The sequence below is a fragment of the Leuconostoc carnosum genome (genome assembly GCF_007954525.1).
Classification (GTDB): Bacteria; Bacillota; Bacilli; order Lactobacillales; family Lactobacillaceae; genus Leuconostoc; species Leuconostoc carnosum.
Genome location: NZ_CP042374.1, coordinates 403,700 through 461,370, shown reverse-complemented (window position 1 = coordinate 461,370; position 57,671 = coordinate 403,700). Strand labels below are relative to the sequence as shown.

At 35.2% G+C, this 57,671-nt stretch carries 53 protein-coding genes and 1 riboswitch (1 of these 54 cut by a window edge); of the genes, 45 read left to right on the top strand and 8 right to left on the bottom strand.

What is annotated here, in order from left to right:
• The 34 genes from FGL89_RS02160 to FGL89_RS02000 all read left to right on the top strand — a co-directional run.
• Positions 1–112: the 3' portion of a hypothetical protein gene (locus FGL89_RS02160; RefSeq protein WP_014974042.1), read on the top strand. 77 nt of this gene lie to the left of the window's left edge; 112 of the gene's 189 nt are visible here — the last part of the coding sequence; the start codon falls outside the window, past its left edge; its stop codon occupies positions 110–112.
• Positions 113–134: 22 nt separating this feature from the next.
• Positions 135–626, top strand: a complete 492-nt coding sequence (locus FGL89_RS02155; RefSeq protein WP_014974043.1) for a PH domain-containing protein — start codon at positions 135–137, stop codon at positions 624–626.
• Positions 619–2,097, top strand: coding sequence for a PH domain-containing protein (locus tag FGL89_RS02150; RefSeq protein ID WP_014974044.1), 1,479 nt, complete (start codon positions 619–621; stop codon positions 2,095–2,097). Before FGL89_RS02155 ends, FGL89_RS02150 begins: the two co-directional genes overlap by 8 nt.
• Before the next feature lie 88 nt (positions 2,098–2,185).
• The gene (gene rpsP, locus FGL89_RS02145) at positions 2,186–2,599 is read left to right on the top strand and encodes a 30S ribosomal protein S16 (protein ID WP_014974045.1); all 414 of its coding nucleotides are present in this window, start codon (positions 2,186–2,188) and stop codon (positions 2,597–2,599) included.
• A gap of 237 nt (positions 2,600–2,836) precedes the next feature.
• Positions 2,837–3,016 carry a hypothetical protein gene (locus FGL89_RS02140; RefSeq protein WP_148273015.1) on the top strand — a complete coding sequence of 60 codons (180 nt, stop codon included), beginning with the start codon at positions 2,837–2,839 and terminating at the stop codon, positions 3,014–3,016.
• Positions 3,017–3,285: 269 nt separating this feature from the next.
• The gene (locus FGL89_RS08710) at positions 3,286–3,627 is read left to right on the top strand and encodes an HTH domain-containing protein (protein ID WP_014974047.1); all 342 of its coding nucleotides are present in this window, start codon (positions 3,286–3,288) and stop codon (positions 3,625–3,627) included.
• A 51-nt stretch (positions 3,628–3,678) separates the two neighbouring features.
• Positions 3,679–4,674: a BglG family transcription antiterminator gene (locus tag FGL89_RS02135; protein ID WP_014974048.1), complete on the top strand. Its 996-nt coding sequence runs from the start codon at positions 3,679–3,681 to the stop codon at positions 4,672–4,674.
• Positions 4,667–5,041: a PTS sugar transporter subunit IIA gene (locus FGL89_RS02130; RefSeq protein ID WP_014974049.1), complete on the top strand. Its 375-nt coding sequence runs from the start codon at positions 4,667–4,669 to the stop codon at positions 5,039–5,041. The genes FGL89_RS02135 and FGL89_RS02130 overlap by 8 nt, the downstream gene beginning before the upstream one ends.
• Entirely contained in the window at positions 5,034–5,483 is a 450-nt protein-coding gene (locus FGL89_RS02125) for a PTS sugar transporter subunit IIA (protein WP_014974050.1), read from the top strand. The genes FGL89_RS02130 and FGL89_RS02125 overlap by 8 nt, the downstream gene beginning before the upstream one ends.
• 14 nt (positions 5,484–5,497) lie before the next feature.
• Positions 5,498–6,823, top strand: coding sequence for a PTS galactitol transporter subunit IIC (locus FGL89_RS02120; RefSeq protein ID WP_014974051.1), 1,326 nt, complete (start codon positions 5,498–5,500; stop codon positions 6,821–6,823).
• Positions 6,824–6,840: 17 nt separating this feature from the next.
• Positions 6,841–7,125, top strand: a complete 285-nt coding sequence (locus tag FGL89_RS02115; protein ID WP_041773191.1) for a PTS sugar transporter subunit IIB — start codon at positions 6,841–6,843, stop codon at positions 7,123–7,125.
• Between the two features lie 177 nt (positions 7,126–7,302).
• On the top strand, positions 7,303–9,093 hold the full coding sequence (locus FGL89_RS02110) for a DNA-binding protein (RefSeq protein WP_014974053.1): 1,791 nt from the start codon (positions 7,303–7,305) through the stop codon (positions 9,091–9,093).
• A gap of 70 nt (positions 9,094–9,163) precedes the next feature.
• Complete coding sequence (locus FGL89_RS02105; protein WP_014974054.1) at positions 9,164–9,655, top strand: methylated-DNA--[protein]-cysteine S-methyltransferase; 492 nt, start codon at positions 9,164–9,166, stop codon at positions 9,653–9,655.
• Between the two features lie 12 nt (positions 9,656–9,667).
• Positions 9,668–10,189, top strand: a complete 522-nt coding sequence (gene rimM, locus FGL89_RS02100; protein ID WP_014974055.1) for a ribosome maturation factor RimM — start codon at positions 9,668–9,670, stop codon at positions 10,187–10,189.
• Positions 10,189–10,917 (top strand): tRNA (guanosine(37)-N1)-methyltransferase TrmD, encoded by a 729-nt coding sequence (gene trmD, locus FGL89_RS02095; RefSeq protein ID WP_014974056.1) that lies wholly within the window; start codon positions 10,189–10,191, stop codon positions 10,915–10,917. Before rimM ends, trmD begins: the two co-directional genes overlap by 1 nt.
• A 316-nt stretch (positions 10,918–11,233) precedes the next feature.
• Positions 11,234–11,827, top strand: coding sequence for a sugar transferase (locus FGL89_RS02090; protein ID WP_014974057.1), 594 nt, complete (start codon positions 11,234–11,236; stop codon positions 11,825–11,827).
• 65 nt (positions 11,828–11,892) lie between these two features.
• The gene (locus FGL89_RS02085) at positions 11,893–12,996 is read left to right on the top strand and encodes a glycosyltransferase (RefSeq protein WP_014974058.1); all 1,104 of its coding nucleotides are present in this window, start codon (positions 11,893–11,895) and stop codon (positions 12,994–12,996) included.
• Positions 12,965–13,924 carry a stealth family protein gene (locus tag FGL89_RS02080; protein ID WP_014974059.1) on the top strand — a complete coding sequence of 320 codons (960 nt, stop codon included), beginning with the start codon at positions 12,965–12,967 and terminating at the stop codon, positions 13,922–13,924. The genes FGL89_RS02085 and FGL89_RS02080 overlap by 32 nt, the downstream gene beginning before the upstream one ends.
• 4 nt (positions 13,925–13,928) lie before the next feature.
• On the top strand, positions 13,929–15,425 hold the full coding sequence (locus FGL89_RS02075; protein ID WP_014974060.1) for an ABC transporter ATP-binding protein: 1,497 nt from the start codon (positions 13,929–13,931) through the stop codon (positions 15,423–15,425).
• Positions 15,422–16,234, top strand: coding sequence for an ABC transporter permease (locus FGL89_RS02070; protein WP_014974061.1), 813 nt, complete (start codon positions 15,422–15,424; stop codon positions 16,232–16,234). The genes FGL89_RS02075 and FGL89_RS02070 overlap by 4 nt, the downstream gene beginning before the upstream one ends.
• Positions 16,235–16,252: 18 nt before the next feature.
• The gene (locus FGL89_RS02065) at positions 16,253–18,715 is read left to right on the top strand and encodes a glycosyltransferase (RefSeq protein WP_014974062.1); all 2,463 of its coding nucleotides are present in this window, start codon (positions 16,253–16,255) and stop codon (positions 18,713–18,715) included.
• A gap of 1 nt (position 18,716) precedes the next feature.
• Positions 18,717–20,807, top strand: coding sequence for a CDP-glycerol glycerophosphotransferase family protein (locus FGL89_RS02060; RefSeq protein WP_014974063.1), 2,091 nt, complete (start codon positions 18,717–18,719; stop codon positions 20,805–20,807).
• Positions 20,808–20,820: 13 nt separating this feature from the next.
• Entirely contained in the window at positions 20,821–23,415 is a 2,595-nt protein-coding gene (locus FGL89_RS02055; protein ID WP_147000326.1) for an XcbB/CpsF family capsular polysaccharide biosynthesis protein, read from the top strand.
• Positions 23,416–23,505: 90 nt separating this feature from the next.
• Entirely contained in the window at positions 23,506–23,922 is a 417-nt protein-coding gene (locus FGL89_RS02050; protein WP_014974066.1) for a hypothetical protein, read from the top strand.
• Positions 23,919–24,347 carry a glycerol-3-phosphate cytidylyltransferase gene (tagD, locus tag FGL89_RS02045; protein ID WP_014974067.1) on the top strand — a complete coding sequence of 143 codons (429 nt, stop codon included), beginning with the start codon at positions 23,919–23,921 and terminating at the stop codon, positions 24,345–24,347. The genes FGL89_RS02050 and tagD overlap by 4 nt, the downstream gene beginning before the upstream one ends.
• Positions 24,348–24,504: 157 nt before the next feature.
• Positions 24,505–28,140: a CDP-glycerol glycerophosphotransferase family protein gene (locus FGL89_RS02040; RefSeq protein ID WP_014974068.1), complete on the top strand. Its 3,636-nt coding sequence runs from the start codon at positions 24,505–24,507 to the stop codon at positions 28,138–28,140.
• A 4-nt stretch (positions 28,141–28,144) separates the two neighbouring features.
• On the top strand, positions 28,145–29,902 hold the full coding sequence (locus tag FGL89_RS02035) for a CDP-glycerol glycerophosphotransferase family protein (protein WP_014974069.1): 1,758 nt from the start codon (positions 28,145–28,147) through the stop codon (positions 29,900–29,902).
• A 402-nt stretch (positions 29,903–30,304) separates the two neighbouring features.
• A complete protein-coding gene (locus FGL89_RS02030) occupies positions 30,305–31,090 on the top strand; it encodes a hypothetical protein (RefSeq protein ID WP_014974070.1) in 786 nt (261 codons plus the stop codon).
• A gap of 174 nt (positions 31,091–31,264) precedes the next feature.
• Positions 31,265–32,338 (top strand): AAA family ATPase, encoded by a 1,074-nt coding sequence (locus FGL89_RS02025; protein ID WP_147000324.1) that lies wholly within the window; start codon positions 31,265–31,267, stop codon positions 32,336–32,338.
• 95 nt (positions 32,339–32,433) lie between these two features.
• Positions 32,434–33,387: a 2-dehydropantoate 2-reductase gene (locus tag FGL89_RS02020; RefSeq protein ID WP_041773144.1), complete on the top strand. Its 954-nt coding sequence runs from the start codon at positions 32,434–32,436 to the stop codon at positions 33,385–33,387.
• Between the two features lie 53 nt (positions 33,388–33,440).
• The gene (msrA, locus tag FGL89_RS02015) at positions 33,441–33,968 is read left to right on the top strand and encodes a peptide-methionine (S)-S-oxide reductase MsrA (RefSeq protein WP_014974073.1); all 528 of its coding nucleotides are present in this window, start codon (positions 33,441–33,443) and stop codon (positions 33,966–33,968) included.
• Positions 33,969–34,140: 172 nt separating this feature from the next.
• Positions 34,141–35,106 (top strand): ribonuclease Z, encoded by a 966-nt coding sequence (rnz, locus tag FGL89_RS02010; protein ID WP_014974074.1) that lies wholly within the window; start codon positions 34,141–34,143, stop codon positions 35,104–35,106.
• Positions 35,107–35,117: 11 nt separating this feature from the next.
• Positions 35,118–37,082: a single-stranded-DNA-specific exonuclease RecJ gene (gene recJ / locus FGL89_RS02005; RefSeq protein ID WP_014974075.1), complete on the top strand. Its 1,965-nt coding sequence runs from the start codon at positions 35,118–35,120 to the stop codon at positions 37,080–37,082.
• Positions 37,083–37,199: 117 nt separating this feature from the next.
• A complete protein-coding gene (locus FGL89_RS02000; RefSeq protein WP_014974076.1) occupies positions 37,200–37,730 on the top strand; it encodes an adenine phosphoribosyltransferase in 531 nt (176 codons plus the stop codon).
• 99 nt (positions 37,731–37,829) lie between these two features.
• On the opposite strand, the gene FGL89_RS01995 is transcribed toward FGL89_RS02000, so the two are convergent.
• Together FGL89_RS01995 and FGL89_RS01990 are read right to left on the bottom strand one after the other, a co-directional pair.
• Entirely contained in the window at positions 37,830–38,528 is a 699-nt protein-coding gene (locus tag FGL89_RS01995; protein ID WP_014974077.1) for a class I SAM-dependent methyltransferase, read from the bottom strand.
• A complete protein-coding gene (locus FGL89_RS01990; RefSeq protein WP_147000322.1) occupies positions 38,518–39,090 on the bottom strand; it encodes a DsbA family protein in 573 nt (190 codons plus the stop codon). The genes FGL89_RS01995 and FGL89_RS01990 overlap by 11 nt, the downstream gene beginning before the upstream one ends.
• 277 nt (positions 39,091–39,367) lie before the next feature.
• Here FGL89_RS01990 and FGL89_RS01985 point away from each other — a divergent pair, with 277 nt between their 5' ends.
• The 8 genes from FGL89_RS01985 (at position 39,368) to argF (ending at position 48,031) form a co-directional block, all read left to right on the top strand.
• The gene (locus tag FGL89_RS01985) at positions 39,368–39,946 is read left to right on the top strand and encodes a GTP pyrophosphokinase (RefSeq protein ID WP_014974079.1); all 579 of its coding nucleotides are present in this window, start codon (positions 39,368–39,370) and stop codon (positions 39,944–39,946) included.
• Positions 39,943–40,740, top strand: a complete 798-nt coding sequence (locus tag FGL89_RS01980) for an NAD kinase (RefSeq protein ID WP_014974080.1) — start codon at positions 39,943–39,945, stop codon at positions 40,738–40,740. Before FGL89_RS01985 ends, FGL89_RS01980 begins: the two co-directional genes overlap by 4 nt.
• Before the next feature lie 56 nt (positions 40,741–40,796).
• Positions 40,797–41,699, top strand: coding sequence for an RluA family pseudouridine synthase (locus FGL89_RS01975; protein ID WP_014974081.1), 903 nt, complete (start codon positions 40,797–40,799; stop codon positions 41,697–41,699).
• Positions 41,700–41,793: 94 nt separating this feature from the next.
• Complete coding sequence (gene mgtE, locus FGL89_RS01970) at positions 41,794–43,152, top strand: magnesium transporter (RefSeq protein ID WP_014974082.1); 1,359 nt, start codon at positions 41,794–41,796, stop codon at positions 43,150–43,152.
• Between the two features lie 38 nt (positions 43,153–43,190).
• Positions 43,191–44,168, top strand: a complete 978-nt coding sequence (locus FGL89_RS01965) for an LCP family protein (protein ID WP_014974083.1) — start codon at positions 43,191–43,193, stop codon at positions 44,166–44,168.
• A gap of 150 nt (positions 44,169–44,318) precedes the next feature.
• Positions 44,319–45,545 carry an argininosuccinate synthase gene (locus FGL89_RS01960; RefSeq protein ID WP_014974084.1) on the top strand — a complete coding sequence of 409 codons (1,227 nt, stop codon included), beginning with the start codon at positions 44,319–44,321 and terminating at the stop codon, positions 45,543–45,545.
• An 84-nt stretch (positions 45,546–45,629) separates the two neighbouring features.
• On the top strand, positions 45,630–47,018 hold the full coding sequence (gene argH, locus FGL89_RS01955; protein ID WP_014974085.1) for an argininosuccinate lyase: 1,389 nt from the start codon (positions 45,630–45,632) through the stop codon (positions 47,016–47,018).
• A complete protein-coding gene (argF, locus tag FGL89_RS01950) occupies positions 47,015–48,031 on the top strand; it encodes an ornithine carbamoyltransferase (RefSeq protein ID WP_014974086.1) in 1,017 nt (338 codons plus the stop codon). Before argH ends, argF begins: the two co-directional genes overlap by 4 nt.
• 74 nt (positions 48,032–48,105) lie before the next feature.
• Here the strand turns inward: argF and FGL89_RS01945 are convergent, their stop codons facing one another.
• Positions 48,106–50,472 carry a phosphoketolase family protein gene (locus FGL89_RS01945; RefSeq protein WP_014974087.1) on the bottom strand — a complete coding sequence of 789 codons (2,367 nt, stop codon included), beginning with the start codon at positions 50,470–50,472 and terminating at the stop codon, positions 48,106–48,108.
• Between the two features lie 380 nt (positions 50,473–50,852).
• A riboswitch (TPP riboswitch) is annotated at positions 50,853–50,961 on the top strand.
• A gap of 107 nt (positions 50,962–51,068) precedes the next feature.
• Here FGL89_RS01945 and FGL89_RS01940 point away from each other — a divergent pair.
• The 3 genes from FGL89_RS01940 to FGL89_RS01930 all read left to right on the top strand — a co-directional run bounded on the left by FGL89_RS01940 (position 51,069) and on the right by FGL89_RS01930 (position 53,329).
• A complete protein-coding gene (locus tag FGL89_RS01940; RefSeq protein ID WP_041773196.1) occupies positions 51,069–51,506 on the top strand; it encodes a hypothetical protein in 438 nt (145 codons plus the stop codon).
• 64 nt (positions 51,507–51,570) lie between these two features.
• Positions 51,571–52,551: a thymidylate synthase gene (locus FGL89_RS01935; RefSeq protein WP_014974089.1), complete on the top strand. Its 981-nt coding sequence runs from the start codon at positions 51,571–51,573 to the stop codon at positions 52,549–52,551.
• 10 nt (positions 52,552–52,561) lie between these two features.
• Positions 52,562–53,329, top strand: coding sequence for a class I SAM-dependent methyltransferase (locus FGL89_RS01930; RefSeq protein WP_014974090.1), 768 nt, complete (start codon positions 52,562–52,564; stop codon positions 53,327–53,329).
• A gap of 61 nt (positions 53,330–53,390) precedes the next feature.
• On the opposite strand, the gene FGL89_RS01925 is transcribed toward FGL89_RS01930, so the two are convergent.
• From FGL89_RS01925 to FGL89_RS01905, 5 genes are all read right to left on the bottom strand, one after another.
• Entirely contained in the window at positions 53,391–55,085 is a 1,695-nt protein-coding gene (locus tag FGL89_RS01925) for an NFACT RNA binding domain-containing protein (protein WP_014974091.1), read from the bottom strand.
• A 140-nt stretch (positions 55,086–55,225) separates the two neighbouring features.
• Positions 55,226–55,861 (bottom strand): copper homeostasis protein CutC, encoded by a 636-nt coding sequence (locus FGL89_RS01920; RefSeq protein ID WP_014974092.1) that lies wholly within the window; start codon positions 55,859–55,861, stop codon positions 55,226–55,228.
• Positions 55,862–55,928: 67 nt separating this feature from the next.
• On the bottom strand, positions 55,929–56,102 hold the full coding sequence (gene rpmF / locus FGL89_RS01915) for a 50S ribosomal protein L32 (RefSeq protein WP_014974093.1): 174 nt from the start codon (positions 56,100–56,102) through the stop codon (positions 55,929–55,931).
• 98 nt (positions 56,103–56,200) lie between these two features.
• A complete protein-coding gene (gene pnuC / locus FGL89_RS01910) occupies positions 56,201–57,013 on the bottom strand; it encodes a nicotinamide riboside transporter PnuC (protein ID WP_014974094.1) in 813 nt (270 codons plus the stop codon).
• 114 nt (positions 57,014–57,127) lie between these two features.
• On the bottom strand, positions 57,128–57,664 hold the full coding sequence (locus tag FGL89_RS01905) for a nucleoside 2-deoxyribosyltransferase (protein WP_014974095.1): 537 nt from the start codon (positions 57,662–57,664) through the stop codon (positions 57,128–57,130).
• Positions 57,665–57,671 lie beyond the last annotated feature (7 nt).

Here is a 57,671-nt window from a genome sequence, read left to right as displayed (position 1 = left end):
GGGTGGTATTACTAATGAAGCTAATCGTGCACATGACGCACGATTAGCCCGTCGTGCGCTTGATCAATTAATTATCTTGAGTGAAGAAATTAACGCACAACGTGAAGAATAATGCTTCGGGGGGAGTGAATATTATGTTACCAGATAACGCGCAAAAACTACCAAAATCAGTCAAAATTGTTTGGCTGATTCATACAAGTATCGCTTTTGTTTTGATTTTGGCTGTTGGTTTAGTCATCAATAGTTTTTTCTTAAACCATTGGCAAAATATTTTAGCCACTATTATTCAAGTTATTTTTGTACTAGTACTACTGTGTTTACTTGCTTATGCTTTACTGATTCCTTATTACTATCGTTTTCATCAGTATGTCATTAATCCGCATTCTGTCTCAATTTATAAGGGCTTTTTCTGGCGTCAGTCACAAACAATTCCGTTAAATCGTATTCAAAATGTTGATACTGTGCAAGGCCCAATCTTAAACATTTTCAAGTTGCAAAAATTATCAATTGTCACTGCAGCCAATGCTTTCACTATTAATGCAATTGATGAAAAGACGGCGCTACAGTTACGTGATCAATTAATTCAAGCTGCACGACAAGCACGTGAGGTGGATACCGATGACTAAGGAAATAGGGCATCGCCAGCCAAAGGTTGCCATCATACGTGAGGTGCTCAATGTTTTTGTATCATTGATTTGGCCGGCTTTTTTTGGTATTTTGCGATTTTCTGGTTCAAGGGTATTTCAATTAGGAATTGTAGTTATTCTTTTATTAGTTTCATTAGCATTTGGTTTTCTTAAGTGGTATTTTTTTACTTATATCACGACGGAACACGAAATTTCTTTAAAACGTGGTATTTTTGCTAAAAAACATGTGCATTTACCTTTTGAAAGAATACAAACAATTACCCGTAATCAGCCGATTTATTTTCAACCGTTTGATGTGTTCCATGTCACAATCGAAACATCTGGTAAAAGTCAGGATAAAATAGAATTTAGTGCACTGACGCTGCCTCAAATTGAACATATTGAAAATCTACGTCGACGATCACAAACTAAAAGTGCTGAAGTTATTAAAACTTTATCAGAGCAACCTGCCATTGCGGCAAGTTATCAAATCAATGATCGTGATTTATGTTTATTTGCGTTGACTTCATTAGGTAGTTTAGGAACAGTAGGGGCAATATTCCTTATTTTTTCGCAAGTCCAAGAGTTTCTGCCAGCAACATTGTCAAGACAATTCACTGCTTGGTTAAATCAGCAAAATGTAACAATTTTTATTGGGCTAGTGATGATATTTATTATTTTTGGTTTTCTGCTGTCATTTTTTAAATTATACAGCCAATATTTTCAGTTTAAAATATCACGAATCGGTCAGCATTTAGCAATCACGCGTGGTTTATTCACTAAGCAAAATGTCCAATTACGCGTATCACGTGTGCAAGCAGTGCATTTTCAACAATCATTGTTACGTCGGTTAGTCAAACTCGTCTCAGTCGATGTATTATTGGCTTCATCTGTCAATAATACAAAAGGGGAAGTTAAACAGACTAGTATCATGCCAGTTGTGAGAATGAGCAGTGCAGGTGAAGTGATTCAGCCATTTTTGCCCCAATATCATTTTATAAACCCGACTAATAGTATGAATGCTAACCGTGCCTTGTGGTATCGTCTGAATATGATTTTTTGGTTAGATATCTTCATTGCCAGCTTGATTTGGATCACTTATTATATCACTAAGTGGACAATTCATTTTCATTTGACCTATGATCTACCATTGTTAATTATTTGTACGATTTTATTAATTGGTTACTCACTGTTAGCTAGTTGGTGGCAAATGATGGATCAACGCATACAAGTTGACGGTCAGTACTTGATTGTACAATTATCATCAAATTTCACAAAGCACACTTATTATATGCCACGTGAAAAAATTCAAAGTATTGCAACATCGCGTAGTATGTTGTTAATCAACAAGCACATAACACATTTACATATTACAGTGCGTGATGGTGATAGTGCGCGAAGGTTAACATTGCGCTATTTACAAGAACCTTTAGTTAAAAAAATCAATAGCTGGATTGTCGATGTCAAGTAAAACCCCTTGACATCAAATGCTGTTCGTGGCATAATAAGAGAGTAATATAAGTGTAAAAAGCACATAAGAAATATGGAGGACATATAATATGTCAGTAAAAATTCGTTTGAAGCGTATGGGTGCTAAGAAGCGTCCTTTCTACCGTGTCGTTATCGCTGATTCACGTTCACCACGTGATGGTCGTTTTATTGAAACTGTTGGAACATACAACCCAATTACACAACCTGCTGAAATCAATTTGGATGAAGCAAAGATTTTGTCATGGTTGAGCAATGGTGCACAACCATCAGATACTGTACGTAACTTGTTGACACATACTGGTATTTTAGCAAAGTATGCTGCATCAAAGGCAGGTAAGAAGCCAGCATCAGCAAAGACTGCTACTTCATCTGCAAAGCCAACAGAAAAGAACACAGTTGCCGAAATCAAGGCATACTTGGATGCTAATGGTACAACTTATGCATCATCAGCTAAGAAGGCTGATTTGTTGGCATTGGTATAATTAAGTGAGAAAGTAATTGCCATAATTATTATGGTGGTTACTTTTTTTACTGTTGTTAGAGTAGTTTCATCAATCAATTTTATTTTATCCAGTATTAGATAGGTGACATATTATTAATACTACTGCTTAATATTTTACTGTCGGTAATTAATATCGGTCTGAATAATTTCCTATCTGGTTTAGATGGTGCCATTCAGTATAGTTAGGTGCTATACTTGGCGTATGTTATTCATTGATATGGGTGGTTCAATAACCAAAGAGAGCTATGTATTAGGGACAGGCACTTTGGTTGAAATAGATTCACTTGGTGGAACAGTGATAAAAGGTGCGATTATGTCTGATACAGTATATTTAGCACATGCTCTTCTAAGTTTTATAACTGCACCAGTTCTGTCAGGTGTTGTTAGGTTGGCTTGACATTAAACTGTTAGTATCATATGGAGCTATTTTCATTATTGAAATGACAAATTCGCCATTGTTTTAAATATTCTTTATAATAATTTTAGGGTAATTGTTTTATGGTTTCTTTAAAAAAATCAAAAAACCTAATCAGTCCATGTGCTGATTAGGTTTTTTTGATGTCTTATTTTGCTTTTTTGAATAAATGTCTAAAGCAATGGACATATTAAAGTGTAAGCGGTAACAATAGTGACGTATACTATATTTATAGAGATGGAGGTGAAAAAATGAGCATGTTAGAAAATCGTGTGTTAATGTTTTTGGGAAAACAAGTTGATTTTGTAACTGCACAAGAAATTTCAGAAACATTAGGATCTTCAACAAAAACAGTTTATCGATTGATTAGTAAATTAAATACAACCGAGAAAGTAATTCAATCTCAACGGGGACGAGGCTATCGCTTAGTTAAAAAAGTAGCCCTTCTAACAGAAGAGCAACAAGAGGCACAAAAATCAATAAATCTAGCAATTACAATTTTGACACAATTCCCAAAAGCCGTGAATCGTTGGGAATTAACTGATCAATTTTATGTATCTGATTCTACATTATCACGGTATTTATCATTTTGAAATACTAAATTACTGCAGTTTAGAATACAATTACAGCGATCGGATGGACAGGTGCGAGCTGTTGGTACAGAGGTACAATTACGAAAAGCGCTGAATTATTTTTTATTAGAAGAAACAAGAACAGGAAAAGTTTTAGATAATATTAGTGATATTTTTCCAAATGTATCTGATAATGATCGTCAATTTATAAGCGCGCAAATGGTACTTATTGAAACTGAATTATCTGTTCAAATTTTAGATCCGTACACGATTAATATTTTCTCACATCTGTATATTTTAATTCAGAGTGTACGTCAAAAACGGTATGAGGAACAATTAAATTTAACCAGTTTAACGCAATATGATGAAAAACTAACGGTTGTTGCAAGAAAAATCATTGATAATTTAGGTCACTATCTTAATGATTCCATTCACTCACAAGAAGTTGAAAATTTATTAGTCTACCTTGTAGGATTACGATACAACAAAAATTTAGATGATAGCAAAGATGACGAAGCGCATCGATTAGTGAGTTTCATCATTCAAAATATATCGCTTGGGAAACACGTCAATCGTAACAATTTAATAAAAGGATTATTAGGACACGTGAGACCTATGATTCATCGCATTACGGCGAATATATCAATCATTAATCCTCTGCTAAACGATATTAAATTTAATTATGAAGATGCTTTTAATAATATAAAAGGAATAACACAAAAATCGTCCTATATTATTTCAGATGATGAAGTGGGATTTCTAACACTGTACGTTGTCCGTGCTATAGAAGATGCTACAAACTATAAACGTGTACTAATTATGTGTTCAACAGGAGTTGGAACAGCACAACTATTGCAGACAAAGGTTAGACATTCATTTCCTGATTTTGATATTGTAGATGTTATATCATCGAAAACATACCAAAAGGATTTAAAAAAATATCAAGATATTGATTTAGTGATTTCTACTGTTCAGGTACCTTATCAGACGGTGTCACCAATTATTCAAGTTAGTGCTTTGTTTAATGAAGGTGATAAAAGACGCGTGAAGGATTTAGCTTATGGATAGATATATTTTTGAAACAATGAGTGAGCAAAAATCTATATCACAGTTAGTGGCAAAACATTTTAATTTAGTGCAACATGTGGTTGAACAGGCAATAATTCAACGTAATCAATTAGGGAGTGTGCAAATTGCTCCTGATATTGATTTACCACATGTGGTCTTGCCGAATCTATCTTACCAGGGCATTTTGTTATTACGAAGCTGGGATAAATTACATTTAATAATGATTATCGATAACCAATATCCATCGAAAAATATTATAACTGTACTTAATTTTTTTCTTAGCGATACTGGTTTAAAAAAATTGAGAACAATAATAACCCAACAAGATTTAACTTATATAATAAAAGAGGTATTAAAACATGCTTGATGATAAAGTAATAGTACTAGATTCTGAAGCTCAGAATAGAACAGAAGCACTTAAACTGTTAGCAAAAAAATTTGTTGATCATAAGATTGTCCAGACGTCTTTTATAGAAGCAGTGTTAAAACGAGAAGAAAGTTTTCCAACTGGATTGGCAACTGAAATTATTGGTGTCGCAATACCGCATACTGATGTGCAACATGTTATACGTTCACAAATTGGTGTCATGAGATTAAAGTCACCTGTGAATTTTTTCCAAATGGGTGACGGGAAAGACGTACCAGTTAAGATTATATTTATGCTAGCGTTAACGAAACCACATGAGCAGTTAGAGATGTTACAAAAACTAATTGGCCTTATTCAAAATAAAAAACTTTTAATTAAAATTTTGAATACTAACAGTATTGAGAATGTTATTTCAATTTTGGAAACAGCAGGTATTGAGTAAGAAAGGACATTATAATGGGGATTATTAGATGGTTATTGAACGCAGGTCCAACCGTATTTTTACCAATGTTATTATTCGTATTTGGATTATTTTTACGAATTAAAGTAGGGAAAGCATTTAAAGCAGCTTTAATGGTTGGTATTGGTTTTACGGGTTTAAATCTAGTTATTGAATTATTGACTGATAATTTAGGTCCGGCAGCTCAGTCGATGGTCCGGAATTTTGGGCTAACACTTGGCTCGATTGATGTTGGATGGCCAGCAGCATCGGCGATTTCATACGGCACAACATTAGGAAGTTTGGCCATTCCAATTGGTGTTGCTTTAAATGTTATTTTGTTAGTTATAGGGCTAACTAAAACCTTAAACGTCGATCTATGGAATTACTGGCATATTGCATTTACTGGGTCGTTAGTGTATGCAGCGACAAATAACTTTGCTTTGGGCTTGGCAACAATGATAGTTCATGCGATGTGGATTTATTTCTTAGCTGATTTGGCAGCACCTACGATTCAAAAACACTATGGGTTAGAAGGTATTTCTTTTCCTCAAGGTGCTTCTGCACCTGGATTTGTGATCGCATTACCTATTAATTGGGTTTTGGATCGAATTCCAGGTATTAAAAATATTCATTGGACACCAGAAACCATACAAAAACGATTAGGTGTTTTTGGCGATTCAGCAGTTATGGGCCTTATTATTGGGTTGATTATCGGATCATTAGCACAGTATGATATTACTAAGATTTTGAATTTAGGTATTACCACATCTGCTGTTTTAATTTTAATGCCGCGTATGGTAGCTTTATTGATGGAAGGACTATCACCAATTTCTGAAGCAGCCAATCAGTTAGTACAGAAAAAATTTCCTGGACGTGACTTGTACATCGGTATGGATTCTGCCTTGGCTGTTGGACAGGAAGCAGTGTTATCTGCTTCATTAATTTTAGTACCATTATCGCTATTGATTGCTGTTATTTTGCCAGGGAACACAGTGTTACCCTTTGGAGATTTAGCAACAATACCATTTATGATTGCAGTTATGGCTGCAGTATTCGGTGGAAATGTTTTTAGAATTGTGATTGGTGGCATAATAGATATTGCTATCTCATTATGGATTGCGTCTTGGATTGCACCATTGCTAACAATTGCTGCTAAATCAGCTCATTTCTCAATGAACGGCGCGTCTTCCATCTCAGTGTTGTCAGATGGAGGTGCTTGGACAACACTGCTAATTGTTGGGTTAGGTAAATTATTAAGCTGGGGTGGTATCACGGTTGCTGGCATGATTGTTCTTGCTTTGATGATTTGGTTGAATAAATTTCATACGAAACGTATATAAAAAGGAGTAATAAAATGATAAAGTCACTGATGGTAGTGTGTGGTACAGGAATTGCAACATCAACAATTGCTACAGGGAAAATTAAAGAGTTTCTAACCTCAGAAGGTAAAGTTAACGAAGTTAAATTTTTACAATCAAAAATTTCTGATGAGGTTAGCGCTATTCGAAACGGCGATTATGATATCGTAGTTTCAACGACAATGGTGCCACATGAAATTCAAGATAAGGTTATTAATGGTGTTGCTTTATTAACAGGTGTGGGCACACAGAAAGTTTTTGATCAAATTAAAGCAGCACTTTAATTTTTGGTCTACGCTTTCTTCAAAAAGTATCAGATTATAAAACCTAATTGGGAAACATGCCAATTAGGTTTTTTGATTATCTACATAATGATGACTGTTTACTATCTTTGTTATCATTGTTACTTTATAATTGATAATGATAGATATGCTATTTTACGCACTGTTAAGGAGAATTTTATGTTATTAGATTTTATCAACGTGACATTAGTGTTTAGTATTGGTATGTTACTGGCTAATGTTATCGCTGTTGCATTAAATAGGCGCTGGTTATGGTTTATTACTACGACTATTATTGAGTTCGTTGTTATTTATTTGGCACTTTATATTCAATTACCCCCTAAAAACTTAACGACATTATTAAATGTTAATATTTTCTTGGCAGTTGCTGCGGCAATTGTTAACTTTTTAGGTAATGCTGGGTTGTCAGCGATTGACAAGATACGCGAATTTAGTGGAAATAATAAACATGCTAATACGGTCAATATATCACCGAAACAAACAAGCTTTTTGAAGCGCTATGTATGGGTATTATTAATTCCAATCGTACTTTGGATTATTGTTGGTGGGACGTCGTTCGTCACACGCATTACCAGTATTAATAATGTATACGATTCCATTCCAACACAAAAGAAGCGGTCAGCAGAATTACTGACATCAGCTAAAGAAATGCCGATTGCTTTAGCGCCAGAAACCGCTAAACGTAAGATGCAACAAAAGTTCAGTGTCATTCCTAATTCTAATATGTATGAACTGGATGGTATCACGGCTCAAACAATCAATGGGCAGTACGTTTACGTTGCAACGGTTGAATTTAATGGATTCTTCAAGTGGCTTAAAAATAGATCTGTGCCAGGATATTTCATGATTAGCGCCACAGATGTCAATGCACAACCAAAATTTGTTAAAGAACCTTTGAAATATAGCCCATCGGCTTATCTTAATGATGATGCCGCACGTAAGATATATGCAGCCGCACCTACATATGCTAGTACGGGTCGTATGAATTTAGAAATCGATGATAATGGGACACCATACTATGTTCAAACTTTGTACCGCGAGTACGGTGTTTCTGGTCGCATGAAGTTCAATGAATTTAAAACAGCGGTGCTGAATGCCCAAACGGGTGATGTTAATGTTTATGATGCGCAAAAAGCGCCAAAGTTTATTGATGCACCAATTACAAGTGCTGCTGCTAATCAAATGAATGAGTTCTATGGTCGTTATCAAAAGGGTTGGTGGAACCAGACAGCCTTTGGTGCCAAGCGTGATGTGAAGGTACCAACAGATAATGGTGTCTATGCTGCGGGTCAAATTACGCCTTTGATCGATTCAAAGGGGAATTTAGTCTATTTCACTGATTTTACATCGGGGAATAATGATCAGGACTCTGCTTTAGGTTATTCATTGGTGGATGCTAAAACAGGACAATTGACGTATTATCGGGATACACGCTCAGGCTTAATGGATTCTGATGGTGCAATTAGTATTGCGGACAAAATCTATCCAGAAAAGAAATGGCAAGCAAAAATGCCGATCTTGTATAACATTGATGGCACACCAACTTGGGTCATATCTTTGCTAGATAGTAAAGGTATCTTTAAGAAGTATGTCTATATCAATGCAATTGATAATGATATTGTTATTGATGGTGATAATGCACAGGAAGCACTAGATGATTATCGTAATGATTTGGCTGAATCAAAGTCCAATAATCGATCAACTGATACTAAACTGGCAAAATCAATTTCGGGTAAGGTATCACGTGTAGCTTTGGTCAATGATGGTAAAACAACCATTGTGAACTTCATGTTAGAGAATCAAGCAACGGTATTCCGTATAGACGCTGATAGCGCGCCAACAACTGTCTTTTTGAAGGTAGGCGACAACGTTAGATTTAAAGCTAATATGTTGGATAAAGCTAAAGTAGCAACGATTGAAGATATCGATATTGATAGCTTGAAAAAATAATATTTTAAACGACGACTGATGATGTGGTCGTTTTTTTATTGTTATTAATTACTTATGATAAACTAAAGGTATGATTATTTATGAGACAATAACTTTTTTAGGTGGACAATTGACGTTGTTTAAACAAGATGATGCCTTGGTTTTTGTGAGCTTAGCAGACGATGGTGATGGTGTTGCTGATTTTAAAAGTTTTTATCCAACAGTTGATGTGATAGCAGATAACGTGCCAGAAGTAGCATTGTTTAAGCACTACGCAGCAGGTGAAGCCATCGACTGGCGACAATTAAAAATTAATTATCTCTCAGGCACCAAATTTCAGCGAGAGGTATGGCAAGCAATGCATAATATGATACCTCACGAATATTTGACTTACGCAGAATTAGCGCAACGTGCTAACCATCCAACGGCAATTCGTGCGGTTGCTAGTGCTATTGGGAAGAATCCGCTGACAATTATCAATGCTTGCCATCGTATTTTACCCAAAAGTGGGGGTATTGGCCAATATCGCTATGGTTCGCACATAAAAGCAGAATTATTGGCGTTAGATAGGGTTAAAATCTGATATAATAACACTATGACAAATACAGATAATTTATTTAAAGTTGGCACAATTGTCAACACACACGGTATCCGTGGCGAAGTTAAAATCATGGCAATTACAGATTTTCCGGAAAATCGCTTTAAAAAAGGTGTTGAATTACAAATTGAGACAAAACAAGGCTTAGTTCCCATGACGGTGCAATCTTCAAGATTACATAAGAATATGTGGCTAGTTTTGTTTGAAGGCATCATGAATATCAACGAAATTGAAAAATATAAAACTGATGATATCTATGTTGCTAGTGATGAGCGACAAGAACTTGAAGATGATGAATACTATTATGATGAGATCATTGATAGCCGGGTAGTTAACTTGACTGGTAATGTCATTGGTATTGTCTCTGAAATTATGACCACAGGTGCTAATGATGTTTGGGTTGTGAAGCGTGAGGGACAGCCTGATGCTTTGATTCCAATGATTGATGATGTTGTCAAATCAGTTGATGTCGACAATAAGTTAATCACGATTGACGCACTGGAAGGGCTTTTGGACTAATGCGAATTGATGTTTTAAGTTTATTCCCTGATATGTTTACACCATTAAAACAATCCATTTTGGGTAAAGCTATTGATAAAGGCGCTTTAGATTTTCACGTGACTGATTTTCGTGATTATACTGAAAACAAGCACAATAATGTGGATGATTATCCCTTTGGTGGGGGTGCGGGGATGCTACTCATGGCGCAACCAATTTTCGATGCGATGGCAGCTGTTGAAAAAGAAGCTGGTGATAAGGGACATGTGGTCTTGTTAGATCCTGCAGGTCGTCAGTTTGATCATCATGTTGCAGAAGAGTTAGCGCAAAAAGAACATATTACTTTCATTGCTGGTCATTATGAGGGTTATGATGAGCGGATTCGTGAGTTGGTTGATGATGAAATTTCACTTGGTGATTATGTGCTAACCGGTGGCGAATTGGGAGCAATGGTCATTATTGATGCAACTGCTCGTTTTTTGCCTGATGTATTGGGTAACCAAGCCAGTGCTGCTGAGGACTCATTCCAAGATAATCTCTTGGAATTTCCACAATATACGCGTCCAGCTGATTTTCGAGGCCGTCAAGTGCCTGATGTCTTGATGAGTGGTAACCATGCAAAAATCGCTGAATGGCGTTTGAAAGAATCTCTACGGCGCACATGGTTGCGACGACCTGATCTATTGGAAGCACGCCAACTTACCAATCAAGAACGTGATTTACTAGATGATGTGAAAAACGAAGATTAATAAAGATAACTTGATATGATTTAAAAAATGTCGTAGCCAAATACTAGGGCATTTTTTTGAGATTTAATATGCGATTCAATCATGTTATATTACAAAAAAGTCCTGTAATAAATAACGAAAATATTATTTTTTTATGTCTATATAAAAGAAATATTAATGTAATGGAAAAGGATTGTAATAAATGATAAGATTATAATAACTTTATATAGGAAGTACTTGCTGTTAATGACATAAAACATCTAGGGATAATGCTTGATTGATTTTGAACACATCATGAAGACATTACTTGTTTGGAGAGACAGTAAATGGGAAGAGAATGTATAAAGAACATATAAAAAAGTTGTTTGATTTTATGGGGGCGATAATTGCACTTATTGTGTTATCGCCACTTCTTTTTGTTGTCTATATAACACTGTATATTACAACAAAAGATAGTGTTATTTATCATCAACAGCGTGTGGGCCAGTATGGTGTTATTTTTGAAATTTATAAGTTCAGAACACTACCTACAGATACCCCAATTTTAGTTGGTGAGCAGCGTGTAAAGATTAGAAATCGGGTTTCTCGTTTTGCCCGATTTTTAAGAACAACGTCAATCGATGAATTACCACAGTTGATTAATATCTTGAAGGGTGACATGAGTTTAATTGGTCCGCGACCAGTTGTACCACAAGAAACAGAGTTAGTGCAATTAAGGCAAGCATCTGGAGCACTTAATGTAAAGCCAGGACTCACCGGGCTTGCTCAAGTCAATGGACGTAAACAATTGAAAAATATTCAAAAAGCTGATTTTGATGCAATATATGCTAATCATGTGACACTATTGGGAGATATTATGATTATTTTACGTACACTACCAATTATTATTGAAAGAGATGGTATAAGACGATTTTTCGGAAAAAAGCATTAATAATAACATCGACATCATCGTTTTTAGCGCAATTCAATCATCGTAATATCGAAATTTTGCAAAATATGGGTTATGAAGTTCATGTAGCCGCAAATTTTACACATTATGGGACTCTTTCTGGTAAGAGTAATCAAAAATTTATTGACTGGCTATATAAAAAACAAATAGTAGTACATGATATTAGCTTGAGACGTGGCTTTGGTAACTTATTAGATAATATCAATGCTCTGTGGGATATTAATCAATTAATGAAACAGGAGCATTTTTCCTTTATTCATGTACACACCCCCATCGCCTCAGTGTTAGGTAGAATTCTAGGTTTCAAAAACAAAGTGCCTGTGATATACACCGCGCACGGATTCCATTTCTCAAAAACAAGTGCAAAAATTAATTGGCTTATTTTTCCAATTGAGTGGTGCTTATCTTTTATCACAAAACAATTGATTGTTATTAATAAAGAAGATTATGCCTTAGCTGTACGGCACTTACATACAAAATATATTGATTATCAGGCAGGGGTTGGCATAAATTATAAATTACTACAAGAGTCAACGCTGACTGAACATATTAAAGCTAAAAATGATATTATCAGAAAATTCCACCTACCTGAAAATGTACGTATCATTGTTTCAGTTGGTGAACTGTCTGCACGAAAAAATCACCGTATCGTCTTAGAGGCTTTGCAGAAATTAGGCAGAACCGATGTCCACTATATTATTGCTGGCAAGGGACGTTTGTTAGACTATTTGCAAGAACTGTCGATAGAACTTAATATTTCGGATCAAATTCACTTTTTGAATTATACAACAGCAATTCGAAATATCAATCTGGCTGCTGATGTCGCGGTACTGCCTTCATTGCGCGAAGGCTTGTCACGTGCTGGGTTAGAATCAATCCGCGATGGTGCCTACCTATTAGGTGCTGACATTCGTGGCATTAAAGATTATATTTTAAATGATGAGATTGGACAAACCTTTAATCCGCGTGATAGTGAAGTATTAGCAAGATTACTATCGCAAACGGTTGATAACAAACGTGTGCAGCTCAGTCAACCAAGTATTAATCAACTGATGATTTTTGATCGAAAAAATATTGATCAACAAATGCATGCAGTTTATCAAAAGATAGGGATGGAAAATGCCGATAGATTTCGTGATACTTTGGGTTGATGGTAATGATCCAAAATGGCAAGTAAAAAAGAACCAGTACCGCTCAGACGATAATAACTTGAATAGTGTCGAAAGATACCGTGATTACGGCATGTTGAAATATTGGTTTCGGATGGTTGAGGTAAATGCACCATGGGTTAATAAAATTCATCTCGTCACTGATCATCAAGTACCGACATGGCTTGACACTAATCATCCAAAAATACATATTGTCAATCATGAAGATTTTATGCCTCTTGATACACTGCCCACATTTAACTCAAACGCAATACAGATGTATATTCATAAAATTGAAGGTTTAGCAGAAAACTTTGTACTATTTGATGATGATATGTTCATTGTGAAACCAATAGTTGAAACTGATTTTTTTGATAAAAGTGGTGTGCCAAAAGACATTTTTGGGTTCAATGTTATTAATCCTGTTGATGATTTTGCGCATGTTTTTATCAATAATTTAAGTATTATTAATGCCGAATACAATAAGAAAGATATTATTAAAAAACAATTTTTTAAGGTGTTCAATTGGCGCTATGGTATGATAAATCTAGTTAATTTATATTTGTTACCTTTGCCGACCTTTACACGTTTTTTTGATACCCATATTCCTTATGCTTATCAAAAAGCTCAATATATTCAAGTGATGAGAAAGCATGCTGTTCGTCAGGAGCAAACAGGACATCACAGATTTCGAGAGATAACAGATATTAGTCATTGGTTGGTAAGATATGATAGATTAGTTCGAGGAAACTTTGTGCCAATGCGTAAAAGCGTTGGGCAATTGCAATATTTAGGTGAACAATTGAAGAAGCACGTTAAATTGGTAACGATTTCTGACCGTCAAATGAGCCAAAAACAATTTGATCAAGAGACTCATCAATTACAACAAGCTTTTGAGAAGACATATAAAAAATCAAGTTTTGAGAAATGAAATTATGAGTACAGAAAACATAAAAATTAGTGTCAAAAATATAACTAAACGTTTTGAATTAATGAAAACACGTTCTGAAAAAATATTAAATATTTTAAGCTTCTCTAGTAAAACAGATAGAAATTTTTGGGCCCTAAAAGGCGTTTCTTTTGATGTTTTTGCTGGAGAAGCTATTGGTGTTGTTGGTTTAAATGGTTCTGGAAAATCAACCCTATTAAACATTGTGAGTGAGATTTACCCACCAACTACTGGGGAATTGACTATTAATGGTGATACATCAATTATTAGTATTGGTGCAGGGTTGAAGCCTGCATTAACTGGACGTGACAATATTCAATTGAAGTTGCTTATGTCTGGACTAACAAAAAAAGAAATTAAAACTGTTTCACCAGACATTATTGCCTTTTCTGAATTAGGTGATTTCATTGATCAACCAGTAAAAAATTATTCATCAGGTATGAAAGCCAAGTTAGGGTTTTCAATTATGGCGCACACTAACCCTGATATTATGATTATTGATGAGGCGCTTTCAGTTGGTGATTCTACTTTTGCCAGTAAAAGTTTTGACAAAATTCGTGAGTTTAAAGCACAAGGAAAAACAATTTTCTTTGTGAGTCACTCAGCAGGTCAAGTCAAGCAAATTGCTGATCGTGTCATTTGGATGCATTTTGGTGAAATGCGCGAGATGGGGAAAACCACTGAAGTAATGCCACATTATGAACAGTGGCAAAAAGACTTTAATAAGAAGAGTAAACCAGAGCGTGAGCAATATATCTCTGATATGAAGCATGAGCAACGTACTTTTTCGGCTGTCGATATTGCAGTGCAACAATTGGCGTTAGATATTCCAGAAAGCAGTGCTTCTAGAGTTGATCGAGAGAAGCGTAAAGCATTAGAAACGCAAAAAGACAAATTAGTCAAACAAGCGACAAAGCAAACGCAGAAACAAATTCAAAATACTAAGTTTGGTTTTATTAATTGGCTTGTGGTCATTTTACTTATTAGCTTAATAGCGTTCACTAGTAAGACAGCATTAGCTGACTCACAAACGAAACGCGATGAAACGGCTAAAAAAATAGAGCAAAGTAAGCGTAGTAGTCAAAAGAAACAGCCGCAAAAGAAAGCATCTAAAGCCAAGAAAAGTACTTCAAAAGTGAGTACTTCGGCAACGTCATCTGTTGCTGTAGACAGCACATCTGTTGATGATCCAACTATAGCTGATAGTGATGGTAATGGCATTCCAGATGATCAAGAAACAGATACAACGGTAAATGACGGTGCTGCTGAAAGTGTCGCACCAGATACGACATATTCTGCACCAGCAGATGTGGTACCGAGTCAACCAGCAGTACAGCAACCTATACCACCATCAAGCTCAAGCACCGCTAATACTGGGGAGGCAGCAAATAATGCAAATAGTGCGACGGAGTCCACAACTAGTAGTGAATCATCTGCTGAATCTGGTACTACATCAACTAGTCAAAACGGGGGAACACAATGATTAATGCGTTTAAAATTGTTTGGGAGCAAATCATATATTTTCCATTAATCATCAGAATGGTTAAATACGGTGACCAAAGTACGTATCAAAATTTCTTTTTAGGACAAGCATGGAAAATTTTTAATCCGATATTGCAGGTTAGTGTTTATTTTGTTGTTTTTGGTTTTGGTTTGGGTCAAAGTCAAGCGCACACTAATCCAGCTGAGTATTTGGCATGGATGCTTTTAGGAATGGCCATTTGGCGTTTTATGAATGAAGCAATTATGGGTGGATCGCAATCTATAAAGCGACAAATTGCTTTGGTTTCAAAAATGAAATTTCCATTATCTACATTACCTGCTATATCAATTGCTTCAGCCATTTGGACCTTTCTAGCATTGTTTGGATTAGCAACATTGATCATGCTTTTTGGTGGTACAGGTATTTCTCCTCAGTGGCCCTGGACTATTTACTATCTTGTTGCTACGATATCGTTTAGTTATAGTTTTTCGTTGTTAAATTCCACGATAATTATCTTAATACCTGATTATATAAGTATTTTAAGGTTAATAATGATGATGACAATGTGGATTGGTGGTGTCATATTTAAAATTAGTAGTTTTAATAACATTATTGGAGATATTTTGAGGTTACTACCCTTTAATTATGTCATTGATGGTATTCGTGATTCATGGTATCGGCCAGACTTGCATTTTGAGACAACATTTTACCCAGCTACTATAGTTTTTTGGTCATTAGTTTTATTAATGCTGTTATTAGGTAGCTTTTTGCATAATAAATTTAAAAAGAACTTTATTGAATATCTATAAAAGAGGAATGAATAAATTATGAATCTAAGAAAAAGTTTTAGAAAAGTTGTTCCAGAAAACGTTCGTAAGGCTATGGGTGGCGGGAAAAATAAAAAAAATAACGAAGTGAATGTCCATAAAAAAACTAGCCTTTCTAAGCAAGAAATAATTGAAGGAATACCTCTTGATTTACAAGAAAAATATGGTGAAGCTTTAAGACAATACAAGCAAAGCAAAAATTATAAAGAACGTAGTCTATCAATTCAACTTCTTAAGCAAAAACATTTATTCAATAATGTTACCATCAAATTAAGAAAAAAAGGTCAAATCACAACGGCTATGTTGGTATACATATATAAGGCCTTAGAAAAATCGCGAAATACTTTATATGTAGTTACTGACAGCCCAGAAGATAAGTTACCGATAAATTATAAGAATATAAAGTATGTTAAACCAAATTCATTAGATGAAGTTGAAGTATTAATGACTTCAAAAATAATTATTACTGATGGCGAATTACCAGCATATTTTAATCGCCAAGAGAATCAACAAGTTATTAATCTGGTTAATGATTTTGTGTATGATCTAGATGAAATTGAACGCCCTATACAAAAAGAAAAAGTTAGATTTCAACGTATTTTATTACATTCTTCAAAAATAGTCGTTCCTGTTGGTGTTGATTACAAAAAAATATTTGAAAGATTTTCGATTAAAACATTATATCAAGGAGAAATAGTTACTAATTTTAATGCACTGTCTGAGTTTAACAATATTCAAAATAAAAACTCTAATTTTTTTAATATTCCAACACCTTGGGCAATTAAAAATTATGTCAATCAGGACAAATACAAAAATATTGTATTGGTTGATTTGACATCTGAAAAGACAGCCAAGTTATCTGTTGATGACTTGAAGAAATATATCTATACAATACAAAGTAAATTTCATGAAAGTCTAGTATTGTGTAGGATTAGCGCGCGATACTTTGATTATTTTTATAAAAATAAAGGACTAAGAGATTATATTATAGGTGCTCAGCGAAATATTGAACCCTTTATGGATCAAGTTTCAGTAGTAGTTAGTGACTCTGTAGAACAACTTGCTCAATTTAATAGTTCAGATACATATCAATTGACTGATAATTACTTGATTAATTTTGTTGAAAAAGTTGATTATCCTGAAAAAGTAGATCAAAAGTATTTTGATAATAAAATATCTATCCTGTTATATTCAGGTGGAATGTTTAATAACGGAATAACCTCATCTATTTTGAATTTGTCGAATAAAATTGATTATAGTAAGTACAGTCTTACGATTATTGAGAAGGGTACATTTGATAGCTCTGCTAGCGAAAATGTAAAGAAATTATCTACTAATGTTAATTTAATTCAGCGTTGGGGTATTGGTGCTTTTGATGATTTTGAGCAATTTATACATGATGAAATTAATAAAGGTAGTGGTTTTCAAAGCTGGATGAATGCCGATAAAGTATTCGAAATGTATCAACATGAATTGAAAAGATTCTTAGGAACTGATTCGTTCGATTATTCCATAGATTTTGGCGGCTATACAAGTTATTATGCGTCTATGATATTAGCTGTTAATGCGCAGCAAAAAACCATCTTTTTACATAACGATATGTGGAAAGATTCCCAAAGATTGATAGATGGAAAGTATCCAAATCGTGCAACCTTACTAAGAGTATTTACATTATATAAATTTTTTGATAAGTTGGCTTCGGTTTCTAATGAAGTTATGCATGAAAATATAATTAATTTAGAGCAGTTTGCTTTGGAAAATAAGTTTGTCACAGTAAAAAATCTAATTAATGAAGAAGACATTCATCACAAACTACTTACTCATACAATTTCGGAATTCGAAATGAATAAACAAAAGTATTACCTTGATTTTTCAGACAAATTAATTTCAGCTTCTGGAGTGGTATTGCATGATGAAATAAAAATTGCGCCCGATGATAAAAAATTTACTTTTATTATGGCTGGAAGACTGTCACCTGAAAAAGCTCATAAAAAAATGATGGATGCGTTACGCAGAGTGCTAAATGATGGCTACACTGATGTTGAAGTCTTAATATTGGGTGATGGACCATTGAAAGATAACCTGATTCAATATAGAGATTCATATCAGTTACAACATCATGTTAAATTTGTTGGACAAGTTGGTAATCCGTATTGGTATTTTAAAAACTCAGATAGTTTTTTGATGACATCAGACCATGAAGGACAACCTATGGTATTGTTAGAGGCAAGTGTTGTAGGAATGCCTATTTTGGCTACAGATATTCCTGGGAATCGATCGGTGCTTTCAAAAACCGAAGGTGGTGTGTTAGTTAATAACAACGTAATTTCTTTATACGAAGGAATGAAAAAATTCATTGATAATCGCCATGAACTAGCGATTTCAAGTATTGATGCGGTAAAATACAACAAACAAACGATGGATTTATTTGAACAAACTGTGCTACCTTTGGAGGACAAGTAAGATGGAATCAGTGGATTATGACAAATTAAAGGATAAATTAACGAAAAAGAATCAAATAGAAATTCTTAAAAATAGTTCTGCAAGAAATTTTGAATATTATACGGATCTTTTTTCAAACTCGTCAATTGAATTAGAAAAAAACACAGTTCTTTACGATTCCTTCTTGGGTAAGAGTATGACAGATAATCCATACGCCATGTTTTTGGAGATTATGGACCGTGATATTGATAGTGAAATAAAGCATGTATGGGTTTTGAAACCAGAAATTTCAGAACAAATCAAGCGATTTTGGTCTATGGGAAATGTTTTTTTTGTAACACCATACAGTTTTGAACATATAGAATATCTTGTAAAAGCAAAATATATTGTGACTAATGTTTCTATGCCATACTATTATCAAAAAAGAAGTGGACAAGTGTTAATGAACACATGGCATGGAACTCCTATTAAGGGTATGGGAAAATACATGGGGGGACAGTACGGTCAGTGGGATAATGTTATGCGTAGTTTCCTCATGTCAGACTATATTATTTCGCCTAATAAATACACGACTGATATCATAGCGGATAGTTATGATTTGAATGGTATATATGATGGTAAGATTCTTGAAATTGGATACCCAAGAATTGATTTAATTAAGAGTACTGACAAACAAACAATGATTGATTTTTTGAGTCAAAATAATATCAAGATAAATCCAGATAAGAAAACTTTGTTGTATGCACCAACTTGGCGAGGCCAAGACGCTAATAGAAAAGACATGACTGAGGAATTCAAGCAGAATGTTAATCTTATTAAAGAAAGCTTACCCGATGGTTGGCAATTATTGGCAAAAGCTCATCAATTGGTTTATGATAAAATTAGTAAAGAAAAAGAATTAGCAGATATTCTTATAGCTAATTCAGTTGATACAAGTGAATTATTGTCGGTAGTAGATGGACTAGTGACAGATTATTCTAGCATATTGTTTGATTACTATATTACTGGAAAACCTGTTATTTTGTGGGCTTATGATTTAGATGAATATAAAGCAGATAGGGGATTGCTTCTCGATCTCGATAAGTTGCCAGGAATATTGGCCACGACAGAGACAGTATTAATTAACTCTCTAAATCAATTAGATAATATTGCGATTGAGCGCCAATTGACGAACAAGTTTGTTGAGTATCAAAATAATGATTCTTCTAAAATAGCGGTAGATATTTTATTTGGTAATACCAAAAACTATCAAGACAGAATAACTAATATCAAATCAACAAAAATTAATAAACTTATTTATGTTGATGGATTAGATCAAATTGATGCTCAAGAAAAAATAAATTATATTAATTCTCAAGATTTTAATAAATATAATGTTATTATATTGTCGCGAACAAAACCGACACAAATTACTGCAAATGCTTTAAAGTCAATATCATCACATGCAAAACAGATATTCAGAGTAGGACGTACAGCGGTAACTCAAAATGAGTTTGCAGATTTTGTTATTGCAAATCAATATGAATTAACTCCGGAAATAATTGATGGTGTTCGTCAAGTATTTGAGCGAGAGTTTAAACGGATTGTTCCAGTTGAAAAAATTGATATAATTGAATACTTAGGAAATCAGGATGGCTTTTTCCTCAATTTAATTGGACTTTCAAATTCAGTTAAAAAATTTGTATTCAAATCAACCGATTTTCTTAGAACTCGGGAAAATGCAGCGAAAACTGATTATAATATTTTTCTTGAAACAGTTTTAAAACAGTATCAAGAAATTAAGATTGATGCCTCACCTATTGGAGAAATAGTGAGAAATGAGCAAGTATATAAATTGGTTCCGATTGGGAAGGGAGATTACCTTTTAATCAATCAAGCAGAGGAAAACGTGTTTCTAACGATAGACACTAGTTCTTCAATTAATATTTTGAATTTTGGTAAAATTAATCAATCAAATAATAAAAAGACAAATTTATTCTTGTCTACAAAAGATAAAATTTTAATTTCGAAATTGCATTCAGTTATGCCGGAATTGAGTATTACCAATTTAATTGACTATCCCGTCTTTCAAAAATATTTACTTCAAACAGTTGATCGAGTTGTAGTTATATAGTGGGAGAATACTAATGACAGTTTTTGGAGTTATAGGTAGTTTTAAAGAAAATTCTGAACAAATTATAAGCACCTTACAACGACATGATATATTTCAAAACAAAGGCATTATAAACAAAGTATTAATTTTAGATTACATGCAAAATATGTATCAAGTAGAAGAATTAGTCAACAAATATAGAAGTACTCATGATCAAGATTTTGAAATAATTCATATTACAAAGTGGCTAAGTCAGCGCGGTGAATTTTTTGAAACTCTATCTGGTTTAGATGGTGAGACAAATATTATAGATGAAACTCACACAAAAAACTATGTTGACAAAGGAGTTGAGCGTTGGTTTGTTGATGAATTTAAAAATGTTTTCTTAAAGACAAAAATCCATTTATCTGGTAGTGATTATGTGACCGATCAGTGGTCAATTATTGTAGATGGTGTCGAGACAATATTTAATTCAGAGAAAGCACTTATTCATTTTTTTATGGATAGTATAATTGAAGAAAAAGATAGTCTTATTTTTAATATTTCAAAAATTGCTCCAATTGTAAACAATTTTGTAAAGAAAAGTATAACTAAAATATTTTTTATTGATCATATAAGATCTGAAAAGCTGGGTGATGCGGCTCTGATCAAGAGCATTTATGAATCTTTGATAAATAATCAATTTTTAATTAATAAAGTTGTTACTATAAATGAGGGAGATTATAAAAATACTTTAGAAAGAGGCTTCTCCCAAAAATTGGTGTCGCTTATTCCTGATCATCTCGTAACTAATGAAACAGGTATGATAAATGACTTGATAATATTACTTAACGAGTCCAAAAGTAATGTTCTAACCACAATTAAACTGGATATTTCGAATTTTGAGTTCAAGAAATACAAAAACGATATTATCGAATTACATCATAGTTTGAATAGAGAGTTCATACTTAAAGGAGCAGGACAGAATAAAAAAATTGTTGACATATTGAATTTTCTCGCAGGACTAGATTATATTTTGTATGGGGGAGATACCGACTATTCTGTATTTGTTCAAAGAAAAAAATATACAACTACAAAATTATCTGAATTTAATGAAATATATTATCATTTAGATAGTCCGGATATTCAAAAGAAGCAAACCAATAATGCTAATAAATTAGTCGTATTTTTTTTAAGTTTACCACCATATGACGGTTTGATAAGTAATAACCCTATAGATAGATCATATACTAACATGTTTACTGATATTCAGCGTAGTTTGGTTAAAGATACATTTGTTTTGAGAATTGCGGATTTGAATTTGGTGAGAGGATCCTTTTATGTTAATTCTGTGAATTTCCCCGACTATGAAGATAAGATTCAATCTTTAATTCAAAAAATCAAGATAGAAAATACTATTCCTGATGAGAATGTTGTTATGTTTGGAGCTTCTAGAGGAGCAGTAGGGGCTTTATTGCATGGAGCAAAAATGAATACTAAGGTTGTAGCAGTTGATCCCATCATTAATGATCAAGAATATGTTCAACATCGTGATGATGTTCATTATGTAGGACACAATAGACCAGTAGATTTGACAGATAAATTTGTGAATTATATGGCTAATAGTAAGGCAAATGGTGTAATAATCTCCAATAAATTTATTTCTAAAAATTTTTTGTATTTAAAACGTATCCCATTGCCCATGAGTTTCAAGTTAATTTCTTTGAACGATAACACAGTTAAAGAACATGCAGAGTTTTCAAGAAATTCTGTACCAGAACAGTTAATGTGGCTGAATGCAATGCTGTCTGATGTGCAACTACTTGATAAAAGGGGAGAAAATAAAATGTCAGCTGAAATAGACGAGACCTTTAGTAAAATTTTGTACTATAATAAAGAATCATATAGATTAGAAGCTTTAAAAATGTATGATGATTTACAGCATTTGATTTGGAATAAAATGTTGGACATGGAAGTTACCATGAAACGTATTCAAACTGAAAAACTTAGTATTGCAAGATACGGTGATGGAGAAAATAAACTAATTGCAAATCCTTATTTCAATATTGGATTTCAAAAAAATAATGTACGATTGTCAGATCAATTAAAAGATGTTCTGTTACATCCCGCTAAAAACTTAATGATTGGGCAACCAAGTAAGTTATTTAATGATTCTCATATAAGATTATGGAATGATTCATTTTATGAATTAAAGTATATTCTTGCAAAAACCGAAGCAACTGAATATATTAGTACTCATATTACAAGACCAATGTTTTTTCATTTGTATGGAGAGCATGGAGTCCAGATGTGGCGAAATATTTGGCAAGATCAAAATATTACAATTGTTACTGGTGAAGGGTCAAGATTTGACCTAATCCCAGAACTTTTTGATAATATTAAGTCATCGAAAGTTATTTATACAAAAGCTAAAAATGCATTTTCGGATATAGATAATTTAATTAATAAATTAGAAGTAGATGATGGTGATTTAATACTGGTATCTCTTGGACCAACCGCCTCTATTTTAGCTAATGAAATGGCAAAAAGAGGTAAATGGATTTTAGATGTGGGGCATTTAGCGGCTTCATATAAAAATGTTTTTGATGGTGGAAAGATGCCAGAGGCTCTAGATATTCGTAAGAAATAAAACTATTAATTGTATTCAAATTTCAAGTATTTAGTATACAGCTATAATTTTATATTTAATGATTTATAGTAATCATGAAATGAGGAAAAAATGAAAAAAACAATTTTACTGTCGATATTTTATATTTTGGTTGGTTTAGTTTTTGGTATATTCACTGAAAAATATATACTAAATACTTATATCAACTCAAAAAGCAGTACAAATTTTGCAATTCCTATTGCCAAGTATAAAGTTGTGGATGAAGGGTCTCGAAAGTATTTCGGGGACACTTTAGAAATTGGTAAAGATAAGATGACTAGTGAAAAAAAGCAAAAATGGAATGTAATATCTTCACATCAAGATAACAATAAAGGTATTATTGTATTTCAAAAAAGTAACCAAAATACTGGTAATATTTACAATATATATCACAATAAGAAGAAGAAGGAATTTAAGTTAGTTCATGTGATTGGTGGTCAAGAATCTAAGTCTTCAATTGTTCTTCAAAATAAGGACGTTGCAAAATGAAAAGAATAATAACATACGGTACATTTGATATGCTTCATTATGGGCACATTAATTTATTAAAACGAGCTAAAGAAATGGGTGATTATTTGATTGTTGCCTTATCAACAGATGAATTCAACTGGGACTCTAAACAAAAGAAAACTTATTTTTCGTATGAAAAACGTAAACAATTACTTGAAGCAATTCGTTTTGTTGACTTGGTCATTCCCGAAGAATCTTGGGATCAAAAAACAAAAGATGTGAAATTATATCAAGCGGATAAATTCGTAATGGGTGATGATTGGCGTGGACAATTTGATTTTATTCAAGAAGAAACAGATACAGAAGTTGTATATTTAGAACGAACACCCGAAATTTCGACGACACAAATTAAAAAAGATTTAAATGCTAAAAACTTGGCGACCAAGCACGAATCCAAAATTTGACAACATAATAATGACTGCATGGTTGTGAGGACAAGATGGTATCGTTTGTTACAGCTGTGGTCATTTTTTTGTATGTTAATTATTTTTATCTTTTTTGGCTACTAGGAACGTGTTGTAAAATTATTATTGTAATTCTCAAATATTAAGGTGAATTTATATGAATAAACAAAGCTTAAAAAAAGTAGCGAAAATTGCAAGAAGGTCGTTACCACGCTATTATAGTGAAAATAAAAAAGCTAGGTTATATTATGTTAAACATTGGCAATCTGCAAAAATAAAAGAAAAGACTATTTTATATGAAGTTCGAGATGGTCAATCTATGACAGACTCGCCGTTAGCGCTATTTCTTTACATAGTAGGACAACCAGAATTTAAATATTGGCAGCACGTGTGGGTTGTCAGATCAGAATCTGTTAAAAATGAGTTACTAGTGAACATACCAGAAAAATTTCATGATCTAATAACGTACGTTGTTCGTGATAGTGTGGATTATTCAAAATGGTTATTGGCGGCAAAATATCTGATAACCAACTCAACTTTCAATTTTTTTTGGCATAAGCGAGCAGGACAAATATATGTTAATACGTGGCATGGGACACCATTGAAGTATATGGGATATGATATTCCTGGCAATAAAACATCTTTAAAAAACGTACAACGTAATTTGTTGATGACGGATTTTTTGATTTCACCCAACAAACACACAACACATATATTTTTTGATAGATATAAATTAAATGGGCTATATCAAGGCCAAATTCTTGAATCTGGTTATCCTCGTAATGATGTATTACAAAAAAGAGATGCAACTATTAAAGACCAGCTAATTGAGGCAGGATTGGTGTTGTTAAATAAACCGATTGTTTTATATACCCCAACTTGGAAGGGAACATCAATTAATAACCCGGCTGGTAGTTTAGAGCAAATTTATTCGGAAGTGATGTATTTACAAAGTAAGCATCCAGATTTACAGATATTATTGAAAGTTCACCCATACGCCTATCAACAAGCAAAATCATATGAAAAACTACGTAAGTTGCTAATTCCAGACCAATTTGATCCAGGGCGTGTATTATCCATTACAGACATACTTATTACTGATTATTCTAGTATTTTTTTCGATTTTGAGATTACTGAACGACCAATCATTTTTTATACATGGGATAAAGAACAATATCAAAATTATCGTGGTATGTATTTTGAAGATGACGAATTACCAGGTCCAGTTCTAGATTCAATTAAAGATGTCAGTGACTATTTATCGCGTGTTAAAAATATAAAACAAACAAGTCAATATAGTGGCAGGAAACTGATGACTAGTCACGATGATGGACAAGTGACAAAACGAATTGTTAATCGTATTTTTAAAAAAATCAATGATGATAAAATTAGTGATATTACCACAGTAGAAAAGAAGAAAAAAATACTGATCTTTTCAGGTGGCATGGTAAATAATGGCATTTCGTCAAGTTTAATTAATTTGACGAAAAATATTGATTATGGAAAATGCGATGTGTCCATATTGGCCTATGATAGTAATCAAACTGAAAAGGTTAACAATATTAATCGCCTTGATAACCATGTAAGATTGATTTATCGAATGGGTACACCAGCATTTACATTATTTGAGCAAGTATGTGATTTGATTATCACAAAATTTGGTATTAATTTTTGGACCAGCATATTTTATCCAAAGCGAGCCTACCAAAGAGAAGCACATCGTTTATTATCAGGATATCAATTTGATACAGCCATTGATTTTTCAGGTTATTCGTTCAATGGGGCCAAAATAATTGCAGAAGCGAACGCTAAAAATAAAATCATTTTCCAACATAATGATTTATGGTCAGATGCTCATAAAGTTGTTAATGGTATCAAACCAAACTTTGATTCACTTATGGCACTGTTTTCGCTTTACTTTAAATTTAATAAAATCATCAGTGTGTCAGAGTCTTTATCAGAAATAAACGCAAAAAAACTGAATAAATATATCAAAGATGAGCAAGTGAATTACCTAGAAAACACTTTAAACTTGGAGTGCAAGAGTGACATTAAGCGGGCTGATGATCAGAATATTATTATTACTGATATTGATCGCATAGCTCGTGTGAACAATAAAGCATTGGAAGCATATCAATCAATCAAAGATATAACAAATAATCATAGCGTAGTTTATCAAACGCATGGAACAGAATTCCGAGCTGTATCAAGAGTACAATATCTTAATTCCACATTTTTTAGAATCACAGAGGATGGATTGCCTAGTATGTGGTTAAATGCTGATAATGTTGAGATAGATACACAAGAATATATTTTATCTGAGGAAGATCGGGAGCAAGTTGGTTGGTTGAAAAAAAATAATCAATATATTTGGACAGCACCATTTGGTGTCAATGAAGATGTTCAAATTATCGGTCGAGGTTGGTTAATGGAATATACCTTTGTTAATGTTACAAAGAAGGTGAATACTACTGATGGACTATATTTAAGAATCAAATTACCCAAAATGAAGCAGCAAGGTTATATTAAAGCAAGTAGTTTACAATTACTAGCCCAATCGAATATGACAGTTATTCAGAAAATTTGGAATAGATTATTTAATAAGCAAATTGAATTCTCATTTGTCCCAATTAATCAGGCAATTATTGTAACAGAAAATGCTACAACTTATGTTCAACCACAAGGACTAATGAAACGCTTTGATAAAATTAATAAAAAAGTCCGCATGTTACCAATGCAAATGGCTAATGCTAAAGCAACAACAAAATTAGGCGATTTTTATCGTATTGGTGAAATTGATAATATGGTTTGGGTTGCTGATAAAGATGTGAAATTGTTCAATGCAAAAATTTCTTTTTCTGGCTATAATACTACCATTAGTGAAATAAGTAATTCTGAAAATGGTAAGTTGGATATGTCGGAGACCAGTTACTTTACAACGGAGAATTTTGGAGAAGAAATAGAAAAAAGACAACTTATTGCACGATTTAAAAATTCAAGTGGTACATGGCAATTTTTGTGTAATCAGGATCATACACTTCGAATTGTTCCTCAAGAACAAGAAAATCAAGTGACAAGAAAGGCTATGAATATGCTAGAAGACAGTAGCCTTACTGAGAAACAAATTCTAAAAAAACATTCAATTGCATATTCAAATATTGATCTTGTAGAGGTTAGCAAACCAAAAAAATATGGTTCGTTTATATCTCATCGGCAGCACAATGTACTCGAAACTATTGATGAAATAGAAGACTGGGTTAAGTTTAATAATATTGTTCAATCTCAGGCGTTTATATTTTCAACAATGGGTCGGTTTTCTCCTGAAAAAAACCAAATCATGTTGATTAAAGCTTTTTTGAAAATCATGACTGAAGTCAGCACAAGTTCGTATCTTGTCTTTCTGGGTGAAGGCAAGATGAAAAAAGATGTTGAACAATTAGTTGAAATTTATGGTATCCGAGATCATGTTTTGTTTTTAGGTCAGGTAGAAAACCCTCAAAATATTATAAAACGTACAGATGCTTTTGTTTTACCGTCAGCGTTTGAAGGGCAGCCAATGGTATTACTTGAGGTAATGTCGATGAAAGTACCAATTATTGCATCAAATATTAAAGCAAATTTTGGCGTACTAGGTGATCAAAAATATGGTATGTTAATAAATGATTTCTCAGTAGATGGCCTAGCAGAATCTATGATGAATAGCATGCTATATCAATATATATTTGATGAGTTTGATCCAGAGTCGTATAATGAACAAGTTATGAAGCGATTCGATTCACTAATTGGAGAGTAATATTATGGTAGTTGAACAGCTTGATAAGAAACATCAGAAGGTGAAAGCTGTGTATTTTCAATCTAAATGCATACAAATCATAAATGTTTTTAAAAGCATCGATACTCGAGAAAATATCTCAGCGTTATCGACAGGAATATTAGATGACCATACACATGTATTGAGCATGTCAGAAAATGCTAGAATTATTAATTTTTGGAATGAACGCAATACCTCTGAATTTTTTATAAAGGTACAAATTGATACTAATATCACGCCATATATTGTAGGGTGGCAATTAAAGCCTAATAACGATAACTTGATGGGGACAGTAGTTACCACAAAAAATATGACAAAAAAGGGAAAGAAGACCGAGGTTTTAATTTCTTTTTCACTAGATCAAATAAAAAGTGTTGCACAGTATTGGCACTTAATGCTAACAGTACGTGATCATCAAGGTCAAAAACATATTACTACTATTACTAAAAGTAACTGGAAAACTAAAATCAAATTATTACCAGACGGTTATAGGCATTCTAAAAAATATAAAGATGAAGTCATTTATCCCACGATTCAATCAAATATGCATTTTGTCATCGAGGCACGGCAAATAACAAAGTATGAACAGTTTAAGTATATTAGAAGGTCTTGGCTAGCCTATTCTCTTGTTTTAATATTTTTACCATTAATTAGATATTTAAATATTTGGGTTTTTTTTGAAAAGAATGCGACATCGGCTCATGAAAATGCGTGGTTAACATTTAAAAGAATGCGGGAAATGTACCCGCAGCGATTGATATATTATGCAATAACTCGTGATACAAAAAGTAAATTAAATATAACAGACAAGAATATTATTATATTAGGTACGTGGAAATATTATTTTATTATTTATCTAACAAAGTTATTGCTTTCTTCAGAGACGAGATACCATGTTTTAGGGGATTCGCAATTTCATCGATCGATGCTTGTGAATAAGATGTCAAAAAAAGTTCATATTTTTTTACAACATGGTATGAATGGTATTAAAGATGTCCCAATGTTTCATTATGGACACGGACAAATTGACTTTTTGATTGCAGCTAGTAATTGGGAAAAAGAATTGATTATAAAAGAGTGGCATTACCCTGATAATCGTGTATTTGTTACAGGTCTTCCTAGATGGGATGAACTAGTACCTGAAATGTTGTCACACAACGTTATTACATTTATGCCAACATGGCAGCCAGATATTGCAAATTTAACACAAAATATGTTTGAGAATACTGCCTTTTATAAGACATATAAGACTTTATTCGAAAGCAGTCAGTTTGTTAATTATATGAGTCAAAATAATATTGATGTTCATCTGATATTGCATCCTAAATTTTTACGCTATTCTCAATCATTTAAAAAACTAAAACATGTAACAATTAATGTGAGTAGTGATATCACGACCTTAATTTCAAAATCACAAATATTAGTAACTGATTATTCCAGTACAGCTTGGGATTCATTGTATCTGGGCCGTAAAGTGATATTTTTTCGCTATGCTGACCTACATAATAATAATGGATTAAATGTTAACACGATTGGAACTGTAGTGAATGATTCAGCTAGCCTTATTGCGGCTCTGATAGAAAGTAATGATCATACTCATAACCAATTAGAATCATATTTTGAACCAAAGAGTCCAAATAATACACAACGAGTAATTGAAAAATTGATGATAAATCAAAAGAAATTTAAAATACATACTTTCACTTATCTTAATCGAAAGTTGATTAAGATAATCAAAAGATGACATAGTATCTTGATTTTTTAGATAATATGCGTTTTGAACAAGGAATAATCAAATTCTTCATATAGATAAACGGATTCTGATTTTTGTGTTTAGTTAAGCGAAGAATTTTGAAAAATTACTGATAACATGTAAGTATTGATTGATATAAAATAATGTATGCAATTTATAGTACAAGTACGGGATAAATTTGCGTCACATAGTTCAATAAAATAATAAAAGAGACGTTAATTATACGTCTCTTTTATTATTTTATTGAATATAGTAGAGTATCAGATTAGTCCATTTTTAAAAATAATAAAAAACTGATAACTAAAATGAAAAAAATGAAAGCGTTTTCAATTATATTGTGATATAATTATAGATGTAATGAAAGCCAAAACAGTAAGAACAATGGAGGAACTTATGAAAAGTGTCTATTTAGAAGAATTCATGAAGAACGTTACTCAAAAGAGTAAGCACATTGAACGGACTGTCAGTATCTATTTCAGATCTAGTGACAATTTTGCTGAAAACAAGTCACGTTGGAATCAAATTCAGAAAAAAATTAGTTCTGACGTCAATGAGCAATCATTTGAAGATGCCATGGCAAAGTACCGATTGACTGAATTGAGACAAGTGACTTCAGCTATTTTCGTTATAGGTGAGGATGTACTTGTTTATACTAGTCCACATCTTGAAATTGATAATGATGAAGTTACTGTGGGTAGCACGCCACAACTGGAACGGTTAGAAGCTTTAAGTGTTAAGTTCCCAACTAGTTTAGTTTTGGATGTTGATTATGAATCTATTACTGTCTTTTTCGTCGATGATCGTGGTATCGAAGACATCACCGAAGAATTTGGCGACTTGACATTACAGAGTTATCTTGGCAGTGAATTCCGTATTGGTAAAAGTAATCATGTATCTGTCGGTAATAAAGCTGTTGCCGTTCATGGACATAATCCAGCAAAAGAAATTAAAAAGAACGATCAAATCAGGTTTTATCAAGGCGCTTCACCAGATATTGTACGATTTATCGATGATAACTATAAAGGAATACCGGTTATTTTAGGTGGCGCTTCTCAGAATATTAGTACATTTTCCGATGCAGTGGGAAAAAACTTACTACAGAAGTTAAACGATAAAAAAATTGATGGTCATTTTAATGCCAAAAATGAAATTTATGAAGCTTATCAAAATCTTTTTTGAAATGAAAAAATATGATGAATAAATAGAAGATAGCGACTATATTGGTCGTTATCTTTTTTACGCCATGAGTGCTTACAGAGAAAATAATAACTCAAATATAGTATCGGGCGTATAATAGTCAGTAGAATATTGAAAATAAGAAGTTGAGCTACAGTCACGGAAATGAAAGGTGCGATGTTAAAGACAGCCAATTTACGTACAATTGCCGATAATGTCGATCAAGTGGCAATTAGACAATATCTGATTAATCGTGGTATTTTATCTCTCCGTGAGCAAGAATTGCAGGGTATTGTCAGATTAGTTAGTTATTTTGCAGGTGAGCAAGTTGATTTAAATCACGTTTATATCGGTTATAGTATGCCGGAAATTAGTAAGGAATTTGACTTACTACTCTTTGATAAATCACATCATATTATCAATATTGAATTAAAAAGTGATGTCAACTATGCAGAAGAAAAAGTGGAAAAGCAACTGATTAACAATAAATATTACTTAGCTGCTGTTGCAACATCGGTTAAATTATTTACTTATAATTCTGATTCAGATAGATTGTATACATTGAATCATCAAAATAAATTAACATCTTTTAGCATGTTGTCGATGGCTAGTTTTTTGAATTCGGAGTTTTACAAGCGTATGATAGCTTTTAAAAGTGTTGATTTAGGAGATTTAGATCAGATTTTTAATGCCAAATCGTATCTTGTGTCACCATTTCAGCAAACATTTGAATTTCTAAAAGGAAACTACACGCTGACACATCATCAAAGATTACTGCAAGATGAGATGCTAGCCACGCAAAACAGCGGTATTTATGCGGTGAGGACACCAGCGGGTATTGGGAAACCATTAATGCTGTATGACACTTTTAAGCAAGTTAGAAAGGTTAATGCTGCGTTACTTGTACACGTTGGCAAGCTGAATGCGACTCAGGAAGGTTTAAGACGTCACCAAGGTTGGCAAATTTTACCAATCCGACAGTTCATTAAAAAATTGAAAGCAGCAAAACTACAAGCATTCGACTATATTTTTGTTGATGAAGCACAGAAATTATCTGTCAAAAATGTCAACACAATGTGTCGGTATTTTGCAAAAAATACCGCAATCGTTTTCTTAATTGGTGACCCAAATCAAAAGTCCAAAACGTCAGATAATAACAACTATTATTTTTCAACTATTATGCCAGCCTTTGGCAATGAAAATGTTAAAGCATTAAAGCTGACTCATTCTGCTTTTGACACTAAAAAATAATAATGGTCAGTGCTTAAACACCTTTATAAAAATATGATAAGCTAGAAAAAAGGACTATGGAGGAGACGTACCTTACGGTACGTAACGTATTAACTATGAAAATAGCAATTGCAGGTTTCGGGGCACTAGGTGCACGTTTGGGTGTCAAGTTACAAAGTGCAGGACATGAGGTGATCGGTATTGATGGTTGGGCAGCACACATTGCAGCTATTAATACAGATGGTTTGACAGTTGTTCATGAGGACAATGCACCCAAAAAATATTATCTGCCTGTTATGACACCAAAAGAGGTTGACGGTGAATTTGATTTAATTATTTTACTCACTAAAACGCCACAGTTAAATCGTATGTTAACTGACATTCAACCAATCATCACACCAAAAACAAAACTACTTGTACTTTCAAATGGATTAGGTAATATTGAAATCATGGCACAGCATGTGGCACGTGACCAAATTTTGGCCGGTGTGACGTTGTGGACATCTACATTAGTCAAGCCCGGTGAAATTCACACAACAGGTAGTGGTTCGATTAAACTACAAGCGATTGGTGAATCTGATATCACGCCTATTGTAGATGCGATGAACGAAGCTCACTTAAATGTGGCAACAACAAATGACGTGTTAACTGCTATTTGGCATAAAGCAGGCATTAATTCAGTGCTCAACCCATTGTCGGTGTTACTAAATGCAAGTCTTGCTGAGTTTGGTACTGCTAGTAATGCCATGGACATGGCTTTAAACATTCTCGAAGAGATTCGAGAGGTAGGTGCGACACGTGGTATTAAAGTTGATATTAACGCCATTATTGCCGACCTAATCAAACTCATACGTCCTGAAAATGCCGGTAACCATTATCCATCAATGTATCAAGATATTAAAAACGGTAAATATACGGAGATTGATTTCTTGAACGGTTATTTTGCTAAAGTAGGACGTCAAGAGAATGTACCAACACCGTTCAATACTTTGGTCACACGCATGATACATGCCAAAGAGGATATTGAACGCGTGAAGCTGGCTAAACAACAAGAGACTTTTGAAATTTAATATTCACTATAGTAAAATAAGTGAAATAAGGTGTTTTTCCTTGGAGGAAAATAATGACAAAAAGAATTGAAACTGCGGTGTTTGCTGGTGGCTGTTTCTGGTGCATGGTGGCACCATTTGATAGCTTGCCAGGCATTGTGAAAGTGCGTTCTGGCTACACTGGTGGGCATACAGAGAACCCAACATATGAAACAGTCAGTTCACATACTACTGGACATACCGAAGCAGTTAAGATTTGGTTTGATCCTGAGGTGCTTAGTTATGCAGATCTTGTCGAGATTTATTGGGAACAGACTGATCCCACTGATGCCATGGGTCAATTCCAAGATCGTGGTGATAACTATCGGCCTGTTATTTTTGTAGCTGATGAGGAACAACGTCAGATTGCGAAAAAATCAAAGACTAATCTGGTGGCTTCAGGTCGGTTTAATCAACCAATCGTGACCACAATTGAAGCAGTTAAGCCGTTTTATGAGGCGGAAGAATACCATCAAGATTTTTACAAGAAAGAACCTACGCGTGAAGCCTTAGAGATGGAACAACGCTTAGCGTTTAAGCAAGCAAATTGGACAAAAAAATAAGCAGCGTGAGCTGTTTTTTTAATTTGTATTGGGATTGTGACTATATCATGTGTTGTAATATGGTAAAATAGTTAAGTTATGGGCAACAAATTGTTGTCGAATTCATGAGGAGAAATGTATTTACTATCCTGGCTATTAACAAGCCGGATTTTAGCTAAATGCTTTAAATAACATGCAACTTGAATTCTTAGGTACTGGTTCTGGTCAACCATCAAAATTTAGAAATGTTACCAGTATCGCTCTACGCTTACTAGATGAGCGTAATGCGGTATGGTTATTTGATGTCGGTGAAGCAACACAACATCAAATTTTAAAAACAACTTTGCGACCCCGTAAGGTTGAAAAAATTTTTATATCACACTTACATGGTGATCACATTTTTGGCTTACCAGGTTTTTTGAGCTCACGATCATTTCAAGGTGCTAATAAAAATGAACCACTAACTATATATGGACCAAAAGGTGTTGAAGAGTTTGTTGAAACATCATTACGTGTATCTGAGACAAGACTGTCTTATCCGGTCGTCTATGTTGAAATACAAGAAGGTGTCATTTTTGAAGATAGTACCTTTAAAGTTATTGCTGCAAAAATGCGACATCGTATTACTTCTTGGGGATTTCGCGTTGAAGAAAAAGATCATCCAGGAGAGTTGTTAGTTGAGAAACTACGTGACTTGAATGTCCCATCTGGACCTGTTTTTGGGCAACTAAAGGCAGGAAAGCGCGTGACATTGTCAGATGGACGGACGTTGGATGGCGCTGACTTCATTGGTGAGGCGCAAAAAGGTCGAGTAGTTACATTCATTCTTGACACGCGACCTAACGATAACATTGCCACATTAGCTTATCAGGCAGATGTTTTAGTACACGAAAGTACTTATGGTGCGAGTGAAGAAGAAGCGAAAATGGCTAAGGCGCATGCGCATTCGACCAGTGTCAATGCTGCAAATGTTGCACGACGCGCACATGTGGATAAATTAATTTTAACTCATTTATCTGCACGTTACATTGGGCCTATGGTCAAGTCACTGATTTCCGATGTCCGCCGTATTTTCCCAAATACCATGGTAGCTAGAGATCTTGATATTGTGGATATTCCACTCAGAAAAGTATCAGAAAAGGGCACAAAAAAGAAATAAAGAAGGTTCCAATGAGTCAAAAAAATTGGCATATACTACCACAACCATCTGAAAAATCCGTTAAGCAACTGACAACACAATTAAATATTGATCATTTAACTGCGACGATTGTCGCACAAAAAGGTTACACAACACCAGAGACGGCGTTTCAGTATTTACAACCAAGTATTGAACAGCTTCATGATCCTATGGCACTACATGACATGGATAAAGCTTTTGAACGCTTAACTGAGGCAGCATTTGGTGGTGAAAAGATTGTTGTTTATGGTGATTATGATTTAGATGGGGTCACAAGCACAGCAGTTATGGTGGAAGCGCTTGAAGTATTAGGCGCCGATGTCACAGCTTATATTCCCAATCGCTTCACTGACGGTTATGGCCCCAACATTGATGTTTATAAGCGGTTGATTGCTGACGGTGCGCAAGTGATTGTGACAGTCGACAATGGTATGAGCGGGCATGAAGCCGTTGCTTATGCCATGAGTCAGGGTGTTGATGTGATTATTACTGATCATCATGAAATGGCACCTACATTACCTGAAGCTTACGCAGTAATACATCCAAGGCACCCCGAAGGTCACTATCCATTTCATGATTTATCAGGTGTAGGCATGGCCTTCAAGGTCGCACAAGCTTTACTGACGGATGGGCAGGCGATTAGTGATCGTTCCGATCTACCAACGGAAATGCTTGATTTAGTAGCTTTAGGTGAAATTGCCGATATGGTTTCATTAACTGATGAAAATCGGACACTTGTTTCCTGGGGATTAAAGCAACTAAGTACCAGTCCACGACCAGGATTATCTGCATTGCTCAAAAATGCTGGTCAAGCAGCCAATGAACCTATTATTTCAGAAACTGTTTCCTTTAAAATCGCGCCACGCTTAAATGCTGTGGGACGTTTAGGGGATGCTAAATTAGCCCTTGATTTACTTTTGAGTCAAGATCCTGATGAAGCAGCGGAATTGGCATCACAAATTGAAGCTATTAATGCGCAACGTCAAGAAATTGTGGAAGAAGTATTTGGTGCGGCTAAACAAATGGCTTTATCTGAAGCACACCAAAACGACGAGGTTTTGATTATATCAGGGATTGATTGGCATCAAGGTGTTTTAGGTATTGTTGCCAGTCGGTTAGTTGAATTATTACACAAGCCAGCCATTGTTTTAAGTTTGGTTGTTGGTAATTATAAAGGGTCTGGTCGTAGTTATGGTGATTTTGATCTTTATGCATTGATGAGTCAGTATCGTGACTTATATGATACCTTTGGTGGGCATGCGAATGCTTTGGGATTATCGATTTCAGAAGATAATTTAGTGATATTGCGTCTGCGAATCGCTACATTATCAGCACTTAACATTCGAGAAAAGCCTGTGACAATTAATTTGACACTACCCGCAAGTGATATGACAACATCGCTTTATGATGGTTTAACACTCTTGGAGCCATTTGGAACCGATAACCCACAGCCGGTTTTTGAGGTTAAGCAAGCACCAATTACCAAGGTGATCACAATGGGGAAATCTAAACAGCATATTAAGCTGACGTTGAACAACCAAGTGGACGCTGTAGGCTTTAACCATCCTGACTGGGCTGCGAGCATGCTGAATCAAAAAAGCATGTCCTTTGTTGCGACGATGGGGTTGAACTATTTTCGTGGCAAGAAACAGCTACAATTACTATTAACGGATGTTGATTTGCCAGTAATTGTTGAAAATGATGCACATAAACAATTTTTTTCGCAAGTATACAAGTTTATTTACACACACCAAGACTTGAATTTTGCGCAAAACTTGGATAAAATAGCAAAGCAACTATATATCAACAAAACTGACCTCAATATTATGGTGCAAGTCTTTATCGAACTTGGTTTTGTGCAAGTGATTAATAGTGGGTTTGTCAAAATTATTCCTAACGCACCACAAAGAGACTTAACAGAGTCAACGACTTATCAAAAGTTTTTGGCGAAACGTTAATGATTAAATAGAAAGCATGAGTGACGTTAGCAGTTTTTGGTCTTGATAATCTTTAATATCAATTATTTGTTTGGTGACCAATAATCTAGCAACAAGACGTACACTTTGAGAAAGAAAATGACAGTAGATTTACACAATTATGTAGCAACGGTAGAAAATTTTCCGGAAATCGGTGTAGATTTTCGTGACATATCACCCTTAATGGGTGACGGTTTGGCATATAAGCAAGCTATTGATTCAATTGCTGACTTTGCTAAGAATTTAGACGTTGATTTAGTTGCTGGTCCAGAATCACGTGGCTTTATCGTGGGCTCACCTTTAGCTTATGCCTTGAATATTGGTTTTATTCCAGCTAGAAAAGGTGGTAAATTGCCTCGTGAAGCTGAACGTGCTTCTTATACATTGGAGTACGGTGGTGAAAATATTCTCGAAATTCATAAGGATGCAATCAAGCCAGGACAGCGTGTATTAATTGTTGATGATTTGCTAGCCACAGGTGGAACTATCAATGCCACACGTGAAATTATTGAAAAACTCGGTGGTGTCGTAGCTGGTGTCGCATTTATTATTGAATTAGAAGCTTTGCATGGTCGTGACAAGATTATGCAGGCGGGGGATGTACCTTTCCTTACTTTGATGACATATTGATAGTTAAAAAATGCAGACCGATTCTGATATTCTCATGAGCTTTAATCATCATGAGAGTATCAGAATCGGTCTGCATTTTTAATTTGATTGACTGAAATATTATTTCACCAGAAATACATGGTCTTTTATAACATCAAAGCTTGTATGATGTTGATTAAGTTCAGGCTTAAGTGTTAGGTCAGCCATTTGCCAAAATTTTTGTGAATTAGTAGCTAAATAAGGTTCCCCAATAACGATAAAATCACCTTGGAAGTTTTGTTGTCGGAGTCCAGACAAGACGCTCACATCACTTTCATCAGTGTCTGGTGCCCAACTCATAATGAGAACTTCAAATGGTAGGGTTTGTATCGCCATTGTAGCTGACATTGATTTCACGTCTGTCCAGGGTTGTGGTATTTGAATATCCTGGCCTTGCCAATCAAAGTTATCTGTTACCACGACTTGATCACCGAGTTTTCGCAGTTGGCTTGTAATCACACCATTCCCAGCCATGATTTCTAGCACTCGGCGGCCAGCAATGAAAGTATGCAAATCTTGTAGCCATTGTTGATTAGGCACGTGCCATATACCAAATGTTGTGATGATTTCTTGGCGCAAATTCGCTAATAGATCATCTAACGGCATAAGACTAGGGTAATTCAAAATCTGTTTTTGCGTAAACGATAAATTTGGTAAAGGTTTATCAGGTAGGGCGTGATTTTCCAATTGTTTAATGGTATTAACGGCCGCCATGATTTTTGTCATTACCCAGGGTTGGTCATTAAATTGTTGGGCGTACTGTTGTAGTTCAACCAACATCACTGGTTACAACGTATGTATTCAAGGCGGCATTTAAGTTATCAATAGACATATTTGTCAATAATTGTGTCTCATTCTGTGATGAGTCATCGATTGCAACTGCTGTTGTACAGTTTGGTAACAAGCGTTCTGCTAATTTTTGATCTTGATTAACGGCTTGGGCAATTTCTGTTGACAGACGATTATGTAAGAAATCATTAATATCTAAATCGACTTTTTTGGCGATAAGGGTAACTAATTCATTGGAATATGTTTTATGCTCTACGGTAAGTGAGCGTTGCAAGTCAATCAAAAAATGACGTGCTTTTTTGTTACCTTCAACTTGTGCTGCTTTAAAATCTAATACCACTTGGTAGATGACTTGCGACAAATCCACAGGGGTTGTTTGTGAATCTAAATCATTATCGTCTGCCGTCACACTGTCAGCAATTTGTTTGCTCAAAACAGGTATAAAGCGCAAGTGAGCCGGTGAATTCAACCGACAGCTTAGTTCTTGTAGATGTTCTTCGGTACTTAAGCACTCTGCTGACAATGGGTTAGCAAAGTGATATATATTAATCATAATCCTATTTTCCTCCGTGGTATACCTATGTTTATTTTTCTTATTTGATATCCGAAAATTATTCTACCTGCAATAGACTGGCTTGTCGACTGATATGCTCAAAAGAAAACAAAATCTGTGTTAAAATAATAGGGTAAGTGCAATTATTAGCGTGTTGTCAAGTTTGATTATTAGAATAATGAATGACGACATATTATATGCACGAGTATTAATGAGATTATTGTATTTTAAAGTAATATTTATTAAGTTATGATGATATTAAGAAAGAGGTGTCGGCATGGATTGGGATCAATTCTATGTTCCGTACCAGCAAACGGTAACAGAATTAAAAGTTAAATTGCGTGGTTTACGCAATCAATATGAAAAAGATGGCAAAAATTCACCAATTGAATTTGTAACAGGACGTGTGAAATCTCAAGCCTCAATTGAAGAAAAAATTGTTCGTCGTCATTTGGATGAAGCACGACTATCACTAGATTTACAGGACATAGCTGGCGTACGCATTATGACTAAATATGTTGAAGAAATCTATACGGTGGTTGAATTACTGCGTGGCCGAACAGATTTTCAGATTTTAGAAGAACGTGATTACGTGATGAATGCTAAACCTTCTGGTTATCGTTCTTACCATATGGTTATCGAATATCCTGTACAAATGTATAGTGGTGAAAAGAAAGTGCTTGCAGAAATTCAAGTGCGCACTGTTGCAATGAACGTATGGGCAACAATTGAACATGATTTGCGTTACAAGCATGGTGATGAATTACCAAAACAGATAGCAGAACAATTGACTGTGCTAGCAGACAGAAACTTTGAATGGGATCAAAGAGTGAGTGAGATTCGGGCAGCAGAATGAAAGTAGCAATATTTAACAATGACGTTGAAAATTCACAAGCCACAACAAAGCAACTAACGTCAGCCTTGAAAAAGCATGATATTGAAATTAACAATGATACGCCGGATGTTGTCGTCACTGTCGGTGGCGACGGCACGCTTTTGGGCGCTTTTCAAGCTTATGTGGATCAAATTGATCATGTACGTTTTGTTGGTCTTCATACTGGGCATTTGGGTTTTTATACAGATTGGCTAAGCGCTGAGCTGGATCAACTAGTAGAGAGTTTAATTCATGATAACGGTCAAAAAGTGACCTACCCCTTATTAGATATGACGGTGCTTTATGATAGTGGCGAGCAGTACCATTTTTTGGCGCTTAATGAAGCCGCTATTAAGCAACCTATGGGGACATTGGTTGCTGATATTTATCTTGGTGGTAAATTGTTTGAACGTTTTCGTGGTGATGGGATTGCTGTTGCGACGCCAACAGGGTCCACTGCTTATAGTAAGTCAAATGGTGGTGCGGTTTTACATCCACAATTACCAGCAATTCAAATGTCAGAAATTGCTTCAATCAATAATCGTGTTTTCCGAACTTTGGGTTCACCGTTAATTGTACCGGCCGGACAAGAAATTATTATGAAACCAAAAAGTAATCGCTTTTTGGTGATGTATGATCAATCAGATATTAAAGGACATGAAATTACAGAATTGCGTTTTAAAGTAGCGGCGCAACAAGTCCATTTTGCAGCTTATCGACACGTTGATTTTTGGCAACGTGTTCATAATGCTTTTATTAGTGACATTGAATCTTAGATTTAAATTAATGAGAGGAAATGTATAGACAAGTATTGTTTATACATGACAGACACATGGAATTTACATGGACATATACTGGTAGTCAACAACGCAAAGTGCGTACATTTTTACAGGCACATGGGGTTTCACACCGCATGTTTAGTCAAATGAAACATAACGGTGGTGCTATTTTAAAAAATGGTAAGCCCGTTTATACATCAGATTACCTAGATGATGGGGACAATGTGACGATTGTCATGCCAACCGAAGAAAGTAACGATCTCGTGGTGCCGGATTATAAGCCATTAGATATTATTTTTGAAAATGAGCATTGGTTGGTTGTTGATAAACCTTATGGGATTACTACCGTTCCAGGTCATGCTGACCGTTTACATACGCTTGTGAATCAAGTGAAGGGGCACCTAGAACAAAATAATGCATCGGATTTGGTACCGCATGTTGTCACGCGCTTAGATCGTGATACATCTGGTATTGTTTTGTTAGCTAAGCATCGTTTTGCTCATGCAGTTATGGATCAACAACTGCAAGAACATACAGTTGAAAAATTTTATCTTGCTTATCCTAGTGGCATTTTATCTGAAGATCATGGTGATATTAATGCGCCAATTGGTCGTGTTGATGGCGATTTTATCAAGCGTGAAGTGCGTGAAGATGGCAAACCTTCACGGACAGAATATTGGGTCGAGCGTCGCTATGATGAAAATGGTGAGCAACCAATGACACGTGTTAAAGTGCAACTGCACACAGGTCGAACGCACCAAATTCGCGTGCATTTTAAAAATATTGGGCATCCGCTAGTAGGGGATGACTTATATGGTGGACCATTGTGGTATGGGTTACGTAGACAGGCATTACATGCTTATCATATGAAATTTTATGACCCATTTATTGAAGCGTATCGAGAATTTAATACAAAGTTGCCAGAGGATTTGAAGGGCTTACGTGATTTAGAATAATATTGCAGCGTGAGATAAATCCGGTTGATTTTGATGGCAACGCTCTAGGAAACGTATTTTTAGTCATACTAAAAAACGAAACAGAGGAGAAATAATGGCAGAAAAAGTCGATCAATTAACGGAAACGGTACAACTTTTATCTGACTTACTGCAGTCCGGGCAAGACAGTGAATTTATTGAAAGCTTTGAATCTTTACATGATTTTGAAATGGCGCAAGTGTATGCAGAATTGCCTCAACAATTTCGTGATGTCGCATGGCGTCTGCTATCTGACGATATATTAGCCACTGTCTTTGATAATATTGATGTTGATGATGTGGATATTGTACCACTCTTACAAGAAATGCCACCCCAACGTGGTGCACGTGTTTTAGATGCGATGTACACCGATAACGAAGCTGATTTATTGCAAAAAATGCCAGCAAGATTAGTGGCAACTTACTTGAGCTTAATGTCCAAAGTCAGTGCAGAAGAAGTGCGCCAGTTAATTAACTATGATCATCAAACGGCTGGTTCCTTGATGTCAACTGAGTACATTGCCGTAGAGGGTGATTTGCGAGTTGATGAGGCCATGCATTTGGTCAAAAAGCAGGCTCTAGAAGCCGAATTAATCAGCTATGTTTATGTATTGGATCATCAAAAATTGATTGGTGTGATTTCATTACGTGATTTATTGACTAATCCAGATGATTTATCTGTAGCAGATATCACAAATGAGCGTATCATTAGTGTAAAAGCTGGTGATGATCAAGAAGATGTTGCACAAATTGTTGCTGACTATAATTTCCTCTCTATTCCAGTTACTGATGACAATGATCGATTACTTGGTGTCATTACAGTCGATGATATTGTTGATGTTATTGGTGAAGAGGCGATTGAAGATTATTCTGGTTTAGCTGCTGTTAACGTTAGTCAGATTAACGATTCACCTTGGCATTCAGCTGTTAAACGAATTCCGTGGCTGATTGCTTTGTTGGTTTTGGGGATGGCTACGGCAACGCTAATCAGTTCTTATGATGATCTCGTTCGCCGCGCAGCTATTTTAGCAGCCTTTATCTCATTAATTACCGGAACTGCTGGAAATGCCGGGACACAGGCTCTGGCCTTGGCAGTACGACGTATTGCTGTTGGAAACGATGATTCTGGTTGGAAAAACTTTCTTAGTGAGTTTATCGCTGGATTAATTGTTGGTATTGCAACGGGTGTTTCAGTATTTAGTATTGTGGCTATCTGGAAACAAAATGTTGTGCTAGGTCTAGCCGTAGGCATTGCCATGACAATTGCTATTATTGTGGCGAACTTAGCTGGGTATCTCATTCCAGTATTGATTGATAAATTAGGTTTTGATCCGGCTGTGGCCAGTGGCCCATTTATCACTACTTTATCAGATTTAACGTCGGTATTGATTTATTTTAATGTTGCACAATTATTTATTTCACACTTCATTAGTTGATGAGTGTTGGCATATTGCAGACTAGGAGAGTAAAGATTATGGTAACAAGAAAAGAAACGCGTCAAGCTAGAAATAAACCTAAAAAGTCACACAAAGTTAGAACAACAATTTTGGTGATTATTGGATTACTGATATTAGCAGGTGTTGGAACAGGCGCATTTGCTTATTATAAAATGAATCGTACAATTACAAAGATACAAAATCCTTCTAAATTAACCAAAAAAGCTGATGAAATTACAGCGGCCAAAAAACCCGTTTCTTACTTATTGTTAGGAACAGATACTGGGGAATTAGGTCGAGATTACAAAGGTAGAACAGATAGCTTAATTGTCATGACGGTAAATCCCAAGAATAAAACTACAACAATGACTTCTATTGCTAGAGATACATTGGTCACTGTGGGTGGACAACAAATGAAGATCAACGCAGCATATGCTTATGGGAATGCTGATTCAGCTCAAGAAGCTGTTGAAAATCTACTTAATATTAAAATTAACGGTGGCTATGTTCTAATTAATATGGGTGGTCTAGTGAAGATGGTAGATGCAGTTGGCGGTGTTGATGTGAAATCACCATTGACATTTACAACTGAAGGTGACGATACGCAGGCCGATTCTAAAAGCCAATATTCATTCAATGAAGGACAAACTTACCATATGGATGGGAATGAAGCATTAGCCTTTTCACGTATGCGTCATAGTGATCCAAATGGCGATTACGGTCGTCAAATGCGTCAACAATTAATTATTCAAGCTGTTTTGAAAAACTCAGCCAATATCGGTACCGTGTTTAATGATTCATTATTGAATACTTTGTCAAATAATGTACAAACTGATATATCAACCGCTTCAATGAGAAATTTGGCATTGAGTTATCGTTCAGCGTTTGGTAATATTCAACAAGACCAAATGCGTGGGACAACACAAAGTATGGGAAACTTAGGTTCGGTTGAAGTTATGAGTCCATCAGAAATCGCACGTGTGCACAACATCATTTCAAAACAAATGTCGGAATAAATATTTCAAGTTAATTAAGTACTTTTTGCAAAAATATACAAAAAAATAAGTGATATACAGTTATAAACTGTATATAGTCATAAAAAAGTTGAATAAATAACCATTAGGGGGTAATATAAATACATCGAATGAATACAGAGGACAAAAACTATGGCAGAAAAATTAGTATTAGCATATTCAGGTGGTTTAGACACATCAGTAGCAATTCCTTGGTTGAAAGAAAAGGGGTATGATGTTATTGCTGTTGTCTTAGATGTTGGACAACATGGTAAGGACTTGAATGCCATTCAAGCAAAGGCTCTCACTGTGGGTGCGGTCGAATCTATTGTGATTGATGCAAAATCAGAGTTTGCCGAACAGTATGTGGCACCAGTGATTAAAGCAAATATGCTTTATGAAGGTGAATACCCAATGGTGTCCGCATTATCCCGGCCATTGATTATTAAAAAATTAGTTGATATTGCTCATGAAAATGAAGCTGGTGCTATTGCTCATGGTTCAACTGGTCATGGTAATGATCAAGTCCGCTTTGAAGCAGCAATTCACGCACTTGATCCAGAAATGAAGATTGAAGCACCAATTCGTGATTTCCAGTGGTCACGTGAAGAGGAAATTGAATATGCACACGCACATGATGTGCCAGTGCCAATCGGATTGGAATCACCTTATTCAATCGATGAAAATCTATGGGGCCGTGCTAATGAAGCTGGAATTTTGGAAAATCCTTGGAACCAAGCACCCGAAGATGCGTATGCATTAACAGCAGCCATCGAAGATGCACCAAATACACCAGAGTTTATTGATATTACTTTTGAAGCTGGCGTACCTGTAGCATTAAATGGTGAAACTTTAAATCTTGCTGATTTGATTATTCAATTGAATGAACTAGCTGGTGCCCATGGTATTGGTCGAATTGACCATATCGAAAATCGTTTGGTTGGTATTAAGTCACGTGAAATTTATGAGGCACCAGCTGCTGCTGTCTTGATGACGGCGCACAAGGATTTGGAAGATTTGACACTTGAACGTGATGTTGCTCATTTCAAGCCTATTGTTGAACAACAGTTAGCTAACCTTGTTTATGAGGCAAAATGGGTATCACCATTGTTTGACAGCTTAATGGCGTTTATTGACGATACACAGAAAAATGTGAATGGCGTTGTAAAGATGAAGATGTTGAAGGGAAACGCAATTGCTGTTGCTCGTCAATCAGAGAACAACTCATTGTATGATGAAGATCTAGCAACATATACTAGCTCATCATCATTTGATCAAGAATCAGCCGTTGGATTTATTAAATTGTGGACTTTGAGTAACACAGTCTATGAACAAGTAAACCACGTACATTCAACAGCTAAAAAAGATACAATCAAGTAGTTAATGGCGCTGTGGCGCCGTACATATTTGCAAGAAAGGAAATGCATTTGTGCTAATGACGTTAGTACAAATGTGATGATAATTATGGCAACAGCTAAACTATGGGGTGGCCGCTTTACGGCTAAGGCAGCTGAATGGGTCGACGAATTCGGTGCTTCAATTCATTTTGACCAAAAAATGGCATCAGAAGATTTAGAAGGTTCTATTGCTCATGCCAAAATGCTTGGTAAACAAGCTATTATCTCAGAAAAAGAGTCTGCGGAAATTGTAGCTGGGTTGCAGGCATTACAGAAAGAGCTGGAGAACGGACAATTAGTTTTTGATGTTAAAAATGAAGATATCCATATGAATATGGAAGCTTTGTTAACTGAGAAAATTGGTGCCGTAGCAGGAAAATTGCACACTGCTCGGTCACGTAATGACCAAGTCGCAACAGATTTTCATTTGTGGGTAAAGCATCGTTTACCAGATGTATTGACTGTATTAACCGAACTCCAAGAAGAGTTATTAATATTGGCTTCAAAACACTCAGGTACAATTATGTCTGGTTATACACACTTACAACATGCACAGCCAATTACGTACGGTCATTATCTATTAGCATATTTTGAAATGTTTCAGCGTGACTATGAACGTTTTGAATTCAATCAGAAACACACAGACATTTTACCCTTAGGGGCAGCAGCTTTAGCGGGTACAACTTTCCCAATTGATCGTGAATTTGTTGCTGAACAATTAGACTTTGGTAGCATTTACCATAACTCACTTGATGCTGTATCTGATCGTGATTTTGCGCTTGAATTTTTATCAAATGCATCTATTTTAATGATGCATTTGTCACGAATGGCAGAAGAATTGATTTTGTGGTCAACATATGAGTTTAATTATGTTGAGTTATCAGATGATTTTTCTACTGGATCATCAATTATGCCACAAAAAAAGAATGCTGATTTTGCTGAATTAGTACGTGGTAAAACAGGACGTACCTATGGATCACTCATGGCGCTATTGACAACGATGAAATCATTGCCTTTGGCTTACAATAAAGATATGCAAGAAGACAAGGAACAGGTTTTCGATGTAACTGACACAGTGATCGCGTCAGTTAAAATTTTTACGGGTATTTTGAATGGATTGAAAGTGCACGAAAAACGGATGCTAGCCAGCACACAAGATGATTTCTCGAATGCTACTGAACTGGCTGATTACTTGGCTACAAAGGGCGTACCTTTCAGGCAAGCCCATGCAATTGTTGGTCAATTAGTCTTGGCGGGTATTACCACACACACGCCACTGCAAGAAATGGCATTGGCAGACTTGAAATCAGCAGCACCACAGATTGAAGACGATATTTATAATGTATTGAAGTCGGAAACGGCTGTTAATCGACGAACGTCAATTGGTGGTACAGCAGTTGAAAACGTTAAAAAAGAGATTGTCCGTAATCAAGCAATACTGGAGGCACGTGCATGAACTCACATTTTCAAGGTAAATCATTTTTAAAAGAAATTGATTTTACAAAAAATGAATTAATGACACTCATCGATTTAGCAGCGCATTTAAAGTCTTTAAAAAAGCAAAACATTCCCCATCACTATTTAGCTGGGAAAAATATTGCCTTATTATTTGAAAAAACCTCAACTCGTACACGCTCTAGCTTTACAATTGCAGCTAATGATCTTGGTGCTCATGCCGAATTTTTAGGTAAAAATGATATTCAATTTGGCAAGAAGGAATCACTCGAAGACACGGCTAAAGTTTTTGGACGATTATATGATGCAATTGAATACCGTGGCTTTGCTCAAGAAACAGTAGAAGGGTTAGCAACTTATTCTGGTGTGCCAGTGTGGAATGGCTTAACTGATGATTGGCATCCAACACAAATGCTAGCAGATTTTCTCACGATCAAAGAGCAGTTTGGTCATTTAGAAGGGATCACATTAGCCTATCTTGGTGATGGACGTAATAATGTTGCGAATTCATTACTTGTAACTGGGGCAATTTTGGGTGTTAACATTCATATTGTAGCACCTGACAGTTTGCAACCAACGGCAGAAATTCAAACCATAGCTAATGAAAAAGCAAAAGTATCTGGTGCAAAGTTAGTGATTACGGACGATATAGCGGCAGGTGTGGTTGGCGCTGACGTATTATATACGGACGTTTGGGCATCAATGGGAGAAGAAGAAACCTTTGAAGCGAGAATCAAACTATTAACACCTTATCAAATTAATCAACAGTTAGTCGACCAAACGCAAAATGATCAAGTGATTGTTTTGCATGATTTACCAGCTTTTCATGATTTGAATACAGTCATGTCACAAGATATTTATGATCAATTCGGTATTCAAGAAATGGAAATTACCGATGAAGTGTTCCACGCACCATATGCACATCAATTTGAGCAAGCTGAAAATCGTTTGCATACAATTAAAGCTATTATGGCAGCATCTCTCGGAAACTTATTTATACCAGAAATTAAATAAAACCAAATAAAAAATACGTCAAGCAATCATATTGCTTGGCGTATTTTTTATTTGGTAGTTAGAAGATCAAATAATTATTTTAGTGCTTTCCAGCGCCAATCTTCTACTTCAGGTAAATCAGTACCCATAGATCTTGTATATGCTACGTGTTCATCTAATTTATCAGTCATTTCTTGTACGAGAGATGCATACTTGACACGTGTTTCTTGAGGCAACATTGAGATAGCTGCTTTAACCAAATTAAAGCGATCAATTTGGTTAAGTACACGCATATCAAATGGTGTGGTGATATCGCCAACTTCTCGGTAACCATGAACTTTTAGATTATGGTTGTGGCGCTTGAAGAAAATAGATTCAATCATAGGTTCATAACCGTGAAATGCGAACAGAACAGGTTTATCAGTTGTGAAGTAACCATCGAATTCATCATCACTTAAGCCATAACTTGCATCACTGCGTAATTTGAATAGATCTAATACGTTGATGTAACGTATTTTCAATGATGGCATGTAGTCGTGCAAAATTTGGATTGCCGCTAAGCTTTCAGTGGTTGGTTCAGAACCAGCAGAAGCAATAACAATATCTGGTTCTGCATCTTTATCGGTACTTGCCCAATCAATAATGCGCAAACCTTGTTTAACAAGTTGCTTAGCTTCTTCAGCTGAGAACCATTGTAGACGAGGGTGCTTACTTGCGACAATGTAGTTAATTTGTTGTGTTGTTTGAACTGCGTGTTCAAATGTTGCAACTAAACTATTAGCATCAGCTGGGAAGAATTCACGGATGAAATTGGGCTGCTTTTCATACAGCATAGTTGTCACACCTGGATCTTGGTGTGAATACCCGTTATGATCTTGTTGGAACACAGTTGAATCGGCGATGATATTCAAAGCAGGGACATCTTTACGCCATGAAACTTCACTAGAGTGGTTTAACCACTTGAAGTGTTGCACAATCATGTCATCAACTTCACGAATAAAGACTTCATAACTGGCAAAGAAACCGTGGCGACCAGTTAGCGTATAAGTTTCAAGCATACCTTCATCATAGTGCTCTGATAGCATAGAATCAATAATACGACCTTCAGTTGCCATAAATTGGTCATTTGGTTCTTTAATTGGAAGCAACCACTGGCGATTAGTAGTTTCAAAAACATCTTGGAATCGGTTAGATGCTGTTTCATCAGGTCCGAATCCTCTGAAATTAGTTGGATTATATTTAATGATATCCCTGATATAACCACCTAACAAAATAGCATCTTGAGCCAAATTGCTACCTGGTGCATCATTTTGTGTCAAATAATTATCGATATCTGGCAATGACAATGGCTTGATAATACCAGCATTTGTTACTGAATTATGTGCCATACGTAGGGATTTCTTTGGTAATACTTCTTGAATTGATTCAGCTAAGCGACCATTTTCATCAAATAATTCATTTGGTTTGTATGATTGTAACCATGACACAAGTTGTGGAATATATTCTGGATGATTTTGGTCAGCAGGAATTGGAATCTGGTGCGCACGGAATGAGTTTTCGATTGGCTTACCATCCCATGTTTTTGGACCAGTCCAGCCTTTTGGTGAACGTAATACGATCATTGGCCAAAGTGGGCGTGTGACTTCATCGCTGTTTTGTTTTGCAGCGTTGTCTCGAATGTCTTTGATTTCTTCAAAGACTGTGTCCATTGTTTTTGCCATTTCTTCATGAACTTGCATAATTGGCTTGTCAAAAGAGCTGACAAAATAAGGATGCCACCCCAAACTATGGAAATACTCGGTCAAGGTCTCATCAGATTCACGCGATAATACGGTAGGGTTGGCAATTTTGAATCCGTTCAAATTCAAAATTGGTAATACTGTACCATCATTCTTTGGATTCAAAAATTTATTAACATGCCATGAGGTAGCCAATGGCGCAGTTTCTGCTTCACCATCACCGACAACAACAGCAGCGATGAGATCTGGATTGTCTAATACAGCACCGGCACCGTGTAAAATAGAATAACCTAAAGCGCCACCTTCATGGATTGATCCAGGTACTTTAGGATCAGCATGAGATGCCACGCCGCCTGGAAACGAAAAACGTTTAAACATTTTTTGCATGCCAGTTTCATCTTGTGTTATTTCTGGAAAGACATCAGTGTAACTACCATCCAGATAAGCATTTGAAATCATGACTTGGCCACCGTGACCAGGGCCTTCGATGTAAAACATGTTTAAATCATACTTATTAATCGCACGATTTAAATGTGCATAGATAAAGTTTTGGCTAGGTATTGTTCCCCAATGGCCAATAGGATGAATTTTAATTTGATCTGCGGTGAGCTTTTCTTTAAGTAAGGGATTATCTAACAAATAAAGTTGTCCGACTGACAAATAATTTGTTGCTCGCCAGTAGGCATCTAATTTGTTAAGGTACTCTTTTGAATCAATGTTCATGTTGTAGTTCCTCCAATTTGTGACGATGTGCGTATCATGGTAAAGACTATGACAATGTAAAAAATAGTTCGAGATACAAAATACACTTTGCAAAGTATGTTGTAGAAATTTCAAGATTAATCGAGATCATGTGTCAAACACATAAGACATTGTTTTATTACCCAACTATTTTTACATAATCATCGTAATTGTTATTTTATAAAAAGTCAATACCAATAAAGTAATTGGTTCGTACCAATTACTTTATTGGTATTGACTTTTTTGGTGAAAAACAGCACAACAGTAGGACTTGAGAGAGAAAAACTGTTTTATTATAAATAATTTGACTTGCATAATTTTGAGCATGTATGATAAGATCAATATTGTTATTAATCGATTAATTAACATACTAGGGGTGCTTTTATAAAAAGCTGAGAGAGAAGTGATAGTCTTCGAACCCTTTGAACCTGATCTGTTGCAAACAGCGTAGGAAAGTATGAATTATATGAAGGTCATTTGGAAATCATATAGCTAGCCATACTATATCTAAGAGCGTTTGCAGAACAACAATGTTATTGCAGATGCTCTTTTTTATTTGGAAATTAGGAGGTATATTTTTGAATGAACGTGTATTTCTAGCTGCACCTTTTAAGCAACTTCTGAATCAAAAAAATGTTGTTGATTCAGAGAACACTCAAGTGCTTCAAACAATCATACAATTATTAGAAAATAAGCATTTTATAGTTGACAATGCGCATAAGAGAGAAAACTGGGGTGCTGAAATGATGGCGCCTAGTCAGTGCACAACAGCAGATTATTTTGCTATTAAACACTGTCAATACTTTATAGCATTTCCGGGAAATCCTGCATCACCAGGGACTCATATTGAACTTGGATGGGCGTCAGCTTTTAATAAAAAAATGATACTACTTCTTAAAGTGGGCGTTGATTATGCGTATTTAGTGCAAGGACTTGGTGCAATTGCTGATGTTGAATATTTGTATTACAAGGACTTAGCAGATTGCGTCCAAAAAATAAATCATTTTTTCAAATAATAATTATGAACATCCTGACCGTAAGGAATCATCAAAGTAGTAGTTAACTGAGGAGTTTAATTTTATGACAACATATGAAACTTTTGATGATGCCTATGTATCAGTATTAGCAGACATATATCATCATCCAGAATATTTTAATGAACCAAGAGGATTTAGTAGTCGTGAAAAACTGGCTGTTAATTTTAAAATTAATCAGCCAACACAAAGAGTTGTTTATAGTCGAAAAAGAAAAACAAATATTATATTTAATTTTGCTGAGGCTTTGTGGTATATCACCGGAAATAATAGTCTTGACTACATCAGTTATTATAATCAGCGAATGCCTGATTACTCAATGGACGGTCAAACCTTGACGGGGACTGCTTATGGTACCAAACTTTTTCATTTTGGAGAGGGAAATTTAAATCAATGGCAAAATGTTAAAAAAATATTGCTACAGGATCCAGATTCTAAGCGCGCAGTTATGCAAATATTTGATGCCACTGAATTGACAATTGAACGTAATTTAGACGTTTCGTGTACTTTAGGATTACAATTTTTTGTTCGCAACGGTCGATTAGATATGGTGTCTTACATGCGAGCAAATGATGCTTTTCGTGGTATTGTCAGTGATGTCTTTTCGTTTACATTGATACAAGAGCTGATGGCACGAGATCTTCATTTAGAAGTGGGTCATTATTATCATAATGTAGGCACGATGCATATTTATGAGCCGGACAATCAGTGGGTTAAACATGTGCTGGCAGAAGAAAGATACGACACGTTCGAATTACCAAAAATGCCAAATGAAGAGAATTGGCAAATGATTAATACATTGATGTATTATGAAGAAAAATTGAGAAATAATAAGTTATTAATGGATTGGCAAGCTATTCAACAAACAGGGTTGTCACCATACTGGCAACAAATTTTGGCATTATTTAGTATTTATCAGATGATTCATTATCATCAAAAAATAGATCGTATATTATTTCAGAAGCTACTGCCAGTGTATCAATATTTAATGATTAACAAATGGCCAACAGTATTGGCAGGAATATAAAGGGGGTATTATGGCAAAAAATCTTTTTAGTGATGCCTCAGTGGCTAATCAATTTAATCAATATAATGATGTACTAGAACAAGTACTAGGTTATCATTACGTGATATCTGCTTTTGAATCAGATCAAGCGAATAAAATATTAGACTATGGTTGTGGACCTGGCAAAGTATCATTTCGATTGGCCAATCAATGGTCATCAGATATCATCGCCGTGGATGAATCTGCCAAAATGATTGAGATTGCTAACGATCAACGTGCACATGAGCATATTGAATATAGAATTGTTGAAAATGATAATTTGAATTTTATTGCAGATAATTCAATTGATGGTGCCATGGCTTGCTATGTGTTTATTAATAACGAATCTGAGCAGCGTATATTACAAATTATGTCAGAGATACATCGCGTTTTGCGCCCCAAAAGTCGATTTCTTATTTTGGATACGAATCCCAATACAACGGGTGTCCCTTTTTCAACTTTTCAAAATGGTGAGAAAGGTAAAAAATATGGTTATGGTGAACCGCGTATTGAAAAGTTACATGTTGACCAGAATAATGATCTCATTTTACATGATTTTAATTGGCCAAATAGTATGTACGAAAATAATTTAAGAAAAGCTGGATTCAGAAATATTAATGTCAGATATCCAAAATTAAATGATTTGACGGCAGAAGAACGGATTAAATTAGAAAAAACATATCAATATAATAATTGGTCCAACGAACAAGCACAGTCACCATTTATTTTATACCAAGCAATTAAAGATGGTAGTATATGAGCAGGATAAAGTAAAACAGACGATACCAACTATTGAGTTGGTATCGTCTGTTTTATGTGTGTTATTTTGTTTTTAATTTAGAAATTAAACTAGCGTCAGGTGTGACATAGAGTGTTTGTTGTCCTTCAAAAATAACAAATCCAGGCTTGGAACCATTTGGTTTACGCAACTTACCTGCAGGCAAGTAATCAACAGGTACATTAGCTGATTCTCGTGCCTTGCTGTAATAAGCCGCTAATTTGGCAGCTTCAATAAGTGTTTCATCTGATGGTTTTGCATCATGAATAATAACGTGTGAACCAGGTATTTTTTGGACGTGTAACCAAATATCACGTCGATCAGCTTGTTTTAAGGATAAACGTTCATTTTGTAAGTTGTTTTTACCAACTTCAATTAACGTGCCATCCGAACTAAGAAACTTATCTGGCTTGGACACCTTTGGTTTTTGTTTATTCTTCTTATTTGCACGGATATAGCCACCCGTTGTTAATTCAAGACGAATATCTTCGACATCTTTCGGTGAAGCTACTTCAAGTTGAGCGATAATATTGTCAAAATAATTAATTTCAGCATCTGTGATAGTCAGCTGTTCATTCACAAAATCAACAGCAGTACGTAGTTTGCGATATTTTGTAAAGTATCTTTCTGCATTTTTTAACCCGTTTAATTTTGGATCTAACGGAATAGTCAGTAAATTATTATTGTCATAATAATTTTCGATAGCCACATTTGTCATGCCTTTTTGTGCTAAGTGTGGGTAAGTAATAAGTAAATCACCCATGACCTTCAAGTCATCAGCATTCTCTGCATCATTTAATGTAGCTAATAATTTTTTACGTTTAGTTTTATTTTTTTTGAGTTCATTTTTGACAACACGTACCAATGAACCAGCCTGTTGATTAACACGCTCACGTTCTGCTTTACCAATGTAGTAGGCATCGAGCAAGTCACCTAATGTGTCAAAATGCTGTGCACTACTATGTGCTTGAATCCAATTAAAAGCAGAGAAACTGAGTGCACCTTTATCAGATATAAATAGTGTTGGCTGTGTTGATTCAAAATGTGATAACCATTCTTGAGCATGATTGAGCGGGTCACCAGCTTGTTTGATTGCTTCAGCCAGAGATATTGCTGAATCGCGACTAAAACCTTGATAAGTTGATTGAATCATTTTAGGCCAATCTTCAGAAGGTGTGTCTAGAATCATTGGCGCTAATGCCGATAAATCACTGATAAAAGGGTTGAGTAGGTTTTGTGCGGGTGGTAACACATAAGTTGCGCCGGGAATTAATGAGCGTACACGATTTTGATCAGCAGGGACGTGCTTAATTAGTTCTAAGATGCGTGAATCATTTTCGCGTACGAGAAAGAGATTGGAGTGGCGACCCATCATTTCAAGTGTCAATCGAATTTCTTGGATATCACCTAGTTCATCACGTGCATTAACATAGAAATTGATAATACGATCGTTATCAATTTGTTCAACTTTTTGTAGCTTAGAACCTTCTAAGTAGCGGCGTAAGAACATCACAAAATTAGGTGCAGTTTGTGGATTTTCATAGGGAATATGGGTAATCTGTGCGCGAGCATAAGTTGGATGAGCACTCAATAAAACTGGATAGTTCGTGCCGTTATTACGCACGACTAAAACAATTTCATTGGGGTAAGGTTGATGGACTTTAGTAATACGTCCACCAACAATTAATCGATTGAATTCATGCACAATTGCATGTGTAAATAATCCATCTAATGGCATTTTTGTCCCTCGTTTGTTAGTTAGTACAATTATATAATAGGGTATCAATGGTATAAAAATAGTCACTTGACAACTGTAGTTGAAGTGACCATTAAGTAAATTCCATGTTTTCAGATAATGAGTTTGCTTAACGTAATAAATTAAACAATTTGTGAACCATGAACTTCATGAACACCTAAAGCACTAGCGATACGTTGCGCATTTTCTGCGGTTAGTCCACCACCAGGTAAAATAGTGATATGATTTGGTGCCATATTAACCAACATTTGTATACGCGATAAAGTATGCGAAATGCTCTCAGATAAAGGACCACCGTGCATTAAAATACGTTTAACACCATGTTCTGCTAACCAATACATTGCTTGGGGTTGGTGTTCTTGTTCGATATCATCAAAAGCCATATGCATGACAACTTGTAAGTCGAGTGCATGTGCGTGACGAATCAATAGCGACATGGCTTCGTAGTCTAATTGATGATTACGGACAACACCAAAAGTGACAAATTGTCCACCTAAGTCAGCGATTTGTTGTAATGTTTCTTGCATTTGTTGTAGCTCATTTTCATTATATGCAAAGTTACCGGCACGGGGTCTAACCATAATGACCACTGGCACATCAGTAATAGCTATGAGCGTATCAATAATTGTGCGTGTGTCTGGTGTTAGGCCACCAAGATGTAAGTGGCTATTTAATTCAATTCGGTTAGCACCTTGTAGGCGCATCTGTTTGGCTGCTTCAGCAGAATCCACAGCTGCTTCTCTAATTGTAATAGTCATGTTATTATTTTACCATAAAATTGCAAACAAAAAACCTGTGCCAAAGGGTACAGGTTATAATGCGAAATTACTTCTTATCAGTAACTTGCTTGCCGTTATAAACACCAGAAGGTGATACACGGTGAGCTACGCGGTATTCACCAGTTGTTTGGTCCAATACAATGTTAGGAACATTCAAACCGATGTGTCCGCGACGGTTACGCTTATGAGACTTTGAGTTCTTGTTTGATGGGGTAGCCATAATGGCACCTCCTTTCGGTTTCAATTTATCAACTAGTCAAGTTTACCGAAAATTAAGACTTTTGTCAATAGTGTTTTCAAAATTCATGTCAAGGTGTTCTACTTGACATGGCTCTGAGCTAATTGGGCTGTAATGGCTTTGTGATGAAACCATGATGATTGTGCCAACGCCAAGATATCATTAGCAAAGTACATGAGGTAAGTTACTAAAATGACAAGTGCTGAAGCACCTAAGGCACCACCAGCAGCTACAGTAAGTCCCCACAGCGTGATTTGCATAATGCCTTGTAGCAACCAAGCAAACCAACTTTCAGAGAAACGAAATGTGGTTAAGACCGCACCAACCAAACCAGTTCCTAAAACTAACGAGTCAGAAATTGGACGTGGCGTGTGTAATACTTGTGTTTCAAACCAATATGCAGCAGCAAAGGCTATAATAGCAACTAATGCCACGACACTGTACCAAAATACTTTACCGTGTTTTTCACCACGAATGTCTGTTTCATGAATAAAACGAACATGCTGATCCGTATTTTTAACCCAAGATGGCATGACTAAGACGGGGATGTCTAACAAAACAACATATGTCAGTTGTAAAACAGCATCGGCTGGGTTTTTGTGCAGCCAAGCCACATAAATATAAATAGCGGCTGATAATAGCCCGAACAGACCATTCATGGGTTTTGCTTCTTTCAAACCCAAAACAGTTGTCCAGCCAAAGATTGCTGCGAAAAATGTTGCAAATGTCATACTATTAATTGGATTACCCATACCAAAACTAGTATAAGTAATAATAATTAAACCAATAGTTAGCAGAGCATATGACAATCTAGTCCAGCCTTTAAATTGTTCTGCATACCAAAATGGATTAAGAACTTGCCAGTGAGAAATTGTTTCGTTTGATGTTTGCATGAAAATATTTTTACCGAGATTAAGGCACTCTGATTGGTTGCTGGCATTTTGTCAGTGCTTTGAGAGAGCGGCTCGGCACCTTTCTTCTAGTTTTTAACCACTAATGGGTTAATATTAAATTAATTTACCGGTATACTTATTTGGCGTAATATCAAAAAAGTCATATTCAGCTAATGCTTTGGTGGAAGTTACATGCGCATCAGTACCAAATGAGAGCATGAGATTAATTGGATGTTGATCAATATTGCCAGCAAAGACTGATACTACAGGGGTATTTGAAGCAACTGAGTAACCTAATTCCATGGCTGTCCCAGTGTCAGGATCTTCAGCTTCAAAAATTGCCACTGTTAAATCCGAATTATCAATTGCTTTAATATCTGCTTTATAAGTCATAGCCCCCCATTCAAAATCAGGTTCACCATTCTCAGAACCTAACGCCACACCACCATATTGGTGTAATAGTGGTACATGGATATGGGCAATCGTTGGATTAGTACTTAATTGGATGAATGCATCTTTCAATAAAGATTCTTGTTCGTCTGAAAACCAACCAGCAGCCAAATAGATATTTTTGGCACCAGGTAATTTCTGGCTATTATCCACGTTGCGATTAATTTCTTCTAGTTCTTGAATGAGTTTTACTTCGTTCATAATTTTG

What these genes read in the sequence shown, in the direction of transcription:
- FGL89_RS02155 (WP_014974043.1), top strand. Translation starts at nt 135, where the DNA reads ATGTTACCAGATAACGCGCAAAAACTACCAAAATCAGTCAAAATTGTT.
- FGL89_RS02150 (WP_014974044.1), top strand. Translation starts at nt 619, where the DNA reads ATGACTAAGGAAATAGGGCATCGCCAGCCAAAGGTTGCCATCATACGT.
- rpsP (WP_014974045.1), top strand. Translation starts at nt 2,186, where the DNA reads ATGTCAGTAAAAATTCGTTTGAAGCGTATGGGTGCTAAGAAGCGTCCT.
- FGL89_RS02140 (WP_148273015.1), top strand. Translation starts at nt 2,837, where the DNA reads ATGGGTGGTTCAATAACCAAAGAGAGCTATGTATTAGGGACAGGCACT.
- FGL89_RS08710 (WP_014974047.1), top strand. Translation starts at nt 3,286, where the DNA reads ATGAGCATGTTAGAAAATCGTGTGTTAATGTTTTTGGGAAAACAAGTT.
- FGL89_RS02130 (WP_014974049.1), top strand. Translation starts at nt 4,667, where the DNA reads ATGGATAGATATATTTTTGAAACAATGAGTGAGCAAAAATCTATATCA.
- FGL89_RS02125 (WP_014974050.1), top strand. Translation starts at nt 5,034, where the DNA reads ATGCTTGATGATAAAGTAATAGTACTAGATTCTGAAGCTCAGAATAGA.
- FGL89_RS02120 (WP_014974051.1), top strand. Translation starts at nt 5,498, where the DNA reads ATGGGGATTATTAGATGGTTATTGAACGCAGGTCCAACCGTATTTTTA.
- FGL89_RS02110 (WP_014974053.1), top strand. Translation starts at nt 7,303, where the DNA reads ATGTTATTAGATTTTATCAACGTGACATTAGTGTTTAGTATTGGTATG.
- FGL89_RS02105 (WP_014974054.1), top strand. Translation starts at nt 9,164, where the DNA reads ATGATTATTTATGAGACAATAACTTTTTTAGGTGGACAATTGACGTTG.
- rimM (WP_014974055.1), top strand. Translation starts at nt 9,668, where the DNA reads ATGACAAATACAGATAATTTATTTAAAGTTGGCACAATTGTCAACACA.
- trmD (WP_014974056.1), top strand. Translation starts at nt 10,189, where the DNA reads ATGCGAATTGATGTTTTAAGTTTATTCCCTGATATGTTTACACCATTA.
- FGL89_RS02090 (WP_014974057.1), top strand. Translation starts at nt 11,234, where the DNA reads ATGTATAAAGAACATATAAAAAAGTTGTTTGATTTTATGGGGGCGATA.
- FGL89_RS02085 (WP_014974058.1), top strand. Translation starts at nt 11,893, where the DNA reads ATGGGTTATGAAGTTCATGTAGCCGCAAATTTTACACATTATGGGACT.
- FGL89_RS02080 (WP_014974059.1), top strand. Translation starts at nt 12,965, where the DNA reads ATGCCGATAGATTTCGTGATACTTTGGGTTGATGGTAATGATCCAAAA.
- FGL89_RS02075 (WP_014974060.1), top strand. Translation starts at nt 13,929, where the DNA reads ATGAGTACAGAAAACATAAAAATTAGTGTCAAAAATATAACTAAACGT.
- FGL89_RS02070 (WP_014974061.1), top strand. Translation starts at nt 15,422, where the DNA reads ATGATTAATGCGTTTAAAATTGTTTGGGAGCAAATCATATATTTTCCA.
- FGL89_RS02065 (WP_014974062.1), top strand. Translation starts at nt 16,253, where the DNA reads ATGAATCTAAGAAAAAGTTTTAGAAAAGTTGTTCCAGAAAACGTTCGT.
- FGL89_RS02060 (WP_014974063.1), top strand. Translation starts at nt 18,717, where the DNA reads ATGGAATCAGTGGATTATGACAAATTAAAGGATAAATTAACGAAAAAG.
- FGL89_RS02055 (WP_147000326.1), top strand. Translation starts at nt 20,821, where the DNA reads ATGACAGTTTTTGGAGTTATAGGTAGTTTTAAAGAAAATTCTGAACAA.
- FGL89_RS02050 (WP_014974066.1), top strand. Translation starts at nt 23,506, where the DNA reads ATGAAAAAAACAATTTTACTGTCGATATTTTATATTTTGGTTGGTTTA.
- tagD (WP_014974067.1), top strand. Translation starts at nt 23,919, where the DNA reads ATGAAAAGAATAATAACATACGGTACATTTGATATGCTTCATTATGGG.
- FGL89_RS02040 (WP_014974068.1), top strand. Translation starts at nt 24,505, where the DNA reads ATGAATAAACAAAGCTTAAAAAAAGTAGCGAAAATTGCAAGAAGGTCG.
- FGL89_RS02035 (WP_014974069.1), top strand. Translation starts at nt 28,145, where the DNA reads ATGGTAGTTGAACAGCTTGATAAGAAACATCAGAAGGTGAAAGCTGTG.
- FGL89_RS02030 (WP_014974070.1), top strand. Translation starts at nt 30,305, where the DNA reads ATGAAAAGTGTCTATTTAGAAGAATTCATGAAGAACGTTACTCAAAAG.
- FGL89_RS02025 (WP_147000324.1), top strand. Translation starts at nt 31,265, where the DNA reads ATGTTAAAGACAGCCAATTTACGTACAATTGCCGATAATGTCGATCAA.
- FGL89_RS02020 (WP_041773144.1), top strand. Translation starts at nt 32,434, where the DNA reads ATGAAAATAGCAATTGCAGGTTTCGGGGCACTAGGTGCACGTTTGGGT.
- msrA (WP_014974073.1), top strand. Translation starts at nt 33,441, where the DNA reads ATGACAAAAAGAATTGAAACTGCGGTGTTTGCTGGTGGCTGTTTCTGG.
- rnz (WP_014974074.1), top strand. Translation starts at nt 34,141, where the DNA reads ATGCAACTTGAATTCTTAGGTACTGGTTCTGGTCAACCATCAAAATTT.
- recJ (WP_014974075.1), top strand. Translation starts at nt 35,118, where the DNA reads ATGAGTCAAAAAAATTGGCATATACTACCACAACCATCTGAAAAATCC.
- FGL89_RS02000 (WP_014974076.1), top strand. Translation starts at nt 37,200, where the DNA reads ATGACAGTAGATTTACACAATTATGTAGCAACGGTAGAAAATTTTCCG.
- FGL89_RS01995 (WP_014974077.1), bottom strand. Translation starts at nt 38,528, where the DNA reads ATGTTGGTTGAACTACAACAGTACGCCCAACAATTTAATGACCAACCC.
- FGL89_RS01990 (WP_147000322.1), bottom strand. Translation starts at nt 39,090, where the DNA reads ATGATTAATATATATCACTTTGCTAACCCATTGTCAGCAGAGTGCTTA.
- FGL89_RS01985 (WP_014974079.1), top strand. Translation starts at nt 39,368, where the DNA reads ATGGATTGGGATCAATTCTATGTTCCGTACCAGCAAACGGTAACAGAA.
- FGL89_RS01980 (WP_014974080.1), top strand. Translation starts at nt 39,943, where the DNA reads ATGAAAGTAGCAATATTTAACAATGACGTTGAAAATTCACAAGCCACA.
- FGL89_RS01975 (WP_014974081.1), top strand. Translation starts at nt 40,797, where the DNA reads ATGGAATTTACATGGACATATACTGGTAGTCAACAACGCAAAGTGCGT.
- mgtE (WP_014974082.1), top strand. Translation starts at nt 41,794, where the DNA reads ATGGCAGAAAAAGTCGATCAATTAACGGAAACGGTACAACTTTTATCT.
- FGL89_RS01965 (WP_014974083.1), top strand. Translation starts at nt 43,191, where the DNA reads ATGGTAACAAGAAAAGAAACGCGTCAAGCTAGAAATAAACCTAAAAAG.
- FGL89_RS01960 (WP_014974084.1), top strand. Translation starts at nt 44,319, where the DNA reads ATGGCAGAAAAATTAGTATTAGCATATTCAGGTGGTTTAGACACATCA.
- argH (WP_014974085.1), top strand. Translation starts at nt 45,630, where the DNA reads ATGGCAACAGCTAAACTATGGGGTGGCCGCTTTACGGCTAAGGCAGCT.
- argF (WP_014974086.1), top strand. Translation starts at nt 47,015, where the DNA reads ATGAACTCACATTTTCAAGGTAAATCATTTTTAAAAGAAATTGATTTT.
- FGL89_RS01945 (WP_014974087.1), bottom strand. Translation starts at nt 50,472, where the DNA reads ATGAACATTGATTCAAAAGAGTACCTTAACAAATTAGATGCCTACTGG.
- FGL89_RS01935 (WP_014974089.1), top strand. Translation starts at nt 51,571, where the DNA reads ATGACAACATATGAAACTTTTGATGATGCCTATGTATCAGTATTAGCA.
- FGL89_RS01930 (WP_014974090.1), top strand. Translation starts at nt 52,562, where the DNA reads ATGGCAAAAAATCTTTTTAGTGATGCCTCAGTGGCTAATCAATTTAAT.
- FGL89_RS01925 (WP_014974091.1), bottom strand. Translation starts at nt 55,085, where the DNA reads ATGCCATTAGATGGATTATTTACACATGCAATTGTGCATGAATTCAAT.
- FGL89_RS01920 (WP_014974092.1), bottom strand. Translation starts at nt 55,861, where the DNA reads ATGACTATTACAATTAGAGAAGCAGCTGTGGATTCTGCTGAAGCAGCC.
- rpmF (WP_014974093.1), bottom strand. Translation starts at nt 56,102, where the DNA reads ATGGCTACCCCATCAAACAAGAACTCAAAGTCTCATAAGCGTAACCGT.
- pnuC (WP_014974094.1), bottom strand. Translation starts at nt 57,013, where the DNA reads ATGCAAACATCAAACGAAACAATTTCTCACTGGCAAGTTCTTAATCCA.
- FGL89_RS01905 (WP_014974095.1), bottom strand. Translation starts at nt 57,664, where the DNA reads ATGAACGAAGTAAAACTCATTCAAGAACTAGAAGAAATTAATCGCAAC.